At 68.6% G+C, this 55,726-nt stretch carries 53 protein-coding genes, 1 tRNA gene and 1 pseudogene (2 of these 55 only partly in view); 26 read left to right on the top strand and 29 right to left on the bottom strand.

The genetic code is table 11. The features are described 5' to 3' along the window. Window positions 1–951: the 3' portion of a 4-hydroxyphenylpyruvate dioxygenase gene (gene hppD / locus HWY45_RS15870; RefSeq protein WP_017334972.1), read on the top strand. The gene continues 147 nt to the left of window position 1, outside the view; the window shows 951 of its 1,098 coding nt (coding positions 148–1,098); its start codon lies beyond the left edge, outside the window; the stop codon is at window positions 949–951. 123 nt (window positions 952–1,074) lie between these two features. Here the strand turns inward: hppD and HWY45_RS15865 are convergent, their stop codons facing one another. Further along, window positions 1,075–1,272 carry a hypothetical protein gene (locus tag HWY45_RS15865; RefSeq protein WP_059882093.1) on the bottom strand — a complete coding sequence of 66 codons (198 nt, stop codon included), beginning with the start codon at window positions 1,270–1,272 and terminating at the stop codon, window positions 1,075–1,077. A gap of 317 nt (window positions 1,273–1,589) precedes the next feature. Between HWY45_RS15865 and HWY45_RS15860 the strand changes: the two genes are divergently transcribed. Further along, a complete protein-coding gene (locus HWY45_RS15860; RefSeq protein ID WP_059882095.1) occupies window positions 1,590–5,183 on the top strand; it encodes an indolepyruvate ferredoxin oxidoreductase family protein in 3,594 nt (1,197 codons plus the stop codon). A 120-nt stretch (window positions 5,184–5,303) separates the two neighbouring features. Here HWY45_RS15860 and HWY45_RS15855 read toward each other — a convergent pair whose 3' ends face one another. Beyond that, a complete protein-coding gene (locus HWY45_RS15855) occupies window positions 5,304–7,574 on the bottom strand; it encodes an NADP-dependent malic enzyme (protein WP_059882097.1) in 2,271 nt (756 codons plus the stop codon). Between the two features lie 449 nt (window positions 7,575–8,023). On the opposite strand from HWY45_RS15855, the gene HWY45_RS15850 reads away from it, so the two are divergent. The 7 genes from HWY45_RS15850 (at window position 8,024) to HWY45_RS15820 (ending at window position 15,485) form a co-directional block, all read left to right on the top strand. Next, window positions 8,024–8,710, top strand: coding sequence for an orotate phosphoribosyltransferase (locus HWY45_RS15850; protein ID WP_017334968.1), 687 nt, complete (start codon window positions 8,024–8,026; stop codon window positions 8,708–8,710). A gap of 224 nt (window positions 8,711–8,934) precedes the next feature. Beyond that, window positions 8,935–9,531 carry a YbhB/YbcL family Raf kinase inhibitor-like protein gene (locus tag HWY45_RS15845; RefSeq protein WP_059563994.1) on the top strand — a complete coding sequence of 199 codons (597 nt, stop codon included), beginning with the start codon at window positions 8,935–8,937 and terminating at the stop codon, window positions 9,529–9,531. A 195-nt stretch (window positions 9,532–9,726) separates the two neighbouring features. Continuing rightward, entirely contained in the window at window positions 9,727–10,299 is a 573-nt protein-coding gene (locus HWY45_RS15840; RefSeq protein ID WP_059563993.1) for a flavodoxin family protein, read from the top strand. Window positions 10,300–10,442: 143 nt separating this feature from the next. After that, entirely contained in the window at window positions 10,443–11,393 is a 951-nt protein-coding gene (argC, locus tag HWY45_RS15835) for an N-acetyl-gamma-glutamyl-phosphate reductase (RefSeq protein WP_059563992.1), read from the top strand. 427 nt (window positions 11,394–11,820) lie between these two features. Next, a complete protein-coding gene (locus tag HWY45_RS15830; protein ID WP_059882098.1) occupies window positions 11,821–13,239 on the top strand; it encodes a DUF2957 domain-containing protein in 1,419 nt (472 codons plus the stop codon). Between the two features lie 155 nt (window positions 13,240–13,394). Then, window positions 13,395–14,630, top strand: coding sequence for a DUF2957 domain-containing protein (locus HWY45_RS15825; protein WP_059882100.1), 1,236 nt, complete (start codon window positions 13,395–13,397; stop codon window positions 14,628–14,630). An 18-nt stretch (window positions 14,631–14,648) separates the two neighbouring features. Next, window positions 14,649–15,485, top strand: a complete 837-nt coding sequence (locus HWY45_RS15820) for an OmpW/AlkL family protein (RefSeq protein WP_059563989.1) — start codon at window positions 14,649–14,651, stop codon at window positions 15,483–15,485. Between the two features lie 150 nt (window positions 15,486–15,635). On the opposite strand, the gene HWY45_RS15815 is transcribed toward HWY45_RS15820, so the two are convergent. After that, window positions 15,636–16,562 carry a LysR family transcriptional regulator gene (locus HWY45_RS15815; RefSeq protein ID WP_059882102.1) on the bottom strand — a complete coding sequence of 309 codons (927 nt, stop codon included), beginning with the start codon at window positions 16,560–16,562 and terminating at the stop codon, window positions 15,636–15,638. A 94-nt stretch (window positions 16,563–16,656) separates the two neighbouring features. On the opposite strand from HWY45_RS15815, the gene HWY45_RS15810 reads away from it, so the two are divergent. Beyond that, a complete protein-coding gene (locus HWY45_RS15810; RefSeq protein ID WP_059882104.1) occupies window positions 16,657–17,958 on the top strand; it encodes an MFS transporter in 1,302 nt (433 codons plus the stop codon). A gap of 75 nt (window positions 17,959–18,033) precedes the next feature. Here the strand turns inward: HWY45_RS15810 and HWY45_RS15805 are convergent, their stop codons facing one another. Both HWY45_RS15805 and HWY45_RS15800 read right to left on the bottom strand, forming a co-directional pair. Then, window positions 18,034–18,675, bottom strand: a complete 642-nt coding sequence (locus HWY45_RS15805; RefSeq protein WP_059563986.1) for a LysE family translocator — start codon at window positions 18,673–18,675, stop codon at window positions 18,034–18,036. Between the two features lie 91 nt (window positions 18,676–18,766). Beyond that, entirely contained in the window at window positions 18,767–19,636 is an 870-nt protein-coding gene (locus HWY45_RS15800) for an NAD(P)-dependent oxidoreductase (protein ID WP_059563985.1), read from the bottom strand. Between the two features lie 93 nt (window positions 19,637–19,729). On the opposite strand from HWY45_RS15800, the gene HWY45_RS15795 reads away from it, so the two are divergent. After that, a complete protein-coding gene (locus HWY45_RS15795; RefSeq protein WP_059882106.1) occupies window positions 19,730–20,473 on the top strand; it encodes a Mut7-C RNAse domain-containing protein in 744 nt (247 codons plus the stop codon). Window positions 20,474–20,551: 78 nt separating this feature from the next. Here HWY45_RS15795 and HWY45_RS15790 read toward each other — a convergent pair whose 3' ends face one another. Further along, window positions 20,552–20,785: a hypothetical protein gene (locus HWY45_RS15790; protein WP_059563983.1), complete on the bottom strand. Its 234-nt coding sequence runs from the start codon at window positions 20,783–20,785 to the stop codon at window positions 20,552–20,554. A 457-nt stretch (window positions 20,786–21,242) separates the two neighbouring features. Here HWY45_RS15790 and HWY45_RS15785 point away from each other — a divergent pair, with 457 nt between their 5' ends. The 4 genes from HWY45_RS15785 to HWY45_RS15770 all read left to right on the top strand — a co-directional run bounded on the left by HWY45_RS15785 (window position 21,243) and on the right by HWY45_RS15770 (window position 25,503). Further along, window positions 21,243–22,451 (top strand): efflux RND transporter periplasmic adaptor subunit, encoded by a 1,209-nt coding sequence (locus HWY45_RS15785; RefSeq protein WP_059882107.1) that lies wholly within the window; start codon window positions 21,243–21,245, stop codon window positions 22,449–22,451. Between the two features lie 61 nt (window positions 22,452–22,512). Next, window positions 22,513–23,148, top strand: a complete 636-nt coding sequence (locus HWY45_RS15780; protein ID WP_230946997.1) for an ABC transporter ATP-binding protein — start codon at window positions 22,513–22,515, stop codon at window positions 23,146–23,148. A 21-nt stretch (window positions 23,149–23,169) separates the two neighbouring features. Then, a complete protein-coding gene (locus HWY45_RS15775) occupies window positions 23,170–24,324 on the top strand; it encodes an ABC transporter permease (RefSeq protein WP_059882110.1) in 1,155 nt (384 codons plus the stop codon). A gap of 12 nt (window positions 24,325–24,336) precedes the next feature. Then, the gene (locus tag HWY45_RS15770; RefSeq protein WP_059882112.1) at window positions 24,337–25,503 is read left to right on the top strand and encodes an ABC transporter permease; all 1,167 of its coding nucleotides are present in this window, start codon (window positions 24,337–24,339) and stop codon (window positions 25,501–25,503) included. Window positions 25,504–25,551: 48 nt separating this feature from the next. Here the strand turns inward: HWY45_RS15770 and HWY45_RS15765 are convergent, their stop codons facing one another. Beyond that, window positions 25,552–26,274: a glutathione S-transferase family protein gene (locus HWY45_RS15765; protein ID WP_059882113.1), complete on the bottom strand. Its 723-nt coding sequence runs from the start codon at window positions 26,272–26,274 to the stop codon at window positions 25,552–25,554. Between the two features lie 106 nt (window positions 26,275–26,380). Here HWY45_RS15765 and HWY45_RS15760 point away from each other — a divergent pair, with 106 nt between their 5' ends. From HWY45_RS15760 to HWY45_RS15750, 3 genes and pseudogenes are all read left to right on the top strand, one after another. Next, a complete protein-coding gene (locus HWY45_RS15760) occupies window positions 26,381–27,271 on the top strand; it encodes a LysR substrate-binding domain-containing protein (RefSeq protein WP_059882115.1) in 891 nt (296 codons plus the stop codon). A gap of 168 nt (window positions 27,272–27,439) precedes the next feature. Beyond that, window positions 27,440–27,739, top strand: a pseudogene (locus HWY45_RS15755) (MFS transporter); the annotation flags it as partial. 44 nt (window positions 27,740–27,783) lie between these two features. Further along, on the top strand, window positions 27,784–29,193 hold the full coding sequence (locus tag HWY45_RS15750) for an enolase C-terminal domain-like protein (protein WP_059882120.1): 1,410 nt from the start codon (window positions 27,784–27,786) through the stop codon (window positions 29,191–29,193). A 96-nt stretch (window positions 29,194–29,289) separates the two neighbouring features. Here HWY45_RS15750 and HWY45_RS15745 read toward each other — a convergent pair whose 3' ends face one another. Next, window positions 29,290–29,487: a CsbD family protein gene (locus HWY45_RS15745; RefSeq protein ID WP_059882380.1), complete on the bottom strand. Its 198-nt coding sequence runs from the start codon at window positions 29,485–29,487 to the stop codon at window positions 29,290–29,292. 79 nt (window positions 29,488–29,566) lie between these two features. Beyond that, window positions 29,567–30,520, bottom strand: a complete 954-nt coding sequence (locus HWY45_RS15740) for an arginase family protein (RefSeq protein ID WP_059882122.1) — start codon at window positions 30,518–30,520, stop codon at window positions 29,567–29,569. Between the two features lie 80 nt (window positions 30,521–30,600). Here HWY45_RS15740 and HWY45_RS15735 point away from each other — a divergent pair, with 80 nt between their 5' ends. Next, window positions 30,601–31,281 (top strand): CGNR zinc finger domain-containing protein, encoded by a 681-nt coding sequence (locus tag HWY45_RS15735; protein ID WP_175038388.1) that lies wholly within the window; start codon window positions 30,601–30,603, stop codon window positions 31,279–31,281. Window positions 31,282–31,323: 42 nt separating this feature from the next. On the opposite strand, the gene HWY45_RS15730 is transcribed toward HWY45_RS15735, so the two are convergent. The 11 genes from HWY45_RS15730 to HWY45_RS15680 form a co-directional block, all read right to left on the bottom strand. Further along, window positions 31,324–31,665 (bottom strand): cytochrome C oxidase subunit IV family protein, encoded by a 342-nt coding sequence (locus tag HWY45_RS15730; protein ID WP_059882124.1) that lies wholly within the window; start codon window positions 31,663–31,665, stop codon window positions 31,324–31,326. A gap of 8 nt (window positions 31,666–31,673) precedes the next feature. Further along, a complete protein-coding gene (locus HWY45_RS15725; RefSeq protein ID WP_059882126.1) occupies window positions 31,674–32,381 on the bottom strand; it encodes a heme-copper oxidase subunit III family protein in 708 nt (235 codons plus the stop codon). Further along, on the bottom strand, window positions 32,378–32,989 hold the full coding sequence (locus HWY45_RS15720) for a cytochrome c oxidase subunit 3 (protein WP_059882128.1): 612 nt from the start codon (window positions 32,987–32,989) through the stop codon (window positions 32,378–32,380). Before HWY45_RS15720 ends, HWY45_RS15725 begins: the two co-directional genes overlap by 4 nt. Beyond that, window positions 32,986–34,740 carry a cytochrome c oxidase subunit I gene (ctaD, locus tag HWY45_RS15715; protein ID WP_059563971.1) on the bottom strand — a complete coding sequence of 585 codons (1,755 nt, stop codon included), beginning with the start codon at window positions 34,738–34,740 and terminating at the stop codon, window positions 32,986–32,988. Before ctaD ends, HWY45_RS15720 begins: the two co-directional genes overlap by 4 nt. 13 nt (window positions 34,741–34,753) lie before the next feature. Next, a complete protein-coding gene (locus HWY45_RS15710) occupies window positions 34,754–35,899 on the bottom strand; it encodes a cytochrome c oxidase subunit II (RefSeq protein WP_059882130.1) in 1,146 nt (381 codons plus the stop codon). A gap of 306 nt (window positions 35,900–36,205) precedes the next feature. Next, window positions 36,206–36,721 carry a hypothetical protein gene (locus HWY45_RS15705; protein WP_059882132.1) on the bottom strand — a complete coding sequence of 172 codons (516 nt, stop codon included), beginning with the start codon at window positions 36,719–36,721 and terminating at the stop codon, window positions 36,206–36,208. A gap of 463 nt (window positions 36,722–37,184) precedes the next feature. Further along, window positions 37,185–37,260, bottom strand: a tRNA-Ala gene (locus tag HWY45_RS15700). 51 nt (window positions 37,261–37,311) lie between these two features. After that, window positions 37,312–37,656 (bottom strand): c-type cytochrome, encoded by a 345-nt coding sequence (locus HWY45_RS15695; protein WP_059882134.1) that lies wholly within the window; start codon window positions 37,654–37,656, stop codon window positions 37,312–37,314. After that, entirely contained in the window at window positions 37,653–38,444 is a 792-nt protein-coding gene (locus tag HWY45_RS15690; protein WP_059563967.1) for a BON domain-containing protein, read from the bottom strand. Before HWY45_RS15690 ends, HWY45_RS15695 begins: the two co-directional genes overlap by 4 nt. 17 nt (window positions 38,445–38,461) lie before the next feature. Beyond that, window positions 38,462–39,046 (bottom strand): SIS domain-containing protein, encoded by a 585-nt coding sequence (locus tag HWY45_RS15685; RefSeq protein WP_059563966.1) that lies wholly within the window; start codon window positions 39,044–39,046, stop codon window positions 38,462–38,464. Window positions 39,047–39,173: 127 nt separating this feature from the next. Continuing rightward, window positions 39,174–39,626: a YraN family protein gene (locus HWY45_RS15680; RefSeq protein ID WP_414143312.1), complete on the bottom strand. Its 453-nt coding sequence runs from the start codon at window positions 39,624–39,626 to the stop codon at window positions 39,174–39,176. Window positions 39,627–39,672: 46 nt separating this feature from the next. Here HWY45_RS15680 and rsmI point away from each other — a divergent pair, with 46 nt between their 5' ends. After that, on the top strand, window positions 39,673–40,551 hold the full coding sequence (gene rsmI / locus HWY45_RS15675; RefSeq protein WP_059563964.1) for a 16S rRNA (cytidine(1402)-2'-O)-methyltransferase: 879 nt from the start codon (window positions 39,673–39,675) through the stop codon (window positions 40,549–40,551). 85 nt (window positions 40,552–40,636) lie between these two features. Here the strand turns inward: rsmI and HWY45_RS15670 are convergent, their stop codons facing one another. Next, complete coding sequence (locus HWY45_RS15670) at window positions 40,637–41,239, bottom strand: septal ring lytic transglycosylase RlpA family protein (protein ID WP_059882384.1); 603 nt, start codon at window positions 41,237–41,239, stop codon at window positions 40,637–40,639. A 639-nt stretch (window positions 41,240–41,878) separates the two neighbouring features. Here HWY45_RS15670 and HWY45_RS15665 point away from each other — a divergent pair. The 3 genes from HWY45_RS15665 (at window position 41,879) to HWY45_RS15655 (ending at window position 43,723) form a co-directional block, all read left to right on the top strand. Continuing rightward, complete coding sequence (locus tag HWY45_RS15665) at window positions 41,879–42,523, top strand: MBL fold metallo-hydrolase (protein WP_059563963.1); 645 nt, start codon at window positions 41,879–41,881, stop codon at window positions 42,521–42,523. Continuing rightward, window positions 42,520–43,173, top strand: a complete 654-nt coding sequence (locus tag HWY45_RS15660) for a 3'-5' exonuclease family protein (protein WP_059882139.1) — start codon at window positions 42,520–42,522, stop codon at window positions 43,171–43,173. The genes HWY45_RS15665 and HWY45_RS15660 overlap by 4 nt, the downstream gene beginning before the upstream one ends. 79 nt (window positions 43,174–43,252) lie before the next feature. Beyond that, a complete protein-coding gene (locus HWY45_RS15655) occupies window positions 43,253–43,723 on the top strand; it encodes an Lrp/AsnC family transcriptional regulator (RefSeq protein WP_011882933.1) in 471 nt (156 codons plus the stop codon). 11 nt (window positions 43,724–43,734) lie between these two features. On the opposite strand, the gene HWY45_RS15650 is transcribed toward HWY45_RS15655, so the two are convergent. The 3 genes from HWY45_RS15650 to HWY45_RS15640 form a co-directional block, all read right to left on the bottom strand. After that, entirely contained in the window at window positions 43,735–44,901 is a 1,167-nt protein-coding gene (locus tag HWY45_RS15650; protein ID WP_059882141.1) for a cation diffusion facilitator family transporter, read from the bottom strand. 236 nt (window positions 44,902–45,137) lie between these two features. Beyond that, window positions 45,138–45,431 carry an H-NS histone family protein gene (locus HWY45_RS15645; protein ID WP_059563960.1) on the bottom strand — a complete coding sequence of 98 codons (294 nt, stop codon included), beginning with the start codon at window positions 45,429–45,431 and terminating at the stop codon, window positions 45,138–45,140. A 354-nt stretch (window positions 45,432–45,785) separates the two neighbouring features. Continuing rightward, complete coding sequence (locus tag HWY45_RS15640) at window positions 45,786–46,445, bottom strand: HugZ family pyridoxamine 5'-phosphate oxidase (protein ID WP_059882386.1); 660 nt, start codon at window positions 46,443–46,445, stop codon at window positions 45,786–45,788. Between the two features lie 529 nt (window positions 46,446–46,974). Between HWY45_RS15640 and HWY45_RS15635 the strand changes: the two genes are divergently transcribed. Continuing rightward, window positions 46,975–48,177: an MFS transporter gene (locus HWY45_RS15635; RefSeq protein ID WP_059804347.1), complete on the top strand. Its 1,203-nt coding sequence runs from the start codon at window positions 46,975–46,977 to the stop codon at window positions 48,175–48,177. 86 nt (window positions 48,178–48,263) lie between these two features. Here the strand turns inward: HWY45_RS15635 and HWY45_RS15630 are convergent, their stop codons facing one another. Both HWY45_RS15630 and HWY45_RS15625 read right to left on the bottom strand, forming a co-directional pair. Next, window positions 48,264–49,406, bottom strand: a complete 1,143-nt coding sequence (locus tag HWY45_RS15630; RefSeq protein ID WP_059804345.1) for a branched-chain amino acid ABC transporter substrate-binding protein — start codon at window positions 49,404–49,406, stop codon at window positions 48,264–48,266. Window positions 49,407–49,822: 416 nt separating this feature from the next. Further along, a complete protein-coding gene (locus HWY45_RS15625) occupies window positions 49,823–50,902 on the bottom strand; it encodes an NAD(P)H-dependent flavin oxidoreductase (RefSeq protein ID WP_059882143.1) in 1,080 nt (359 codons plus the stop codon). Between the two features lie 234 nt (window positions 50,903–51,136). Between HWY45_RS15625 and HWY45_RS15620 the strand changes: the two genes are divergently transcribed. Both HWY45_RS15620 and HWY45_RS15615 read left to right on the top strand, forming a co-directional pair. Next, the gene (locus HWY45_RS15620; RefSeq protein WP_059804343.1) at window positions 51,137–51,829 is read left to right on the top strand and encodes a dienelactone hydrolase family protein; all 693 of its coding nucleotides are present in this window, start codon (window positions 51,137–51,139) and stop codon (window positions 51,827–51,829) included. Between the two features lie 68 nt (window positions 51,830–51,897). Next, window positions 51,898–53,379: an amidase gene (locus tag HWY45_RS15615; protein ID WP_414016425.1), complete on the top strand. Its 1,482-nt coding sequence runs from the start codon at window positions 51,898–51,900 to the stop codon at window positions 53,377–53,379. A 71-nt stretch (window positions 53,380–53,450) separates the two neighbouring features. Here HWY45_RS15615 and metF read toward each other — a convergent pair whose 3' ends face one another. The 3 genes from metF to ahcY all read right to left on the bottom strand — a co-directional run. Continuing rightward, on the bottom strand, window positions 53,451–54,281 hold the full coding sequence (gene metF / locus HWY45_RS15610) for a methylenetetrahydrofolate reductase [NAD(P)H] (RefSeq protein WP_059563954.1): 831 nt from the start codon (window positions 54,279–54,281) through the stop codon (window positions 53,451–53,453). A 27-nt stretch (window positions 54,282–54,308) separates the two neighbouring features. Beyond that, the gene (locus tag HWY45_RS15605) at window positions 54,309–54,662 is read right to left on the bottom strand and encodes a phage holin family protein (protein ID WP_010093000.1); all 354 of its coding nucleotides are present in this window, start codon (window positions 54,660–54,662) and stop codon (window positions 54,309–54,311) included. Between the two features lie 127 nt (window positions 54,663–54,789). Then, a protein-coding gene (gene ahcY, locus HWY45_RS15600; RefSeq protein WP_059563953.1) for an adenosylhomocysteinase crosses the window boundary here: on the bottom strand, window positions 54,790–55,726 show its 3' portion. It continues 482 nt past the right edge of the window; the window shows 937 of its 1,419 coding nt (coding positions 483–1,419); the start codon falls outside the window, past its right edge — the gene reads right to left on this strand; its stop codon occupies window positions 54,790–54,792.

Raw genomic sequence — 55,726 nt, 5'->3', positions numbered from 1 at the left:
GTCTACCGCCAGGGCGACATCAACTTCATCATCAACGCCGAGCCGGATTCGTTCGCGCAGCGCTTCGCGCGCCTGCACGGCCCATCGATCTGCGCGATCGCGTTCCGCGTGCAGGATGCGGCGAAGGCCTACCAGCATGCGCTCGAGCTCGGCGCGTGGGGCTTCGACAACAAGACCGGCCCGATGGAGCTGAACATCCCGGCGATCAAGGGCATCGGCGATTCGCTGATCTACTTCGTCGACCGCTGGCGCGGCAAGAACGGCGCGCAACCGGGCGCGATCGGCGACATCAGCATCTATGACGTCGACTTCGAGCCGATCCCCGGCGCGAACCCGAATCCGGTCGGCCACGGCCTCACCTACATCGACCACCTGACGCACAACGTGCATCGCGGCCGCATGCAGGAATGGGCGGAGTTCTACGAGCGCCTGTTCAACTTCCGCGAAGTGCGCTACTTCGACATCGAAGGCAAGGTGACGGGCGTGAAGTCGAAGGCGATGACGTCGCCGTGCGGCAAGATCCGCATCCCGATCAACGAGGAAGGCTCGGACACTGCCGGCCAGATCCAGGAATACCTCGACGCGTACCACGGCGAAGGCATCCAGCACATCGCGCTCGGCGCGACGGACATCTATCGCGCGGTCGACGGCCTGCGCGGCAAGGAAGTGAAGCTGCTCGACACGATCGACACGTACTACGAACTCGTCGACCGCCGCGTGCCGGACCACGGCGAACCGCTGGACGAGTTGAGGAAGCGCAAGATCCTGATCGACGGCGCGCGCGACGACCTGCTGCTTCAGATCTTCACCGAAAACCAGATCGGGCCGATCTTCTTCGAGATCATCCAGCGCAAGGGCAACCAGGGCTTCGGCGAAGGCAACTTCAAGGCGCTGTTCGAATCGATCGAACTCGACCAGATCCGCCGCGGCGTCGTGCAGGACAAGGCCTGACGGATGCGGCACCGGGCGCCCCGCGGCAGCGGGCGCCGGCCGGCTCAAAAAGAAAGGGCGGGAATCCTCGGATTCCCGCCCTTTTTGCTTCAGCGGCGCGGCCGGCTGGGCCGCGCGGCCGGATCAACGCACGTTCGCCCGCGGCGCGGCCACGCGCACGCCGCCCGACGGTTGCGCGGCGGCGTCCTGGGCCGGCGCGATCTGGCGCATCTGCGCGCCGGCCGCCGCGAGTGCGCTCGCGCCGCGCGCGTGCACCGGGCCGGTCATCGAGAAAAACGCGGCGGACACGATCAGAAAACTCTGGATATGACGTGTATTCATTGCACCTCCTGTTGAACTGCCGGAGCCTCCCCGTGCGCGCCGAAACGACGGCAGGAACGGGCACCTCCGGCAGGCCGACAAGATTAACGTCAAACGGCCCGCGATCGAGGCAGCTTTACATGCTTTTACATGATGTAACGCGTCATTCCTGCTCAGGAGCGCGCTCCGCCCGGCAATTTTGACGACGAGCGGCGGGTTTATCCCAGTGCTACGATCACTGAAAACCGGCCAATATGCCGGCCACTGCCGACGCGTCCACAAGTCGCCGAAGCGCTCGAAGTTTTGGCGATCCCAAACTGGGTGGAGGAGACACATCCATGAATGCCCCGCTAGACGCAGGCCAACGCGCATCCCTGGAAGCCGCGCTGACATCCGTCACGCTCGACGACAAATACACGCTCGAACGCGGCCGCGCGTACATGAGCGGCATTCAGGCCCTCGTGCGCCTGCCGATGCTCCAGCAGGAACGCGACCGCGCCGCCGGCCTCAACACGGCCGGCTTCATCTCCGGTTACCGCGGCTCGCCGCTCGGCGGCCTCGACCAGTCGCTGTGGAAGGCCAAGAAGCACCTGTCCGCCCACCAGATCGTTTTCCAGCCCGGCCTCAACGAAGACCTCGCCGCCACCGCCGTGTGGGGCTCGCAGCAGGTGAACCTGTTCCCCGGCGCGAAGCACGACGGCGTGTTCGGCATGTGGTACGGCAAGGGCCCCGGCGTCGACCGCACGGGCGACGTGTTCAAGCACGCGAACTCGGCCGGCTCGTCGCAGCACGGCGGCGTGCTCGTGCTCGCCGGCGACGACCACGCGGCGAAATCGTCGACGCTCGCGCACCAGTCCGAACACATCTTCAAGGCCTGCGGCCTGCCGGTGCTGTTCCCGTCCAATGTGCAGGAATATCTCGATTTCGGCCTGCACGGCTGGGCGATGAGCCGCTATTCGGGCCTGTGGGTCGCGCTGAAGTGCGTGACCGACGTGGTCGAATCGTCGGCATCGGTCGACATCGACCCGCATCGCACCGACATCGTGCTGCCGTCGGACTTCATCGTGCCCGACGGCGGCCTGAACATCCGCTGGCCCGACCCGCCGCTCGTGCAGGAAGCGCGCCTGCTCGACTACAAGTGGTACGCGGCGCTCGCATATGTGCGCGCGAACAAGCTCGACCGCATCGAGATCGATTCGCCGCATGCGCGCTTCGGCATCATGACGGGCGGCAAGGCGTACCTCGACGTGCGCCAGGCGCTGATCGACCTCGGCCTCGACGACGAAACCTGCGCGCGCATCGGCATCCGCCTGTACAAGGTCGGCTGCGTGTGGCCGCTCGAGGCGCAGGGCGCGCAGGCGTTCGCGCGCGGCCTCGACGAAATCCTCGTGGTCGAGGAAAAGCGCCAGATTCTCGAATACGCGATCAAGGAAGAGCTGTACAACTGGCCGGACGGCCAGCGGCCGCGCGTGTTCGGCAAGTTCGACGAGAAGGACGGCGCCGGCGGCGAATGGTCGGTGCCGATGGGCAACTGGCTGCTGCCCGCGCACTACGAGCTGTCGCCCGCGATCATCGCGAAGGCGATCGCGACGCGCCTCGAGAAGTTCGAGCTGCCGTCCGACGTGCGCGCGCGCATCGCTGCGCGCATCGCCGTGATCAACGCGAAGGAAACGGCGCTCGCGAAGCCGCACGTGACGACCGAGCGCAAGCCGTGGTTCTGCTCCGGCTGCCCGCACAACACGTCGACCAACGTGCCGGACGGCTCGCGCGCGATCGCGGGAATCGGCTGCCACTACATGACCGTGTGGATGGACCGCAGCACGAGCACCTTCAGCCAGATGGGCGGCGAAGGCGTGCCGTGGATCGGCCAGGCGCCGTTCACCGACGAGAAGCACGTGTTCGCGAACCTCGGCGACGGCACCTACTTCCATTCGGGCCTGCTCGCGGTGCGCGCGGCGATCTCGTCGAAGGCGAACATCACCTACAAGATCCTCTACAACGACGCGGTCGCGATGACGGGCGGCCAGCCGGTCGACGGCGTGCTGACGGTGCCGCAGATCACGCACCAGCTTGCGTCGGAAGGCGCGAAGAAGATCGTGATCGTCACCGATGAGCCGGAGAAGTACGACGACACGAAGTCGCTGCTCGCGCCGGGCGTCACGATCCATCACCGCGACCAGCTCGACGACGTGCAGCGCGAGCTGCGCGAGATCGAGGGCACGACGATCCTGATCTACGACCAGACCTGCGCGACCGAGAAGCGCCGCCGCCGCAAGCGCGGCACGTATCCGGACCCGGCAAAACGCGTCGTGATCAACGACGCGGTGTGCGAAGGCTGCGGCGACTGCTCGGTGCAGTCGAACTGCCTGTCGGTCGAGCCGCTGGAAACCGAATTCGGCACGAAGCGGCAGATCAACCAGTCGACCTGCAACAAGGACTTCTCGTGCGTGAAGGGCTTCTGCCCGAGCTTCGTCACGGTCGAGGGCGGCCAGTTGAAGAAGCCGAAGGCCGTCGCGGTCGACGGCAGCGCGCTCCCGCCGATCCCCGAACCGGCGCTGCCGGCGATCGACCGCGCGTACGGCGTGCTGGTGACGGGCGTCGGCGGCACCGGCGTCGTGACGATCGGCGCGCTGCTCGGGATGGCCGCGCACCTGGAGAACAAGGGCGTGACCGTGCTCGACGTGACCGGCCTCGCGCAGAAGGGCGGCGCGGTGATGAGCCACGTGCAGATCTCGCACGCGCCGACCGACATCCATGCGACGCGGATCGCGATGGGCGAGGCCGACCTCGTGATCGGCTGCGACGCGCTCGTCACGGCCGGCGACGAATGCACGTCGCGGATGCGGCACGACGCGACGCGCGTGGTCGTGAACAGCGCGCAGACGCCGACCGCCGATTTCATCAAGAACCCGAACTGGTCGTTCCCGGGCCTGTCGGCCGAGCAGGACATCCGCGCGGCCGCGGGCGACGCGGTCGACCTGGTCGACGCGAACCGCTTCGCGGTCGCGCTGCTCGGCGACGCGATCTACACGAACCCGTTCGTGCTCGGCTACGCGTGGCAGAAGGGCTGGCTGCCGCTCACGCTCGCGTCGCTCGAACGCGCGATCGAGCTGAACGCCGTGCAGGTCGACAAGAACCGCGCGGCATTCGACTGGGGCCGCCGCGCCGCGCACGATCTCGCGAGCGTGCAGCAGGCCGCGGCCGGCGACGCGCGCAACGCGCAGGCCGGCGCGACGGTGATCACGCTGCACACGAAGAAATCCGTCGATGCGCTGATCGCGAAGCGGGTGGACTTCCTTACCGCGTACCAGGACGCGGCCTATGCGGCCCGCTACGCGGCGTTCGTCGACAAGGTGCGCGCAGCCGAGCGCGCGCTGGCCGACGGCGACGCCGCGCAGGAGCCGCTGACCGAGGCGGTTGCGCGCAGCCTGTTCAAGCTGATGGCGTACAAGGACGAATACGAGGTCGCGCGGCTGCAGTCCGATCCGGCGTTCCTCGCGCGGCTGTCCGCGCAGTTCGAAGGCGACTGGAAGCTGAAATTCCACCTCGCGCCGCCGCTGTTCGCGAAGAAGGACGCGCACGGCCATCTGGTGAAGAAGGCGTACGGCCCGTGGATGATGTCCGCGTTCCGGATGCTCGCGAAGCTGAAGTTCCTGCGCGGCACCGGCCTCGATCCGTTCGGCCGCACCGACGAGCGCCGCACCGAGCGCGCGCTGATCGGCGAGTACGAGGCGCTGGTCGACGAGCTGGTCGGCAGGCTGAACGCCGCGAACCGCCCGCTCGCGCTCGAGCTGGCGGCGCTGCCGGACGGCATCCGCGGCTACGGCCACGTGAAGGAGAACAACCTGCGCGCGGTGCGCCAGAAGTGGAACACGCTGCTCGCGCAGTGGCGTTCGCCGGCGGGCAGCCAGAACCATCAGCAGGTGGCCTGAGCGGGCCCGCGCCGGCCGCCGCGATCTGCGGCGCGCCATGAAAAAACGCCACGGAACCGAGGCTCCGTGGCGTTTTTCTTGGTGCCGCGCGCAAGGCGCGGCGCGAACGCTCGCGCGAATTTACTTCGTGTTGACGTTTGCCGCGGCCACCGCCGTCATGTTGATGATCCGGCGCACGGTCGCGGCCGGCGTCAGGATGTGGACCGGCTTCGCCGCGCCGAGCAGGAACGGGCCGACCGTCACGCCTTCGCCGCCGACCATCTTCAGCAGGTTGTACGCGATGTTCGCCGCTTCCACGTTCGGCATGATCAGCAGGTTCGCTTCGCCCGTCAGCGTCGTGCCCGGGAACGCGGCCTTGCGGATCGCTTCGGACAGCGCCGCGTCGCCGTGCATTTCGCCGTCGACTTCCAGGTGCGGCGCGCGTTCGACGATCAGCTTGCGGGCTTCGCCCATCCGGCGCGACGTCGCCGACGGCGCGCTGCCGAAGTTCGAGTTCGACAGCAGCGCGGCCTTCGGCGTGATGCCGAAGCGCTCGATCTCGGCCGCGGCCTGGATCGTCATGTCGGCGAGCTGCTCGGCGCTCGGCTGCTCGTTCACGTAGGTATCGCACAGGAACAGGTTGCGGCCCGGCAGCATCAGCAGGTTCATCGCCGCGTAATGCTCGGCGCCCTTCGCGCGGCCCAGCACCTGCTCGATGAACTTCAGGTGGCTGTGGTACGTGTCGATCATCCCGCAGATCATGCCGTCCGCGTCGCCCAGGTGGACGAGCATCGCGCCGATCAGCGTGTTGAACTTGCGCAGCGCGGCCTTCGCGACTTCCGGCGTCACGCCGTCGCGCGCGCCGATCTCGTGGTACGCCTGCCAGTAGCGGTGATAGCGGGTGTCGTCTTCCGGATTGACGATCTCGAAATCGACGCCGGCCTTCAGCTTCGAGCCGATCTTCTGCAAGCGCATCTCGACGACCGACGGGCGGCCGACGATGACCGGCTTCGCGATCTTTTCCTGCAGCACGAACTGCGCGGCGCGCAGCACGCGCTCGTCCTCGCCCTCGGCGAACACGATGCGGGCCTGCTGCTTCTTCGCGGTCGCGAAAACCGGGCGCATCACCATGCCGGTGCGGTAGACGGTCGCGCCGAGCTGCTCGCGGTATGCGTCCATGTCCTGGATCGGGCGGGTCGCGACGCCCGAATCCATCGCGGCCTGCGCGACGGCCGGCGCGATCTTGATGATCAGGCGCGGGTCGAACGGCTTCGGGATCAGGTATTCCGGGCCGAACTCGAGCGAATGGCCTTCATACGCCTTCGCGACTTCCTCGCTCTGGTCGGTTTCCTGGGCCAGCTCGGCGATCGCGCGCACGCACGCGAGCTTCATCTCTTCCGTGATCGTCGTCGCGCCGACGTCGAGCGCGCCGCGGAAGATGAACGGGAAGCACAGCACGTTGTTGACCTGGTTCGGGTAGTCCGAACGGCCGGTCGCAATGATCACGTCCGAGCGCGCGGCCTTCGCGTCTTCCGGGCGGATTTCCGGTTCCGGGTTCGCGAGCGCGAGGATCAGCGGACGGCTGCCCATCGCCTTGACCATGTCCTGCTTCAGCACGCCGGCGCTCGAGCAGCCGAGGAACACGTCGGCGCCGACGATTGCATCGCCGAGCGTGCGCGCGTCGGTCGTCACCGCGTAGCGCTGCTTCGACGGATCGAGGCTGCCGCGGCCTTCGTAGATCACGCCCTTCGAATCGCACACGAGCACGTTCGCCTTGTTCAGGCCGAGCTTCACGAGCAGGTCCAGGCACGCGATCGCCGCGGCGCCCGCGCCCGAGCAGACGAGCTTCACTTCGTCGAGCTTCTTGCCGACCACCTTCAGGCCGTTCAGGATCGCGGCCGACGCGATGATCGCGGTGCCGTGCTGGTCGTCGTGGAAGACCGGGATCTTCATGCGCTCGCGCAGCTTCTGCTCGATGTAGAAGCACTCCGGCGCCTTGATGTCCTCGAGGTTGATGCCGCCGAGCGTCGGCTCGAGCATTGCGATCGCTTCGACGAGCTTGTCCGGATCGGATTCCGACAGCTCGATGTCGAACACGTCGATGCCCGCGAACTTCTTGAACAGGCAGCCCTTGCCTTCCATCACCGGCTTCGCGGCGAGCGGGCCGATGTTGCCGAGGCCGAGCACCGCGGTGCCGTTCGTGATGACGCCGACGAGGTTGCCGCGCGACGTGTACTTCTGCGCGTCGAGCGGATCGGCATGGATCGCCTCGCACGCGGCCGCGACGCCCGGCGAATACGCGAGCGACAGATCGAGCTGGTTCGACAGCGGCTTGGTCGGCGTGACCGAAATCTTGCCGGGTTTCGGGTTCAGGTGATAGGCGAGAGCGGCCTGCTTCAGTTGTTCGTCCATGATTGACCTGCGAGAGACTTGCGAAATTGTGACTGTTCAGTACACAGCACCTGGAGCCGCGTGTGCGTGGATCGAGGGGATGGTCGATTGCTGCGACGGCCGCGGCGCACCGGATGGGCACGCCCGCGAACCTTGGCGGGTGGCAAGAGGAAAGTACAAAGTACTGAACGATTTCTAATGGGTCGCCTAGTGTACACCCCGCGCATGACGAACGTTGCTGCGGCGCCGCATCGCGGGCATCGGCGCCCCATCGATCGCGCCCCGTTTTTTTCACCCGTGGCGCGCGGTGCGGCGCCCGTCGAAATCCAGCCCGAATCGGGTAAAATAGCGGGCTACGCGCGCAGCAATGCGATCGGCCCCCCGGTCGCGCCCCGGCCCTCGCGGGCGGGCTCACCTTGCTGCGCCGCCGGGCCCGCGCCCGCTCCTCGCTCATCACCCAAGGAATGCCCATGACAGGCTACGATCGTCAGTCGATCTCGGATACGACCGCCAAAATCCTGCTCGAAGTGCAAGCGGTGCACTTCAACGCCGAAAAACCGTTCATCTTCACGTCCGGCTGGGCAAGCCCCGTCTATATCGACTGCCGCAAGCTGATCTCGTATCCGCGCGTGCGCCGCGCGCTGATGGAAATGGCGGAAACGACGATCATGCGCGACGTCGGCTTCGAGCAGATCGACGCGGTGGCGGGCGGCGAGACGGCCGGCATCCCGTTCGCGGCATGGCTCGCGGATCGCATGATGGTGCCGATGCAGTACGTGCGCAAGAAGCCGAAGGGTTTCGGCCGCAACGCGCAGATCGAGGGCCACCTGGAAGAAGGCTCGCGCGTGCTGCTCGTGGAAGACCTGACGACCGACAGCCGCAGCAAGATCAACTTCGTCAACGCGCTGCGCACGGCCGGCGCGACGGTGAACCACTGCTTCGTGCTGTTCCACTACAACATCTTCAAGGAAAGCGTGTCGGTCCTGAAGGACATCGACGTCGACCTGCACGCGCTCGCGACGTGGTGGGACGTGCTGCGCGTCGCGAAGGCGTCGGGCTACTTCGAGACGAAGACGCTCGACGAAGTCGAGAAATTCCTGCACGCGCCGGCCGAGTGGTCGGCCGCGCACGGCGGCGCGACGGGCGCCCAGGAGTAAGGCCCCGTGCCGGCGGATACGCCGGCGCCGCAGCGGCCCAAGCCGCTCGCCTCACGGCGGGCGGCTTTTTTTTCGTCCGCGCGGGAATCGTCGACGATTGCCCGTCATTGCATGCGTCGCTCATCGAACCCTAATGCTAGACTTGCTCCATCGCCGCAACCGCCTTCGCGACAACAACGATGCCGGGCTCGTCGGTCCGGCCCACGTGACGGGAGAAGCGCCATATGCGTGTGGGTCGACAGATCGCTCCGCCTGCGTCATCGAACGGCCCTTCCCCGCTCGCCCTCGTCCTTCTCTGCGCCGCCGGCTTCGCCTGCATGCCGCCGGCCCATGCCGATTCCGCCTTCATCGTCACGAGCGACGACCTGTCGCCGGGCGGCCGCGTCGGCGCCGCGCAGGTGTTCGATCGCGGCGACTGCAAGGGCGCGAACCGCTCGCCGCAGCTGTCGTGGCGCAATCCGCCGCCCGGCACGCGCGGCTACGCGATCACGATGTTCGACCCCGACGCGCCCGGCCACGGCTGGTGGCACTGGGCGGTCGCGAGCCTGCCGGCCAGCGTGACGAGCGTGCCCGCCGATGCGAGCGCGTCGGGCCTGATGCGACGCATCGGCGCGAGCGAGGCGCGCAACGACTTCGGCATCGACGGCTACGGCGGCCCGTGCCCGCCGCCCGGCAAGCCGCACCGCTACGTGATCACCGTCTATGCGCTGAAGAGCACCGACCTGCGCGTCGCGCAGGGCCGCCCCGCGCCGATGTTCGAGCACGAGATCGGCACGCAGGCGCTCGGCTCCGCGCGGATCGTCGTCCACTACGGCCAGTAAGGCCGCACCCCCGCCGCGCAGCGATTGCCGACGCGCGCGACATGCTGTTGTGCGCCCGCGCATGCAATTCCGACATTTGGCGTTGCTAGACTCGCCGTGACCGATCGCTGCGCATCGCGAACACCGCGCCGCGCATCGGCGCCCGACATCGCGGGCCGACGCGCCCGCGCCCTCGCGTCTTTCCGGAGAACCTTCATGTCGAACATCGTCATCGTCTATCACAGCGGCTACGGCCACACGAAGAAGCTGGCCGAGGCCGTCCACGCCGGCGCGCAGGACACCGGCGCGCAGGTGCGACTCGTCGCCGTCGGCGACCTCGACGACGCAGGCTGGGCCGCGCTCGACGCGGCCGATGCGATCGTGTTCGGCGCGCCGACCTACATGGGCGGCCCGTCCGCGCAGTTCAAGACGTTCGCCGACGCGACGTCGAAAGCGTGGTTCACGCAGAAATGGAAGGACAAGATCGCCGCGGGTTTCACGAACTCCGCGACGATGAACGGCGACAAGTTCTCGACGATTCAATATTTCGTCACGCTGGCGATGCAGCACGGGATGGTGTGGGTCGGCACGGGCCTGATGCCCGCCAACTCGAAGGCGGCCACGCGCAACGACATCAACTTCGTCGGCGGCTTCACCGGCCTGCTCGCGCAATCGCCGTCGGACGCATCGCCCGACGAGGCGCCGCTGCCCGGCGACCTCGACACCGCGAAGGCATTCGGCCGGCGCGTCGCCGAGGCGACCGCGCGCTGGATCGCGGGCGGCCGCTGAACGCATCGCCCCGATAAAGGGACACAAGACGGCCCGCGGGCCGTCTTTTTTTCGCCCCGTGCGCTGCAGGGCCGCCGCATGACGTCTTAAAATGGCGGTTTTCCGGCGTGCGAGCGCCACGGCCCCGTTTCAGTGAGAGCGAAATGAGCACCAAAGTCTTTGTCGACGGCCAGGAAGGCACGACCGGCCTCAAGATCTTCGAATACCTGTCGGCACGCAGCGACATCGAAATCCTGCGCATCGACGAAGCCAGGCGCAAGGACGTCGACGAGCGCCGCCGCCTGATCAACGCGTCGGACGTCACGTTCCTGTGCCTGCCCGACGTGGCGTCGCGCGAATCGGCGTCGCTCGTCGAGAACCCGAACACCACGCTGATCGACGCGAGCACGGCATTCCGCACGAGCGCGGACTGGGCGTACGGCCTGCCCGAGCTGACCCGCGCGCAGCGCGAGAAGATTCGCACGTCGAAGCGCATCGCGGTGCCCGGCTGCCATGCGTCGGCCTTCGTGCTCGCGATGCGTCCGCTCGTCGATGCCGGCGTGGTCGCGCCCACCTTCGCCGCGCACAGCTACTCGATCACCGGCTACAGCGGCGGCGGCAAGTCGATGATCGCCGACTACGAGAACCCCGCGCTGGCCGCCAAGCTCGCGAGCCCGCGCCCGTACGCACTCGGCCTCACGCACAAGCACCTGCCGGAAATGGCCGCGCATACGGGCCTCGCGAACGCGCCGCTCTTCACGCCGATCGTCGGCCCCTTCCTGAAGGGCCTCGCGGTGACGACCTACTTCACGCCCGGGCAGCTCGCGAAGCGCGCGACGCCGCAGGACGTGCAGCGCATCTTCGCGGAGTACTACGCGGATGAGGCGTTCGTGCGCGTCGCGCCGTTCAACGCCGACGACAACCTCGACGCCGGCTTCTTCGACGTGCAGGCGAACAACGACACGAACCGCGTCGACCTGTTCGTGTTCGGCAACGAAGAGCGCTTCGTCACCGTCGCGCGCCTCGACAACCTCGGCAAGGGCGCGTCGGGCGCCGCGATCCAGTGCATGAACCTCAACATCGGCGTGGCGGAAGACACGGGCCTCAAGCGCTGACCATCCTCGCATGCGATGCAAAGCCGGCCGCTGGCCGGCTTTTTATTTATCTTGAATTGGCATTAAGCGGTAATTCGCGCCCGGATTTACAATTATTTACAAGCTTTCCGTTGCGCAATATTCTTTCAATTAACTTTACCCGCCTTTATCCAGTCAATCCCGAATAGGGATAAACCGGATATCCCCGCTTTAAACACTGCCGTTATAGGAAAAGGCCGCAAACCTTTTTCCGTGGGCCGTCTCGCAGCCGCTCCACGGCCGTTCTTCAGCACGCCTGCCGTTTTAATTCTTACTGAACACCCATCCCTGCAAGGGTTAATTCAACGCCCGCCGTTTCAATCGTCTTTTTTAGACGAGTTCATCAATTGACATCGAAAATACGTGCAGCGACATTAACTCGCACAATTAAACGATTGGAGACAGCGGCATGTCGCACGCCTTATCGAAGGGGGTGGCAACGGCCTTTGCCATTGCCCCTTTCCTGGTTGCATGTGGTGGGGGAGATTCCGGCGCGCCCGGCCCGATCGAAGCGCCCCAATGTTCCGGTTCGAGCTGCGGCACGCAAGGGCCGCCACCGTCGGTGCCCGTCAACGGTGCGCTGTGCCCGGCCAACGCCGACATCGTGAAAAGCACGTATCTCGGCGGCGCGGGTAGCGGCGAGATCGTCAGCGTCAACATCGACGCGGTCGCGATGACCTACACGCTCAAGTGGCTCGAATCGCCGATCCCGCTGAAGACCGGCACCGTCACGCCCACGCGCGTCGGCACGACGATCGCCGGCAAGGTCATCCACCCGCCGGCCGGCACGCTGCCGACCGCCGAGCAGACCCGCTGCGCGTTCGTCCTCACGCCCGGCTCCGGCACGGCCGGCGACGACTCGACCTATTCGACGGCCGCCGACTTCAACCAGGCGAACCCGCCGATGCTGCTGGTCGGCATGGGCGTCGCGGGCGGCGGCATTCCGGGGGCGACGGTGCAGTACGACGGCCTCACGATCATCCCCGGCGTCCTGCAGAACATCGGCCAGGTGCCGAACCGCCACTTCGACTTCTACCCGTTCCTCGGCTTCGCGAACACGACGACGGACCTCTCGACGCTGCCGGGCACCTACAACGCGCTGATCTATCACCTCGTGCCGTCGTCGAACTACGCGACGAAGGGCTCGAACTCGAGCGAGACGTTCGACGCGAACGGCGCGTGCACGTCGACGGGCGCGGGCGGCTGCCAGACGACCGGCGACCCGTGGCAGGCGAACGCGACGGGCGGCTACTTCAACAGCGCGAAGGCGCCGCAGACGCTGCCGCAGACGAGCCTGCCGCTGGTCGGCCAGACCGGCAAGTCGGCGAGCGCGCACATGGTGATCGGCCAGCTCAACGGCGCGACGGTTCCGGTGATCGTGCGCACCGGCAACGTGAACCTCGGCACGCCGCCGCTGCACGCCGACGCGAAGGTCGACGACGAATCGGGCATCGCGGTGCTCGGCTCGGCGACGGCGCTCACGTCCGGCGCGATCGACGGCGGCTACGCGGGCGCGGATTCGAACTTCAAGTACACGGCCGCGCTGATCCGCGGCGGCAACGGCACGTTCGTGAACCCGACCACGCAGGGCGCGGAAGACGGCTTCACGCTGGACTACGGGCAAGCGACGCCGGGCCTGCTGAACCTGAAGACGTCTCCGCCGAGCGGCGCGAAGTACACGTCGGCTTCGGGCCTGCTGATCGCGACGGGCGGGCTGTACGCGGCGCTCGTGCAGGGCACGGTGAACGGCGGCGTCGAGCAATCGTCGGCCAATTCGAGCACGTCGTCGGCGCCGTATTTCGGCGTGGGCGCGCAGATCAGCAAATAACCGCAACCGGCCGCGGCACGCGGCCACGCCGCGGCGGCGCAAGCCGCCGCATCCCCACGGAAGGCGCCCGGCACGGCGCCGGCAGCACCGCACACCAGCAAGAAGCGGCCGACAGGGAGCCGGCCGCCACACACAACAAATCCTGGAGGAGCAACATGAAGCGCAACCTCATTCTGGCCGCGGCCTTTGCCGCGCCCCTTCTTTCGGCCTGCGGCGGCGCCGACAATCCCCCGCCGCTCGTCGAGGACCGGCTCTGCCCCGCGACGCTCGACTACACCACCGTCTACACCGGCGGCGCGGGCAGCGGCGAGCTCGTCAAGCTGCAGCTCGACACGGCCAAGATGATCTGGCAGGTCACCTACGTGGAATCGCCGGTGCCGCGCACCACCGGCACCGTCATGCCGACGCGCGCCGGCACCGTCGACAGCGGCACGCTCACGCAGGAAACGCTGCTGCCGACCAACAAGCTCAACCAGTGCGCGTTCCGCCTGAACGGCGCGAGCCTCGACGCGTCGCGCCCGGCGCGCATCTTCGTCGGCTACGGCGTTGCGGGCGGCACGATTCCCGGCAAGGAAATCCAGTTCGGCGGCGTGCTCGGCCAGGCCGCGGTGCCCGACACCAAGTTCCCGTACTACCCGTTCATCGGTTTCTCGGCGATCGAGACCAACCTCGCGAACGTCGCCGGCACGTACAGCCACGTCGGCTTCGGCGAGGTGCCGTCGCAGAACTTCGCGCCGGCGTCGATCGACGCGAAGGTGACGATCAACGCGGACGGCACGTGGACCAAGTGCGACACGACCGGCCAGTTCGCGGGCAGCTGCCGCCAGCCGGGCACGAACCTCGCGCAGTCGGCGGACGGCAGCGGCGCGTTCCAGACCAACAACTACCAGAGCCAGCTGAAGCCGACGCTGTCGACGCTGCCGCAGGGCAAGGGCTTCATGATCGTCGGCAAGCTGCGCAACCAGCTGGTGCCGATCCTCGTGCGCACCGGCGTCGCGAACCCGAACCCGACGCCCGACGCCAACGGCGTGCCGGGCCTCACCGCCGACGACGAATCGAGCATCTCGATCCTCGCGCCGCAGGCGGCGATCACGGTCGGCTCGCAGAACGGCGAGTACATCGGCGTCGACAGCGCGTTCAACTACCGCACCACCGCGCTGATCAACAACCAGGCAACGCTGCTCGATCCGTTCCAGCCGTCGCAGGCGTCGCTCGCGACCCCGCTCGACCTCGACTACACGCAGAAGGTGCCGGGCACGGTCACGACGGTCCACTCGGGCGCGGGCAGCACGACGCCGACCGGCAAGTTCATCTTCACGGGCGGGGTGTTCGGCTTCCTCGACAACGCGGGATCGACGCCGTATTTCACGATCGGCGCATTCGTCCAGTAAGCGGCCACGGAGACGGCAATGAGGAAAAAGATGCTCTCCTGCGCGGCGGCCGGCGCCGCCGCGCTGGCACCCTTCGCGGCGCATGCGCAAAGCGCGGGCAGCAACGTCGTCACGCTCGGCTGGTTCCACATCATGCCGCAGCAGAGCAGCACGCCGATGACGACCAACGTCGCGCCGACGCCGATCAACACGCCGCTGCGCCTGCCGCCGTCGTTCACGTCGCCGGGCACCGGGCTGCGCACGAGCGGCGCGGACACCGTCGGCCTGACGGTCAGCCACTTCCTGACCGACCATATCGCGGTCACGTCGGTGGCGGGCGTGCCGCCGGTGTTCAAGGTGTCGGGCCGAGGCACGATCCAGCCGCCGGGCCCCGCCGGCGCGCTCGGCACGCAGAACATCGGGCTCGGCTCGGTCAACCCGATCGTGAAGAGCGTGCGGCAGTGGAGCCCGGCCGTGATCCTGCAGTACTACTTCGCGCAGGCGAACGCGCGGATCCGGCCGTTCCTCGGCCTCGGCGTGTCGTACAACTGGTTCAGCGACCTGCAGCTCAACCCGAACTTCGTGAAGCAGACGCAGGACAACCTCGGCGCGATCCTGGCCGCGGGCGCGGGCAAGCCGGGGACGACATCGGTGTCGGCGAAGGCGTCGTCGTCGTGGCAGCCGGTGTTCAACGCGGGCCTGCAGTACAACATCACCGAGCATTTCGGGCTCGTCGCGTCGGTGACCTACATCCCGCTGAAGACGACGTCGACGGTGACGATCAAGGCCGCCGACGGCACGACGCTCGCCGAGTCGAAATCGGACCTGAAGGCGGACCCGATCATCAGCTACATCGCGATGTCGTACAAATTCTGAGAACGATGGACGAAAAAAAGCCCGCCTGAAGAGGCGGGCTGAATCCATATCAGAGGAGACATGGAGGAGACAGGTGCAACTATAGCGAATCAGTTTCCGCAACGCAACATTTCCTTAGAGAAAATCAGGACTTTCCCTCGAATGCCGGCTCTAAACCGCGTTTTCTTCTGACCCCTTCACGTTTTCCCGCTCGATCACGGCGCCCAGCGCGTCCCGCAGCAGCGCGACCGGCCGCATCAGGCGCCCCGGCAGCGCGCCGTGCACGAGCCAGACGTTGATCCGCGTTTCCAGCCCCGACGTTTGAACCACCCGCAGCGCATCCCGGTGCGCGCTGCGCGCGAGCGCGCCCGGCGACGCAATGCCGATCCCCACGCCGCGCGCGACCAGCGACAGTTGCAAATCCGACCCGAACGCCTCGACCGCGACGTCGAACGGCAGCCCGGCCGCGCCGAGCGCGCGGCTCAGCGCGGAACGCATCCCGCAGCCGTCCTGGCTCAGCACCCACGGGCAGCGCGACAGCGCATCGAGCGTCAACGGCCCGTCGGGCAGCGGGAAATCGCGCGCCGCGACGAGCACGGCCGGCTGCGTGCCGATCAGCGTGGCCGTCAGTGCGTCCGGCAAGCTCGCGCTGGCCGGCAGCATCACCGCCGCCGCGTCGAGCGTGCCCCGCTCGACGCCTTGCAGCAGCGCCGGCGACCAGCCGGCCGTCACGCGCAGCGTCAGGCGCGGGAACGCGTCGCGCAGCCGGTCGACCGGCCGCTCGAGCGCCAGCTCCGACAGGAACGGCGGCACGCCGATGCGCAGCTCGCCGGACGGTTCGCCGTCCGGCGTGCCGGCCGCCAGCAGCTCATCGACCGCACCCAGCACGTTGCGCGCGAGCGTGTAGACCTCGCGCCCGGCAGCGGTCGGCTTCAGCGGCTTGCTCTGCCGTTCGAGCAGCGGCACGCCGAGCAGGGTTTCGAGGTTCTGCACGCGGCGCGTGAGGCCCGGCTGCGTCAGATGGAGTTTCGCGGCGGCGGCCACCATCGAGCCGCTGTCCACCACCGCGACGAAGGCCTGCAGATCGCGCGTATTCAAAACAAACTCGCATAATCATGTTAGACATATTTCAATTGTCGCATAACGACCGGCCGCCTACGATGGGGACTCTTTCCTTCCCGACTGGCACACGATGACTTCTCCTGCCGCCCCCTGCCCCGCCGCGCCGTGCTCGGCCGGCGCCGCCGCGCCCGCGCTGAGCGCGGGCATGACGCTGTTCTTCGCCGCGACGGTCGGCGTGATCGTCGTCGACCTGTTCGCCGCGCAGCCGCTGACCGGCCCGATCAGCGCCGACCTGCGCCTGCCGCCGGGCCTCGCCGGCCTCGTCGCGATGCTGCCCCAGCTCGGCTACGCGGCCGGGCTCGTGCTGCTCGCCCCGCTCGTCGATCTGCTCGAGAACCGCCGGCTCATCGTGACGACGCTCGCCGTGTGCGCGGCGATGCTGGCGCTGCCGGCCGTCACGCGCTCGGGCACGGTGTTCCTGCTCGCGACGCTCATGGCCGGCGCCGCGTCGAGCGTGATCCAGATGCTGGTGCCGATGGCCGCGTCGATGGCGCCCGACGCGCAGCGCGGCCGCGCGGTCGGCAACGTGATGAGCGGGCTGATGCTCGGCATCCTGCTGTCGCGGCCGCTTGCGAGCCTGATCGCCGGATCGCTCGGCTGGCGCGCGTTCTACGGTCTCGCCGCAGCTGCGAACGCGGCGATCGCCGCGGTGCTCGCGTTCCGGCTGCCCGCGCGCCGGCCGCATGCGACGGCCGGCTATCGCGCGCTGCTCGTCTCGATGGGGCGCCTGCTGGCCGACGAGCCGGTGCTGCGGCGGCACGCGCTGACCGCCGCGCTCGCGATGGCCGCGTTCAGCGCGTTCTGGACCGCGATCGGGCTGCGGCTGGCGCAGCCGCCGTTCGGCTTCGGGCTGCACGGCATCGCGCTGTTCGCGTTCGCCGGCGCAAGCGGCGCGATCGTCACCCCGCTCGCGGGATGGGCGGGCGACCGCGGCCACGGCCCCGCCGCGCTGCGGCTCGCGCACGGCGCGATGCTGGCAGCGCTGGTCGCGATCGGCATCGCGGGCGCCGGCTGGTTCGGCTTCGATGTGCACGCGCATCGCGGCGTCGCGCTCGCGCTGCTGTCGGCCGGCGCCGCGCTGCTCGACGCGGGCGTCGTCACCGACCAGACGCTCGGCCGCCGCGCGATCAACCTGCTGAACCCGGCCGCGCGCGGGCGACTGAACGGGCTGTTCGTCGGGCTGTTCTTCGTTGGCGGCGCGCTCGGCGCGGCGCTCGCGGGCAGCGCGTGGGCCTGGGCCGGCTGGCCCGCGGTGTGCGGCGTCGCGCTCGTGTTCACCGGCGCGGCCGGCGCATTCGGCATCGCAACCGCGCGCCGCGCAGACGCTGCGACCGTGGCCGCGCCGCCCCCCGTGATGACGGGCCCACAATGAAAAATCCCTGCCCGGCGTGGCCCGCGAGGCAGGGATTCGATCGACCGGCGCGTAACGCCCCGGCGGGCGCGATGCTCAGTGCCGCACCAGCGCCATCATCGCGCCGAAGCCGACGAACATGCCGCCCGTCAGCCGGTTGAACGCCTTCGCGACGCTCTGGCTCTTCAGCGTCGCGCCGATCCGCGTGCCGAACGACGCGTAGACGAGATACCAGCTCACCTCGATCACCGCGAACGTGACGACCAGGATGCCGAACTGCGGCAGCGTCGGCTCGGACGCGTTGATGAACTGCGGCAGCAGCGCGGCCGCGAACAGGATCGCCTTCGGGTTGCTGCCCGCGACCAGGAAGCCGCCGCGGAACAGCGCCCAGCGCGACGCCGGCGCGGCCTGCCGCTGCAGCGCGCCGACGTCGGCGGCCGGCGCCGCATCGTCGACCCGCGCGCGCCACGCCTTCACGCCGAGGTAGATCAGGTAGGCCGCGCCGGCGTAGCGCAGCGCGTTGAACATCGCCGGCCACGCCTCGAGGAACACGCCGAGGCCAGCCGCCGACACCGACAGCATCAGCACCAGCGCGCTCAGGCAGCCGGCCATCGTCGCCGACGAGCGCCGCAGCCCGTGGCGCGCGCCGTGCGTCATCACGAGCAGCATGTTCGGGCCCGGAATCGCCGACACGACGAACACCGTCGCCACGAAAAGCCACCAGGTATGCAAATTCATAGCTGCCTCTGCCTCTGCGTAAAGGAACATGAAAGGTCGATTATGCAACCGGCGGCACGCGTTTGTCGCGCGCCGCCGGCCCCGGTGCGCATCAGCGGCCCGCGCGCCGCGACGCCACCTCGCCGAGCACCGCGAAGTCCAGCTCGCCGCCGCCGTGCGCGAGCGCGTCGAGCAGGTTGTCGCGCACGAGGCTCGCGACCGGCAGCGGCACCGACGCCGCGTCGCCCGCCTCCAGCGCGAGCCGGACGTCCTTCAGGCCGAGGCGCGCCTTGAAGCGCGCAGGCTCGTAGCGCCGCTCGGCGATCATCGCGCCGTAGCCTTCGTATACGGGCCCCGGGAACACGCTGCTGGTGATCACGTCGAGGAAATCGCGCATCGCGACGCCGTGGCCGGCAAGCAGTGCGGACGCCTCGCCGAGCGTCTCGATCGCCGACGCGAGCGTGAAATTCGCGGCCAGCTTCGCGACGTTCGCATGCTGCGGCAGCGAGCCGAATCGCCAGGTCTTCTGGCCGATCGCATCGAACACCGGCTGCATCCGGTCGATCGCTTCGGCCGGGCCGGCCGCCATGATCGTCAGGCGCGCCGCCGCCGCGACGTCCGGCCGCCCCATCACCGGCGCCGCAATGTAATCGAGGCCGCGCGACGCGTGCGATTCGGCGAGCGATTCGGCGAGCGCGACGGAGATCGTCGCCATGTTCACGTGGATCAGCCCGCGCGGCGCCTGCGCAAGCAGCGCGTCGTCGAAAATCGCGCGCGCGGCGGCATCGTCCGCGAGCATCGAGAACACGGCGTCGCCGCGGAACGCGTCGGCCGGCGTGTCGACGGCCTGCGCGCCGAGCGCGACGAGCGGCGCGGTGCGCTCGTGCGAACGGTTCCAGACCTTCACCTGATGCCCCGCCTTCAGCAGGTTCGCGGCGATCGCCAGCCCCATTTCGCCCAGCCCGATAAATCCGAGATCCATCGCTTGCTCCTTGACAGTGGAAGTCGCGAGTTAACCACAGCCGCGTGCGACGTGCAGGCACCGCCGCCGCGTGCGCGATGCGATACTGCGCGCATGGCGACCGCGACTTTCCGTTTCCACGGCGAACTGAACGCGTTCCTCGCGCGAACGCTGCGCGATCGCGCGTTCGCCCGCGCGTGCGGCGGCCAGGCCAGCGTCAAGCACCTGGTCGAGGCGCTCGGCGTGCCGCACACCGAAGTCGGGCGCCTGTGCGTGAACGGCGCGCCGGCCCGCTTCGACCGGCAGCTCGCGGACGGCGACCAGGTCGACGTCTACCCGCAACGGGCGCGGCAGCAGGCGGACGGCGCAGCGATGCCGGCGCCCGCGGACTGGCGCTTCGTCGCCGACGCGCACCTCGGCGGGCTCGCGCAGCTATTGCGCCTCGCCGGCTTCGACACCTGCTACGACAACCATTTCAGCGACGACGAGATCGCGGGGCTCGCCGAGCACGACGGCCGCGTCGTGCTCACCCGCGATCGCGAACTGCTCAAGCGCCGCGCGGTCGCGCGCGGCTGCTACGTGCATGCGCTGCAGCCGGCCGCGCAGCTGCGCGAGCTGTTCACGCGGCTCGATCTCGCGCCGCACATGCGGCCGTTCCGCCTGTGCCTGCGCTGCAACGCGCCGCTGCATCCGCTCAGCGCGCAGGACGCGGCGGCGCGCGTGCCGGCCGGCGTGCAGCAGCGCCACCGGCGCTTCGCCGCGTGCGACGTGTGCCAGCGCGTGTTCTGGGAAGGCTCGCACTGGCAGCGCATGCGCACGGTGGTCGACGCGATGCGCGCGGTCGCGCCGGACGCCTGAAAAAACGAAACCCCGCATGCGCGAACATGCGGGGTTGCGACGATGCGGCCGGGAGCGCCGGCCGCGGGCCCGGCAGGCTTAGTTCTGCGTGCCCTTGTCGTCCGTGCCGGCAGCCGATGCCGCCGCGGCCTTCGCCTTGCCCTTCGCCGAGCCGTGCTGCTTCAGTTGGTGCTTCGGCTTGCTCTTGTCCTTCTTCATCGGCGCCGATGCGGCGGCCGGTGCCTCGGCGGCCGGCGCCGAAGCCTGTGCGAATGCGGAAGCCGATGCCAGTGCGATTGCTGCGGCCACGATCGATGCGAGCGTCTTCTTCATTGTTCTTCCTTTGTCGGGAGAATAGTCAAACTAGTCAAACGTACGGTACGAAAAGATGCGAGGCATCCGCATCGGAGCGCCAGCCGCGCCTGTCCTGGCGGCTTCCGCCGGGCGGGACGGCCTTCACCTTCCCCGCGCGACGAACACTGACACACTGGCTGCATAACGCGCCGCCTTCGCGGCGAGTTGACAGCGTGGCCGCCGCCTCCGGGCTTTCCCTGACGCGCATGCGCGGATCTGCCTGCCCGGCCATTATCGGGACCGCATCATGCGTGCGCGACCCGGCACGAATCCGGGTTGCGCCCGCGCGCCGGCCGTGCTCGCGGGGCCTCCGGCCGCCGCCGATACGACGCTATACTTGGCTTCCGTCCCTTTCCCCGGAAACCGGCCCGCGACCGGTCGTGGCGCACTCGCCGTTCGGAGCCGCCATGCCGCCGCGCAGACGAGGCGCGCCAAATTGCCCGATCACAACCTGGACAGGCTGAAAATCGACCGCGCGCCCCGCTCCGGCGGCGCGTCGCACCAGCGCCCGTGGCGACGCTATGCGGCGATCGCGGCGCTGGCCGCCGTGGCAATCGGCGCAGGCTTCGCACTGACCGGCCGGCCCACGGTCGACACGACCACCGTGACCTCCGCCTACCCGTTCCAGAACGACACGCTGCTCAACGCGACCGGCTACGTCGTGCCGCAGCGCAAGGCCGCGGTCGCGTCGAAGGCGCAGGGCCGCGTCGAGTGGCTCGGCGTGCTCGAGGGCACGCGCGTGAAGCAGGGCGAGGTGATCGCGCGCCTCGAGAGCCGCGACGTCGCGGCCGCGCTCGCCCAGGCGCTGGCGCAGGTCAAGGTCGCGCAGGCCAATCTCGCGCTGCAGCAGGCCGAGCTGAAGGACGCCGAAGTCGGCTTTCGCCGCACCGCGATCCTCGCGCCGAAAGGCGCGGTGCCGGCCGCGCAGTACGACACCGACCTCGCCCGCCTGAACAAGGCGCGCGCGTCCGTCAACAGCAACCGGGCCGCGATCGCGTCCGCCGAGGCCAACGCGCAGGCGGCCCAGGTCGCGGTCGACCAGACCGCGATCCGCGCGCCGTTCGACGGCGTCGTGCTCGAAAAGCACGCGAACGTCGGCGACAACATCACGCCGTTCTCGTCCGCGTCGGACAGCAAGGGCGCGGTCGTGACGATCGCCGACATGGATACCCTCGAGGTGGAAGCGGACGTCGCGGAATCGAACATCGCGCGGATCCGCGTCGACCAGCCGTGCGAGATCCTGCTCGACGCGCTGCCCGACCAGCGCTTCGCGGGCCGGGTGTCGCGCATCGTGCCGACGGTCGACCGCTCGAAGGCGACGGTGCTGGTCAAGGTGCGCTTCGTCGAGCGCGACGAGCGCGTGCTGCCGGACATGAGCGCGAAGACCGCGTTCCTGTCGAAGCCCGCGTCGGCGCAGGACGCGCGGCCCGTGACGGCGGTGCAGGCGGGCGCGGTCGCCGAGCGCGACGGCCGCCAGGTGGTGTTCGTCGTGAAGGACGACACCGTGCGCGAAACGGCGGTGACGACCGGCGCGCGGATCGGCGAGCTCGTCGCGGTGCGCGGCGTGAAGCCGGGCGACACGCTCGTGCTGGCGCCGGCCGCGAAGCTCAAGGACGGCGCGAAAGTGACCGTCGCGAAGAAATAGCGTGAACGCCGCGCCGCCGCTCGTCGAGATCAGCCATGTCGCGAAGTCGTACCGGCGCGGGATGCAGATCGTGCCGGTGCTCACCGACATCACGCTCGACATCGGCGAAGGCGACTTCGTCGCGCTGATGGGGCCGTCGGGCTCCGGCAAGAGCACGCTGCTCAACCTGGTCGCCGGCATCGACCGGCCCGACAGCGGCGAGCTGCGCGTGGGCGGGCTCGACATCACGCGGCTCGCCGAAGCCGCGCTGGCCGACTGGCGCGCCGCCAACGTCGGCTTCATCTTCCAGTTCTACAACCTGATGCCGGTGCTCACCGCGTTCGAGAACGTCGAGCTGCCGCTGATGCTCACGCGCCTGCCCGCCAAGGAGCGGCGCGAGCGCGTCGAGCTGGTGCTCGACATGGTGAGCCTCGCGGACCGGATGAGCCATTACCCGTCCGAGCTGTCCGGCGGCCAGCAGCAGCGCGTCGCGATCGCGCGCGCGCTGATCACCGATCCGGCGCTGATCGTCGCCGACGAACCGACCGGCGACCTCGACCGCAGCTCTGCGACCGACGTGCTCGCGCTGATGCAGCGCCTGAACGCGGAACTCGGCAAGACCATCATCATGGTGACCCACGACGCGCACGCGGCCGCCGCCGCGAAGGCGCTCGTGCACCTGGAAAAGGGGGAGCTGATCGATGGGCCGGCCCGCTGAGCCGCATCACGGAGGCGCGCCGTGACCATGCTGAAGCTGATCGCGCGCAACGCGCTGCGGCACAAGCTGCGCACGCTGCTGACGGTGCTCGGCCTGACCATCGCGGTGCTCGCGTACGGGCTGCTGCACACGGTGGTCGACGCGTGGTACGCGGGCGCCGCCGCGGCATCGAACGCGCGGCTCGTCACGCGCAACGCGATCTCGCTCGTGTTCCCGCTGCCGGTGAGCTACGAGAACCGGATCCGCGGCGTCGACGGCGTGACGCTCGTCGCGCGCTCGAACTGGTTCGGCGGCATCTACCGCGACCCGAAGAACTTCTTCGCGCAGTTCGCGGTGTCGGACAACTATCTCGACCTGTATCCGGAGTTCATCCTGAGCGCGCAGCAGCGCGCCGACTACGCGCGCGACCGCAAGGGCTGCCTGATCGGGCGGCAGCTCGCGAACCAGTTCGGCTTCAAGGTCGGCGACGTGATCCCGATCAAGGGCACCATCTACCCGGGCACCTGGGATTTCGTCGTGCGCGGGATCCTCGACGGGCGCGACGAGTCGACCATCACGCGGCAGCTGATCTTTCACTGGGACTACCTGAACGAGCGGGTGCGCAAGACGACGCCCCGGCAGGCCGACCAGGTCGGCGTGTACGTGTTCGGGATCGCGCGCCCCGACGACGCGGCCGCGATCTCCCGCGGCGTCGACGCGCTGTTCCGCAATTCGCTCGCCGAGACTCTCACCGAGACCGAGCAGGCGTTCCAGCTCGGCTTCGTCGCGATGTCGAACCAGATCATCGCGGCGATCCGCGTGGTGTCCTACGTCGTGATCGTGATCATCATGGCCGTGATGGCCAACGCGATGGCGATGAGCGCGCGCGAGCGCACGGTCGAATACGCGACGCTGAAGGCGCTCGGCTTCGGCCCCGGTTTCCTCGCGGCGCTCGTGTTCGGCGAGTCGCTCGTGATCGCCGCGATCGGCGGCAGCCTCGGCATGCTCGCGATGCCGCCGGCCGCGCACCTGTTCAAGCAGGCCACCGGCGGCGTGTTCCCGGTCTTCAACGTGTCCGCGCAGACCTTCGCGCTGCAGGCCGCCTGCTCGCTCGCGGTCGGCGTCGCGGCCGCGCTCGTGCCGGCGTGGCAGGCCGCGCGGGTGCGCGTCGTCGAAGGCCTGCGGGCGATCGGCTAGCTCGCGCGCGCCATGGCCATTCCGCTCGCCTATATCGCGCGCAACCTGTGGGCCCGCCGGCTCACCACCGTGCTCACCGCGGGCGGCATGGCGCTCGTCGTGTTCGTGTTCGCGACCGTGCTGATGCTCGACGCGGGCCTCACGAAGACGCTCGTGTCCACCGGCGAGCCCGACAACGTGGTGGTGATCCGCAAGGGCGCGGAAACCGAGGTGCAGAGCGCGATCGACCACAAGCAGGCGAACGTGATCGAGATGCATCCGTCGGTCGCGCTCGGCGCCGACGGCCGGCCGCTCGCGTCGAAGGAGGCCGTGGTGCTGATCTCGCTCGTGAAGACCGCGACCAACCGGCCGTCGAACGTCGTGATCCGCGGCGTGTCGCCGGCCGGCCTCGGCCTGCGCCCGCGCGTGCGGCTCGCGGCCGGGCGCATGTTCGACGCGGGCTCGTCCGAGATCGTGGTCGGCAGCGCGATCGCGAAGGGTTTCAGCGGCACGCGGATCGGCGAGCGCCTGCGCTTCGCGCAGCGCGACTGGACCATCGTCGGCCAGTTCGACACCGGCGGCAGCGGCTTCGATTCGGAGATCTGGGGCGACGCCGACCAGTTGATGCAGTCGTTCCGGCGCACCAGCTATTCGTCGATGATCGTGCGCATCCCGCAGGCCGACGCGTTCGCGCGCTTCAAGGCCGACCTCGACGTCGATCCGCGGCTCACCGACGAGGCCAAGCGCGAGCAGGCGTTCTACGGCGATCAGTCGCGCGCGCTGTCGACGTTCATCAACATCCTCGGGCTCACGCTGTCGACGATCTTCTCGGTCGCGGCGATGATCGGCGCGATGATCACGATGTACGCGTCGGTGGCCAACCGGGTCGCGGAAATCGGCACGCTGCGCGCGCTCGGCTTCAAGCGCGCGAGCGTGCTCGCCGCGTTCCTGCTCGAGGCGCTGCTGCTCGGGCTCGTCGGCGGCGTCGCGGGGCTCGGCTGCGCGGCGCTGATGCAGTTCGCGTCGTTCTCCACCACCAACTTCCAGACCTTCTCGGACCTGTCGTTCCGCTTCGTGCTCACGCCGGCGATCGTCGCGAAGACGCTGCTGTTCTCGCTGGCGATGGGGCTGGCGGGCGGCTTCCTGCCGGCGATGCGCGCGGCGCGGATGAACATCGTCGACGCGCTGCGGGCGCGGTGACGGCGCGATCGGGCGACGCGCCGAGCACCGCGCCGGCAACGCCGTGGGTCAGCGCGCGGCCGCCGACGGCGCCAGCCGCGCAAGCGCGAGCGCGTCGTCGAGCGCGATGTGCCCCTCGAACGCGGTCGACGCCGGCAGCGGCTGCGCGTCCTCGATCGCATGCGCGAAGCGCACGCCCGCATTGTCGGCCAGCCGCGCGCGCAACGCGGCGATGCGCGGGAAGGCCGCGCCGTCGAACACCTGGTGATAGTCGGCCCAGCGCGCGAGGCCCGCGAAGTACGCGTCGGCGAGCGTGCGCTGCCGGCCGAGCAGCCAGGGCTCGTCGCCGAGCATGGCCTCGAGCTGGCGGTGCGCGCGCATCACGCGGCCGCGGCCGTACGCCTGCAGGACCTCTTTCTCGACGCCTTCGCTGCCGTGCTCGTAGACGTACCAGAGCGGGCCGAACGCGCTGAAGAACGTGGTGTTCAGGTAGGACAGCATGCGGTTGAGCCGGTCGAAATCGTGGGTGCCCTGGCGGAACGCGAGGCCGCTGGCGGACGCGTCGGCGCCGATATGGTTGAGGATCGCCGCGCTTTCGGTCAGCACGTTGCCGGCCTCGGTGATGAACGCCGGCGTTTCGGCGACCGGGTTGAGCCGCAGGAACGCATCGCTCGTCACGAGGCCGGGCATCGTGATGCGGGACAGCCGGTACGGGCGGCCCACCCATTCGAGCGCAACGATCGAGCCGAACGAGCAGCCGGCGGGAACACCGTAGAGGAGGATCGGGGACATCGGACATTTCCGGTTGATTGAACGAACCCGGATGCTCCCATGGCGAACGATCACGCAGTAGCCGCTAAAATTGAAACCCGTCGTTTCCCGATATGGACGCTGAGCATTGAACCTGAACGATCTCTACCTCTTCGTGCAGGCGGTCGAAGCCGGCAGCATGTCCGCCGCCGCCCGCCTGCTCGACCTGCCGAAGTCGACGGTGAGCAAGCGCGTCGCCGCGCTCGAGCACGCGCTCGGCGCGCGGCTCGTGCATCGCACGTCGCGCAGCTTCCGCCTGACGCCGGTGGGCGCCGAGTTCTTCGAGCACGCGCGCGCGGCGGTGATCGAGGCGGAAAGCGCGCGGGACGCGGTGCTGCGGCAGGCCGCCGAGCCGCGCGGGATCGTGCGGATCACGAGCGCGGTGCCGATCGCGCAGCATGTGCTCGCGCCCTGCCTGCCGGCGCTCGCGCTCGCCCATCCGCACTTGCAGCTGCAAATTCATGCGAGCGACCGGCGCGTGGATCTCGTGCAGGAAGGCTTCGACATCGCGGTGCGCAGCCATTTCGCGCCGCTGCCCGATTCCGCGCTGGTGCAGCGCCCGCTCGCGGTGTCGCCGATCGTGCTGGTCGCGTCGCCCGCCTATCTCGCGCGCGCCGGCGAGCCGGCGGCCCCGGCCGACCTCGCGCGGCACGACGGCCTTTACCCGAACCTTCAGGCGATGCCGTGGCGCCTCGGGCGCGGCGCCGACAGCGTCGAAGCCGCGCCGCGCGAGCGCCTGCACGCGGACGAATCGACGGTGCTGCTGCACGCGGCGGTGGCCGGCCTCGGCATCGCGTGCCTGCCGGACTGGATCGTGCGCGACGCGCTCGATGCGGGCACGCTTGCTCGCGTGCTGCCGGACTGGGACGCGGGCCGCGTGACCACGACGCTGCTGATGACGCACCGCCGCGGCCAGTTGCCGGGCGTGCGCGCCGTGGTCGAGTTCCTCGTGCGGCACGTGGCGGGGCAGCACGTCTGAGGCCCGCATCGTGCGGCGATTCAAAACCTGAATCGATCAAGTCATCAATTGGCATGAAAGTGGAATTTTCGCCATGCAGAATGATCCGGACGCGCTCGATCGTCGCGCCTCGCGGCGACGGTAGACGCGTCCGGCCCGGCACACGGACGGCGGGCGTCCGCCTGAGCCGAGTCGCACGTGCTCGTCGTGCTGTTCATGGCGCTGTCGTGCTTCGGCAAGGGGCTCGGCGCGCTCGGCCGGGCCGTCAACGCCGACACCGCGCCGCGCCAGATCGCCGGCCTGAGCGGCGCGCCGCTCAATACCTGCGGCAACCTGTCCAGCATCACGACGCCGATCGCGGTCGGCTACATCGTCGACACCAGCGGCTCGTTCAACGGCGAGCTGGTCCATGTCGGCGCGCACGCGCTCGTCGCGGTGGCCTGTTACCTGTTCGTCGTCAGCGAGATTCGCCGCGTCGAGCTGACATGAACGCCGCGGGCCCCCGCCGGCCCGCGCCAACCAGGAGCGAAGCCATGTCCGAATCCCGCAGCACCGGCGCGACGCCGGGCACCCCGCGCGTCACGCGCATGCAGGTGATCCCCGTTGCCGGGCGCGACAGCATGCTGCTGAACCTGTGCGGCGCGCATGCGCCGTTCTTCACCCGTAACCTCGTGATCCTCGGCGACAGCAGCGGGCGAACCGGCGTCGGCGAGGTGCCGGGCGGCGAAGGCATCCGCCACGCGCTGGAGCGGATGGCGGATCTCGTTATCGGCCAGCCGATCGGGCGCTACCAGGCGACGCTCAACGCGGTGCGCGCGGCGCTCGCGGGCAGCGGCGCGGCGGCCGGCCGCGCGATCCGCCACGAGGTGACGTCGGCCGGCGAAGCCGCGGTGCTGCGGCAACCGCACGAGATCAACCTGCGGCTCGACAACGTGATCACCGCGATCGAGGCCGCGCTGCTCGACCTGCTCGGCCAGTGCCTCGACGTGAGCGTCGCGGCGCTGCTCGGCGAAGGGCAGCAGCGCGACGCGGTGCCGATGCTCGCGTACCTGTTCTACATCGGCGACCGGCAGCGCACCGACCTGCCGTACCGCGACGAGCGCGACGCGCCGCACGCGTGGTTCCGGCTGCGCAACGAGGCGGCGCTGACGCCCGCCGCGATCGCGCGGCAGGCCGAGGCGGCGGTCGAGCGCTACGGCTTCGCCGATTTCAAGCTGAAGGGCGGCGTGATGGCGGGCCACGACGAGATGGAAGCCATTGCGGCGATCAAGGCGCGCTTTCCGGAGGCGCGCGTGACGCTCGACCCGAACGGCGCGTGGTCGCTCGACGAGGCGGTCGCGCTGTGCCGCGGGCAGGGCCACCTGCTCGCGTATGCGGAAGATCCGTGCGGGCCGGAAGCCGGCTATTCGGGACGCGAGGTGATGGCGGAATTCCGCCGCGCGACCGGCATCCCGACCGCGACCAACATGATCGCGACCGACTGGCGGCAGATGGATCACGCGGTGCGGCTTCAAGCGGTGGACATCCCGCTCGCCGATCCGCATTTCTGGACGATGCAGGGCTCGGTGCGGCTCGCGCAGCTGTGCCGCGACTGGGGGCTCACGTGGGGCTCGCACTCGAACAACCATTTCGACGTGTCGCTCGCGATGTTCACGCACGCGGCCGCGGCCGCGCCGGGCGCGATCACCGCGATCGACACGCACTGGATCTGGCAGGAAGGCGACGCGCGGCTCACGCGCGAGCCGCTCGCGATCGTCGGCGGCCGGGTGGCCGTGCCGGAGCGGCCGGGCCTCGGGATCGAGCTCGACATGGCGCAGGTGGAAGCCGCGCATGCGCTGTACCGGCAAGTCGGCGGCACGGCGCGCGACGATGCGATGGCGATGCGGTATCTGGTGCCGGGGTGGACCTACGATCCGAAGCGGCCGAGTTTCGCGACGCGGTAGCCCTGCTGTGGAATACCGTGCAGTGAAATATTTACCCGCCGCTGAAATTCCGCTTCGCGCGCCGCCGCCGTTGACGGCGGCGCGCGTCAGTCACGATCAAAGCGTGCGACTGAAGTCCTGCAACTGCTTCCTGGCTTCGTCGCGTGCGATGCCGTAGCGCTCCTGGATCCGGCCGACCAGATACTCGCTGTCGCCGTCGGCGACCGCCAGATCATCGTCGGTCAGCTTGCCCCATTGCGCCTTCACCTTGCCGGCCAGTTGTTTCCATTGGCCCTTGATCCGGTCTTCATTCATCGCGTTCTCCCGCGAGTGGTTGAGGGTGACGGGATCGCGCAATTCATGTGCCGCGAACGGACGGAGCCGACCGATGGGTTCACGCTTGCGTTGCGCGCGCGGCCGCACATCGCTCGATCGTGCGGGCAATGCGCCCGGCATGCGCGAGGCCGGGATCGCGCCCCGGGTCGTAGATGGTGAAGTCGACGCCCGCGATTCGGCCCGACGCGACGAGCGGGCCAAGCAGCGCGTCCAGCCCGTCGAAATCCAGCCCCGGCGAACCGGGCGAATCCACCGCCGGGAGCTGCGACTGGTCCAGCACGTCGAGATCGACGTGCAGCCAGGCCTGCTCGAGCGCGCGCGCCGCGAGCCAGTCGACCAGCGCCGACGCGACAGCCGCAGGCCCGCGCGCGAGCAGCTGCTGGATCGTGATGCGCGTGATGCCGGTGCGCGCGATATCGCCGTAAGCCGCGTCGAATTCCGCCGTCCCGGCATCGCGCTCTCCCACCTGGCAGGCATCGGAATCGTCGACCAGCGCGCCGTCGAGCCCCGGCCAGCGTGTCAGCAGCGGCTCGCCCCGCCCGGTCGCCAGCGCGAGATCCATGCCCGCGACGGAACCGAGCCGCTTCGACGTGTCGTAGTTGCCGGGGTGGAAGAAGTCGCTGTGCCCGTCGACGTGAACGAGCCCCCTGCCGCCCGCACGCCGGTTGCCGAGCAGGCAGCCGAGCAGCACGCTGCAATCGCCGCCGAGCACGACCGGAAACGCGTGCCGCGCACGGGCGTCGGCAACGTGCGCGGCGAGATCGAGCGAATAGCCGCGGATCGACACCCCGTTGCGAATACGCGTGCCGGATTGCGGCGCGAACGCATAGGCGGGATGCGCCAGCCGTGACACGCTCGCGCCGACGCGCGCGGCAAGGCCGGTGGCCAACAGCACCTCGGGGCCGCGCCAGGTCTCGGGTTCGAGTCCGGCCTCGTTCGGCCGCAGGCCGAGGCTGCTGGGCGCGGCGATGAACTCGACCGGCGAGCCGGGTGAAGGTGTCGATGCCGTCATGACCTTTCCTCGCGCAATGGCTGCCTGATGGATGTGCTAACCTTTTAAACAACTATCAAAGGTTAGCACGCATTCCACCCATGTCGAGCATTTCACCGGTTATCGAGGCGCACCCGTTCGCGGCTCGCGATTATGTCGGCGGCCATCCCGTACTCGATTTCGTCAATACGGTGACCGGCCGCGACCACGCGCCGCGCGACTGGCTGCCGGATTACGACGCCTATCTCGCGTGGCTGGCGACGTCGGCGGCGTTCCCCGCGCTCGACCTGAAGCGGCTTGCATCCCGCGCGGCCGACGCGCCGGCCGCGGCCGAGCGCGCGCTGCGCGACGCCAAGCGCCTGCGCGAAGCGCTGTTCGGCATCTTCGGCGCGTTCTCGCATCGCGCACCGGTGGCTGCCGCAGATCTGGAAACGCTGGAGCACGCATGGCGGCACGCGATGAGCGGCCGGCGGCTGGTCGCGACGGCCGGGCGCGTCGAATTCGGCGAGCCGCCCGATCCGGCGGACCTGCATCTGCCGGCCCAGCAGATTGCGCTCGACGCGGTGAAGCTCCTCGACGCCTTGCCCGACGGGCGGCTGCGGATGTGCGCGGGGTCGAACTGCGCGTGGCTGTTCATCGACCGCTCGAAGACAGGGCGCCGCAAGTGGTGCGACATGTCGACCTGCGGGAACGTGGCGAAGGCCCGGCGGCACTACCGTGCGGTCAGGGGTGCGCCCGATGGAGACGCAGAGCGCGACAGCGACAGCGACGCGTCGGCATGAACCCGGGGCGCAAATGCGTGCGCGCCCCGATCGGCGAAGAGATCAGTGGAAGAAGAGTTCCCGCATGCCGAACGTGTGATTCGCTTCGGCCGCCATCAGCACCATCAACACCAGCAGGCACAGGGGCGGGATCAGGATTGCGTACACCAGCGCCAGCCGCTCCCACATCATGTGCATGAAGATCGACACGATCAGCCCGGCCTTGGCGATCATGAACACGATGATCAGCGTCCAGCGCAGCAGGCCCTGCACGTGGAAGTAGTCCACCAGGTACGACATCGTGCTCAACAGGAACAGCAGGCCCCAGATCTTCAGGTAGAGGCCGATCGGATGCTGCTGCCCGTGCGCGGCGTCGGGCCGATGGGCGGAATCGGTGTGGTCCATGATCTGCCTCACCACAAGTAGAACAGCGCGAAGATGAACACCCACACCAGGTCGACGAAGTGCCAGTACAGGCCGGCGATCTCGACGATCTGGAAGTTGCCGTGCTCGGTGAACCCCGGCTGCAGGATCTTGCGAGCGATCAGCAGCAGGTAGATCACGCCGCAGGTCACGTGAAAGCCGTGGAACCCGGTGATCATGAAGAAGCACGCGCCGAACTGCGCGGCGCCGAGCGGGTTGCCCCACGGGCGGATGCCTTCATGGACGATCAGCTTGGTCCATTCGAAGGCCTGCATCGACACGAAGGTCGCGCCCAGCAGCGCGGTCGCCAGCAACAGGGCGGCGGCGCGCCTGACGTCGCGCCGGTAGCCGAAGTTGACGGCCATCGCCATGGTGCCGCTGCTGGTGATCAGCGTGAACGTCATGATCGCGATCAGCAGCAACGGCACGTCCACGCCGCCCACCGTGAGCCCGAACACCTTGGACGGGTCTGGCCACGGCACCGTGGTCGACATGCGCACCGTCATGTAGCCGATCAGGAAGCTGCTGAAGACGAAGGTGTCCGACAGCAGGAAGATCCACATCATCGCCTTGCCCCACGGCACCTTGAAGGCTGCGCGGTCGGCCGACCAGTCCGTGACGATGCCGTGCCAGCCGTCGGGCCCGGAGGCGTCGGGCGCGGGGGCGGCGGATTCGGTGGGCAGCGTGGGCGAGGTCATGACGCGGCTCCATACAACGGCCCGCAGATGGCGGCGACGATCCCGGGGGTGATCCACCACATCGCCGCCAGCAGCACGAGCCAGACAGCCAGCAGGAAATGCCAGTAGATCGCGCACAGCGAGATGGCGCGCTGGGCCCGGAACGGGTCCGCGCGCCGGAGAAGCGCGATCGTCAAGGCCCAGGCCACCAGCCCGCCCAGCACATGCATCCCGTGCAGGCCGGTGAGCAGGTAGAGAAAGCTGTTGGACGGGTTGCCGGCGACGGTCTGCCCGGCCGCCGCGAGCATGCGCCAGGCGATCAGCTGCCCGATCACGAACACGGCCGCCAGCACGCCGCCGGCCACCAGCCACGCCGCGCGATGCAACGTCATCTGCCGCGCACGCTGCATGGCGAGGCTGGCCAGCGCCAGCGCGCCGGTGTTCCACCACAGCAGCGCCGGATGCGGGATCGGCTCCCAGTCGGGCTCGCGCATGCGCATGCCGTAGGCGAGCAGCAGCAGCGAAAACAGCGCCGTCGCCACCGCCATGAAGACGAACAGGCCGATGCGGCTCGCATTCGGCGAGACCGGCGGCGTGTCGGGAACGAAGGGGCGTGGCAGGGTGGTCATTCGTGCGCCTCGCCGGGTTGAAGCGTCGGGCGGGCCGGTTCGGGCGCCGTCTCGGGCGGCTGGTTTTGCGGGACGAAGTCTTCGTCGCGCCCCGGCGGGCTGTATTCGTATGCCCAGCGGTAGACGACGGGCAGCGCGGCGCCCCAGTTGCCGTGCGCGGGCGGCGTTTGCGGCGTCTGCCATTCGAGCGTGGTGGCCCGCCACGGGTTGCCGTCGGCGCGCTTGCCGCGCACGAGGCTCCACGCCAGGTTGTACAGGAACAGCAGCTGCGCCACCGCGACGATCAGCGCGACGACGGTGATGAACGCGTTCAGCGTCTGCGCCGAAGGCGGAATGAAGCTGTAGCCGTCATACGCGTAGTAGCGCCGCGGCATGCCCAGGATGCCGAGATAGTGCATCGGGAAGTAGATCGCATAGGTGCCGACGAAGGTGATCCAGAAGTGCGCGCGCCCGAGCGTGTCGTTCAGCATGCGGCCCGTCACCTTCGGATACCAGTGGTAGATGCCGCCGAACACCACGAGGATCGGCGACACGGCCATCACCATATGGAAGTGCGCGACCACGAAGTACGTGTTCGACAGCGGAATGTCCACGCTCACGTTGCCGAGGTAGAGCCCGGTCAGCCCGCCCAGCACGAAGGTGCTGACGAAGCCGATGGCGAACAGCATCGGCACGGTAAGGTGGATATCGCCGCGCCACAGCGTCAGCACCCAGTTGTAGACCTTGAGCGCGGTCGGCACGGCGATGATGAGCGTGGTGGTGGCGAAGAAGAAGCCGAAGTACGGATTCATGCCCGCGATGAACATGTGGTGCGCCCACACCACGAAGCTCAGCGCGCCGATGATGACGATGGCCCACACCATCATCCGGTAGCCGAAGATGTTCTTGCGCGCGTGCGTGCTGATGAGATCCGACACGATGCCGAACGCCGGCAGCGCGACGATGTAGACCTCCGGATGCCCGAAGAACCAGAACAGGTGCTGGAACAGCAGCGGGCTGCCGCCGGCGTGCTTGAGCGTCTGTCCCATCGACACCACGGCCGGCACGAAGAAGCTGGTGCCGAGCGTCTTGTCGAGCAGCATCATCGCCGCCGACACGAACAGCGCCGGAAACGCCAGCAGCGCCAGGATGGTCGCGACGAAGATGCCCCACACCGTGAGCGGCATGCGCATCAGCGTCATGCCGCGCGTGCGCGCCTGCAGCGTGGTGGTGACGTAGTTCAGGCCGCCCATCGTGGCCGCGACGATGAAGATCGCCAGCGACACCAGCATCAGCACGATGCCCCACTCCACGCCCGGCGTGCCCGGCAGGATGGCCTGCGGCGGATACAGCGTCCAGCCCGCGCCGGTCGGCCCGCCCGGCACGAAGAAGCTCGCCACGAGCACCAGCACGGCCAGCAGGTAGACCCAGTAGCTCAGCATGTTGAGGAACGGGAACACCATGTCGCGCGCGCCGAGCATCAGCGGGATCAGGTAGTTGCCGAAGCCGCCGAGGAACAGCGCCGTCAGCAGGTAGATCACCATGATCATCCCGTGCATGGTGACGAACTGATAGTAGTGGGTGGCGTCGATGAAACTGAACTTGCCCGGAAAGCCGAGCTGCAGCCGCATCAGGTCCGACAGCACCATGCCGACCAGGCCGATGACGATGGCGGTCAGCGCATATTGCACGGCGATGACCTTGTGGTCCTGGCTCCAGACATAGCGGGTCCAGAAGCTTTGCGGGACGTGGTCGGTGTGCGCGTAGGGCATTGCGTGTGCTCCGCTAGTTGGCTGCGCTGCCGGCGGCCGGGCTGCCTTGCGCCTTGATGTAGGCCACCAGCGCGGCGAGTTCCTGCTCGCTCAGGTCGAAGTGCGGCATGATCGGTGCGAAGCCCTTCACGACGCGGGCCGCCGGGTCGCGGATGAACGCGCGCAGATAGGCTTCGTCGACCTTGGCGGTGCTGCCGTCGGCCATCGTTTCGGTCTTGCCGTACAGCCCCTTCCAGGTGGGGCCCACGCGCGGGCTGCCGTCCACGGTATGGCAGGCGATGCAGCCCTTGGCCTCCGCGAGCGCCTTGCCCTGGTCGGCCAGCGCCTGCGCGCTGCCGCCGGTGGCGGCGGCTGCGGCCTGCACCTTCGCCTGCTGGCGCTGCGCGAACGTGTTCTGCTGCGCCAGCCAGCGCGAGAACGCCGCTTCGTCTTCCACCACGACCACACCGCGCATGTTGGAGTGCCCGATGCCGCAGAGCTGCGCGCACAGGATGTCGTAGCGCCCTGCCTTGGTCGGCGTGAACCAGAAGGTGGTCACCATGCCGGGCACCATGTTCATGCGCGCGCGGAACGGCGGCACGTAGAAGTCGTGCAGCACGTCGCGCGAGCGGGTGAGCACCTGGATCGGCCGGTTCAGCGGCAGGTGCACCTCGGGCGTCTCGATCAGGTAGTTGTCGCGGCCGTTGGGGTCGCCGGGGTTCAGGCCGAACGGGTTGTCGTTGCTGACGTAGCGCACGTCCGTCGTGCCCAGCTTGCCGCCGGGGCCGGCAAAGCGGAAGCGCCATTGCCACTGCTGGCCGAGCACCTCCATCTGCAGCACGTTGTGCGGCGGCCGCACGTAGTCCGCGTAGACGAACAGGCCCGGCGCCAGCAATGCCGCCACGCCGACCGAGGTCAGGCCGATCAGCCACCATTCCAGCCGCCTGTTGTGCGGCTCGTAGGCCGCGCGATGCCCGCCGCGGTGGCGGTAGCGCAGCAGTGCGATCACGATGAACAGGTTGATCGCGATGAAGAGCGCGCCGGTGATCACGAGCGTGATCGTCAGCATGTCGTCCATGCGCACCCAGTTCGACGCAATCGGCGTGATCCACCACGGACTGGCAAAGTGAAACCCCACCGCCAATACGATGATCAGGATCAGGGCAATCGCAAGCGCCATAGCCTACCTCGCTGCGCGTCACTCGCTGGAGCCGCCGGCAGCACGCTCTTGCCGTACTGCCTGCGCCGGCACGTCTGGCCTGGACCGCTTCGCTGCATGTTGTAAGCGGCTCTAGAGCAAAGGTAGTCCTCTCCTTTGCATCGTGCAAGGCAGCGCAGGGGCGGAGCGCTCGATGAACGGAGGCGCGTGAATGAAGGCGTCGCCTGCTGCGATGCAATGCAAGACGACCGCCTCCGGCATGGGTTGCCGAGGCGGCCATTTCCCGATCGCGCAAGGGGTTACGGCGCGTCGGGAAAAAACGGTGCGTCAGGGCCTCGCGTCCTGCTTGCGCCGCCGTTCCAGCGCGCCGTAGACGATGGCGGTGACCACGCCGAACAGCAGGTTTGCCAGCAAGGGGCCGGATCCCCGTTCCGAGACGAACCAGGGGAATACGGCCGTCATGACATAGAAGTTCCACACATACGCGACGATCCCGAAGGCCACCCCGACGACGACCTCCATGCCCACGCTCGAATCGAAGCGGAACGGCGCGATGATGGCTGCGAGAATCATCCCCATGATGGCGCCGAGCACGTAGTGCAGGATCAGCGCCGTCCCCACGATGCCGAAGCTGAATTGCGACATCTGTTCGAGCGCACTCTGGCCCAACACCATCGCCGCGATCTTGTGGGTCGGCTGCCACGGGCTTTCATACAGCACCATGGTCGACCAGAAGAATTCCAGCACGATCACCAAGGCGCCACCCGCAAGACCCGCCACGGCGGCGGCAAGCCAGTCGGGCATGCGCCGCTCCCAATGGTGCGATTGAATGTGCAGTTCCATACGACCTCCTTGCTGGCGATTCAAGTTCGGCACTCGGGGACCGAAAGCACCACTCGCGTCGAAAGTGCGTTCCCTTGTCCGATTCAGCATGGCAGATATGAGTGCCAACGCAAGGAACAAAAACCCTGCGCTTTGCATGGCGCAATGGCGTTTTTGCTCGAAGGTCGGCATCGGCCACGAAAGGCCGCGTGTGATGGCTGGGAGGGCTGTGGGGGCGTTTCGCTCGGTAACGACCCGGCGCAACGCGTCTCGGTTTGACAACGAGACGGCGCGTCAGTCCGAGGACTGTGGGGGCTTGTGGGGGCTGTGGGAATCAGTGCAAGTCGCGCAGATACGACAAAGCCGACTCGAGGCCGGCTTTGTTTGCGAAGCATCAGGCTGTGCTTTGTAAGTAGAAGCATAACTTTGCACCCGGTGCAAAACATCGCTTCTGTCTTATTCGGCCAAGCCTTTTCGAATTCGTTGGTGGAGCGGAGGAGGATCGAACTCCCGACCTTCGCATTGCGAACGCGACGCTCTCCCAGCTGAGCTACCGCCCCAACAGTCAACCATCATACACACGCTTTCGAACGCTTGGCAATAGTGTCGAATTACTTCGACGGCGCGCCCGCCAACACCCATTCCACCACCGATCGGGCGTCCGCATCGCTCATCCGCGGATGCGCGGGCATCGGGATCGCGCCCCACACGCCGGAGCCGCCCTCCTTCACCTTTTTCGACAGCTTCGCGACGGCCTGCGGGTCTGCCTTGTAGCGCGCGGCGATGTCCTTGAACGACGGGCCGACCAGCTTGCGGTCGACCGCGTGGCAGCCCATGCACGCATTGCTGCGCGCGACCTTGAGCCCGTCGCCGACGTCCGCGTGCGCGACCGCGCCGAACGTGCCGGCCAGCAGCACCGCCGCCGCCGCGCGTTGCATCCACCGCATCACCTTCATTGCGGCACCGCCTTCGGATTGCCCGGGTGCACGTTGGTCGAATTCGAGATCGGCGCGGGCGGCTGCAGCGGCGTGGACGTCACCGCCGTGTCGGGCACCGCGCCGACCGTCGTGCCGTCCGCCGGCGCGGCCGACGCCGCGGCGGCGCCGCTCGCGGGCGCGGGCTGCAGCGCCTGCGCGTCCGCCGGCTTGATGTACTGGAACACCTTCACGACCTTCTCGACGCCCGGCACCTGGCTCGCGACTTCCGCGCCGCGGTTGCCTTCGTCGACCGTCACGAGGCCCATCAGGTACAGGTTGCCGCGCTCGCCGACAACCTTGTAATGGTTCGCGGAGATGCCCTTCTCGCCGATCAGCGCGGTCTTCACGCGCCCTTCGAGATACGAGTCGTTCGCGCGATCCGACAGCGAGCTGGCCGGGCCGATCGCGAGCTCGTTGACGATGCCGTTCACGTTGTTGATCGCGCGCACGATTTCCTCGGCGCGCTGCTTCGACGCGTCGTTCGGCACTTCACCCGTCAGCAGCACGCGGCGGTTGAAGACGGTCACGTTCACGTGCGCCTGGTCCGGCAGGCCGCTGTTGATCTGCGACGTCGCCTTGAGCTGGATCTCGCGATCCTCCGTCTGCGCGCCGAGCGTGCGCCGATCGGTGGCGATCAGCGCGCTGCCGCCGGCCGCTGCGCCGACCACGCCGAGCACGCAGCCCTGCAGCGACACCGCGAGCCCCGCCGTCAGCGCGGCGAGCAGCGTGGTTCTGACGAGCGTCTGTTTGACGCGGCTTTTCTTCATCGACGGCTCTCCTTCGTTCAATCCTCACCCAGCAGCATCGCGTCGATGCCGTCGCACAGGCAGTGGATGGTCAGCAGATGGACTTCTTGAATGCGCGCCGCGCGCTCGGCGGGCACGCTGATCGGGATGTCGGTGTCGGACAGCGCGGCCGCCAGCGCGTGGCCGCCGCCGCCCGTCAGCGCGACCACCGTCATTTCGCGCTCGTGCGCGGCCTCGACGGCGGCCAGCACGCGCGGCGACGCGCCGCTCGGGTCGAGCACCAGCAGGATGTCGCCGGTCTGCCCGAGCACGCGCACCTGCTGCGCGAACAGCTGGTCCGGCACCATCGCGCCGGTCATGCCGCCCTGCGACGCATCGGTGGCGAGCGCGAGCGCGGGCAGGCCCGGCCGCTCGCGCTCGAAGCCGCCGACGAGCGACACGGCGAGGTAGTGGGCGGCGGCGGCCGACGGGCCGTCGCCGCACGCGACGATCTTGTTGCCGTTCGCCAGCGCGGCGAACATCGCATCGACCGCGGCCGCGATCGGCAGCGACAGCGCGTCGCCGGCTTCGTGCTGTAGCGCGGCGCTGTCGCGGAAATGTTGCTGAATACGTTCGACTGACATCGATTCCTGATCCGGTGCTGCGCGCGGCGGGCCGCGCGCGACATCATGAGTGCGGCGAGTTTACCGTACTCCGGGGCCTCATCCGGGCGCACGGCGAGAACTCTTTACATCTCGTCACAGCTCTCGGCTAGACCTCGTCGGCACGAAACGCGTCGCGCAGCCATACGAGTTGCCCGGCCTCGAACGCGACCACGTCGAAGCGGCACGGCGCGCCGGCCCCGTGCCGCACCCAGAAGCCCTGCGCCGCCTTGACGAGCCGCATGCGCTTGCGCCAGCCGATGCTCGCCGCCGCGCCGCCGTGCCGGGCGCTGCGCCGCGCGCGCACCTCGACGAACACCAGCGTGCCGTCCGGCTCGCGCATCACGAGATCGAGCTCGCCGCCGCGCATCGTCACGTTCGCCGCGACGAATGCGAGCCGGCGGCGCTCGAGGAACTGCCGCGCGCGCGTCTCGAACGCCGCGCCGACCGACTTGGATCGCGCCGTGCCGGAAAAGTTGTCGGTGCGCACGGCCGCCTGCCCGCTCGCGCGCGACGGCCCGCGGCGATCGCCGTCCGATCCGGCCGGCGCCCCGTGGCACAATGCCGACCTTGTTCCGCCTGCGCCACGCCCGCGCGCATTGCCCGCCATGACTGCCCTCCTCGAACTTGCGCATACGCAGCACTACCCGAGCGCCGCGCTCTACGTCGTCGCGACGCCGATCGGCAACACCGCCGACATCACGTTGCGCGCGCTGCACGTGCTCGGCCTCGCCGACCGCATCGCCGCCGAAGACACCCGCAACACCGGCCAGCTGCTCGCCCGCTACGGCATCTCGAAGCCGCTCATCGCCGCGCACGAGCACAACGAGCGCGAAGCGGCGCTGCGCGTGATCGAACACCTGCGCGCCGGCGAACGCGTCGCCTATGTATCGGACGCCGGCACGCCCGGCATCTCGGACCCCGGCGCGCGGCTCGTCGACGCGGTGCGCGCGGCCGGCTTCGCGGTGGTGCCGCTGCCGGGCGCGAGCGCGGCCGTGACCGCACTCAGCGTCGCCGGAGACTGGGCGGGCACGTTCACGTTCGCCGGCTTCCTGCCGCCGAAGGCGAAACAGCGCGCGAGCGCGCTGCAGGCGCTCGCGTCGCACCCCTATGCGCTGGTGTTCTACGAGGCGCCGCACCGGATCGTCGAGACGGTCGCCGCGCTCGCGGACACGCTCGGCGCCGCGCGCCGGCTGCTGATCGCGCGCGAACTGACGAAGCTACACGAACAGCTGTTCCAGGGCACCCTGGCCGAAGGGCTGACGTGGCTGGAGGGCGATGCGAACCGGCAGCGCGGCGAGTTCGTGCTGGTCGTCGAGGGCGCGCCGGCCGACGCGGGCGCGGCCGACGACACCGCGCACGACGCGCTGCTCAGGCTGCTGCTGGAAGAGGTACCGGTGAAGAGTGCGGCAAAGCTCGCGGCCGCGCTGACGGGCGCGCCGCGCAACGCGCTGTATGCGCGCGCGCTCGCGTTGAAGGACGGTTGAACGGCCGGCGCCGCTGCAACGACAAAGGGCTGCCGATGGCAGCCCTTTGTCGTTGGGTTCGCTGACGGAAGCGGAATCCGCCGCGTTACCGGGTCGAGTTCGACGCGAGCATTTCGTCGCGCGCCTCGCGCGCTTCCTGCGGCGACAGCCCCTCGATCTTCACGCGGCCGGTGCCGGCATGCACGAGGCCGATCACCTTCGCGGCCGCATACGACAGGTCGAGCACCCGGCCACGCTTGTACGGGCCGCGATCGTTGACCTTCACGACGACCCACTTGCCGTTCGTCGGGTTCGTCACGCGGATGTACGACGCGAGCGGCAGCGTGCGGTGCGCGGCGGTGAACGCGTTCATGTTGAAGCGCTCGCCGTTCGCGGTGCGGCGGCCGTGGAAGCCGCGGCCGTACCACGACGCGCGGCCGGTCTGGCGGAAATCGGACACGTTGGCGCCGTCGATCGGCGCCGCATCCGCGAGCGACGTGCTCTTCGCGTCCTTGCTGTCGGCGGCCGGCATGGAGGCCAGCGCCGAGTCGAAATTCAGTTGCTTGTCGTTGTCCGCGTTCGCGGCGGTCGTCCTGACCCCATTCTTCTGGTTCGTGCCGCTCGTCGTCTGGCTGGGTTGCACGGCACAACCCGTCAGCGCGAGAAATACAGCCACAGTCCCGAAACGGCTCGGAAATCGAAAATTCATCGACGTGTCGCCTTCTGGTTCGGGCCGCTCCTTCACTTCGTTGATACGCGGCCCGGACGGCAAATGCATGCGCGCCCGGCTCGAATGCGAGCAGGCAGGCTTGCATGGACGCGGCTTTCGTACTCGCCGCAACCGTCCTGATTAGCTTTCACGTCTGGCGCAACCTGTCCCCGGCAGCCTGACCAGACCCCACATGCCGCCATCGAACATGGCTTCCCACGTTCGCGCGCGCTGCGTACAGCCAGCGCACAGGAACGGCGGCACAGGCCTCATCCGGCGGCGCGGCAGCAGGGCCGCGGCGGGCGCGCAGCGCCCGGCCGGACAAGACGTGAGCACCGGAGAATGCTCGGTGCTGGATTCGCCGCCGGACTCCCCGGCGGCAGATGCTTTGACGATGCTCATGGCCCCCTGTCAGTGGGGCTCGAACATCAGCGGAGCGCATGAAAATCATGCGCGATGGGCGGCATTATACAGAAATCAAAATCACTGCCCGAAAACGGGCCCCGGCGCGCCATTGATTCTCGCTATGCCCGTAACAATCGGCGCGGCCGCGCGCGTGTCGCGACGCCGCGCGCACCGCGCCGAACAGGGGGCCTGCGCGCCCGGTACAATCGAACCTTTTAGCCCGCCGGTGCTTCCATGAAAGTCACGCTCATCCCGGTCACGCCGTTCCAGCAGAACTGTTCGCTGCTCGTCTGCGAGGCCACCGGCCGCGCCGCCGTCGTCGATCCGGGCGGCGACCTCGAACGGATCCAGCAGGAAGTCGCGCGGCAGAACGTGCAGGTCGAGAAGGTGCTGCTCACCCACGGGCACATCGACCACTGCGCGGGCGCGAAGGCGCTCGCGACGCACTACGGCGTGCCGATCGAAGGGCCGCAGGAAGACGAGCGCTTCTGGATCGAGAAGCTGCCGACGCAGAGCGAACGCTTCGGCTTTCCGGCGGCCGACGCATTCGAGCCGGATCGCTGGCTGAACGACGGCGATACCGTGCAGTTCGGCGACGAAGCGCTCGAGGTCTATCACTGCCCGGGCCACACGCCGGGCCATGTCGTGTTCTTCAGCCGCGCGCACCGGCTCGCGATCGTCGGCGACGTGCTGTTCGCCGGCTCGATCGGCCGCACCGACTTCCCGCGCGGCAACCATGCCGATCTCGTGCGCTCGATCAAGGAGAAACTCTGGCCGCTCGGCGACGACGTCACGTTCGTGCCGGGCCACGGCCCGGTGTCGACGTTCGGCGACGAGCGCCGCACGAACCCGTTCGTGTCCGACAAGGTGTTCGGATGAACCAGACGGCCATTCAGGAAATCTACGTCAGCACCGACGTCGAGGCGGACGGCCCGATTCCCGGCCCGCACTCGATGCTGAGCTTCGCGTCCGCCGCGTACACCGAGGACAAGCAGCTGATCGCGACGTTCTCCGCGAACCTCGAGACGCTGCCCGGCGCGCAGCCGCATCCGGTGCAGGACGCCTGGTGGAAGACCCAGCCCGAAGCGTGGGCCGCGTGCCGCACCGACCTGCAGGCGCCGGAAGCGGCGCTCGTCGCGTACGTCGACTGGGTCGAGGCGCTGCCCGGCAAGCCGGTGTTCGTCGCGATGCCGGCCGGCTTCGATTTCACGTTCATGTTCTGGTACATGATGCGCTTCGCGGGCCGCTGCCCGTTCTCGTGGTCGGCGCTCGACATCAAGACGCTCGCGTTCGCGATGACGGGCCTGCCGTACCGCAAGGCGATCAAGCCGCGCTTCCCGAAGCACTGGTTCGATGACCATCCGCACACGCACGTCGCGCTCGACGACGCGATCGAGCAAGGCGCGCTGTTCTGCAACATGCTCGCCGACCTGCGCGTGCAGCAGGCCGCGCTCGCGGCGCGCGCCGCCGCTGACGGCACGGACAACGGCGCAACAGCACAAAACCCTACGGACCCGCGTGCAAATTAGCGAATCTCGCTCAGCGACACCGTGTCGGATTGCCTTTCCTTTCGCGCACCTCTAACATTCAGAGTGTTGTAGTTGCCGCATGGAGGCGCAGGTGACGCTCGATTCCTTTTCGCAAAAAATCCTTCGCCTGTTGCAGCTCGACGCGCGCCGTTCCGTCCAGGAAATCTCCGACCAGGTCGGCCTGTCCAGCACGCCGTGCTGGCGCCGCATCAAGGACATGGAGCAGTCGGGCGTGATCCAGCGCTACACGGCGCTGCTCGATCGGGAGAAGCTCGGCCTGCATGTCTGCGCGCTCGCGCACGTGCACCTGACGCGCCACAACGAGGGCGGCGTCGAGCAATTCGAGCGCGAGATCTCGACCTGCCCCGAAGTCACCGAGTGCTACAGCACGACCGGCGAAGCCGACTACATCCTCAAGATCGTCGCGCCCGACATCAAGGCCTACGACGTGTTCCTGCACGAACGCATCTTCAAGATCCCGGCCGTGTCGCAGGTGCGCACGAGCGTCGTGCTGCGCGAGATCAAGTTCGATACGCAGCTGCCGCTCTAGGCCTGCCTGCGTTACGACTTGCCCCGCACCGCCCGCGTGAAGCCGATGCGGCGCGCACCGAACTGCCGCTTCAGCGCTTCGATGTCGAGCTGCTCGGCGAGCGTGGCATCGGTGTCGCCGCTCGCGTGCGGGCTGTCATCCAGCGTCACGTCGATCTCGAGCCCCGTGCTCAGGTAGTGGAGATTCACCGCGCGCGCGCGCAGGCCGCGCTGCGCGAGCTCGGCCTCGAGACGCGCCGCGATCTCGCTGCGCGGCGGCAGTGCAAGCGCGGGCCGGCGCGCGGCGTCGTTCTCCGGGTCGACGTGGATCAGCGCGTCGAGCACGCGCCGGTCCGACAGCGCGCGTGCGCGTGCGGTCTCCGCGATGTAATGCCCTTCCGATACCGAGATCATCGGATCGACGAGGATGTGCGCATCGACGAGCGCCGAATCGCCCATCTTGCGCGTGCGCAGGTCGTGCACGTCACGCACGCCGGGCGTGGCCGCTAGCAGCGCGCGAATCTCCGCGGTGTCGGTTTCGTCGAGCGCGCGATCGGACAGGTCCTGCAGCGCGTCATAGCCGAAGGTCCAGCCCATGCGCGCAACCATGAAGCCGACGATCGCGGCCGCGATCGGGTCGAGCAGCCGGAAGCCGGCCAGGCTGCCGATGATGCCGATCGCGACGACGAGCGACGACGCGGCGTCCGAGCGCGCATGCCATGCATTGGCGACGAGCATCGCCGAGCGCACGCGCTGCGCCTCGCGCAGCATGTAGCGAAACAGTGCCTCCTTCGACACCAGCACGACGACCGCGACGACCAGCGCGCTCACATGGACGGGCGGAATATCCTCGAGATGCACGAGGCGATCGCCGGCGCGCCATAGCATGCCGATCCCCACCGCGATCAGAATCCCGCCGAGAAACAGCGATGCGACCGTCTCGTAGCGGCTGTGCCCGTAATTGTGATCGGCGTCCGGCAATGCGCCGCTATGCCGATTCGCAACCAGCACGACAAAATCCGAGATCAAATCCGAAATCGAATGGACACCGTCGGCAATCAACGCCTGTGAATGCGCAATCGTGCCGACCGCGATCTGAAATGTCGCAAGCACGACATTCAGCACGATACTGACGAGCGTGCTCTTGCGCGCGACGGCGTGCTTTTCTCCGCTTTGCGCTTCGCCGGAAAAGGTGGACATGAAATATGAGATATCGGTGTGCGATATCGGATTCTACCAAGAGCGCCCAGCACCCCATTCCGATAACCCCAAATTTCTTATTTAAATCAACTGGTTATGCGAACGGGTCGCATTTTCATTCACGCGCGTTCATGACATTTCCGTGACATTCCGCCGGCACGGGACGCGCGCAAAGCAAAAGGCCGCGCTCCGTGACGGACACGCGGCCTTTCAGCGCGGGAACGGCGAACAAACGTTCAGATTGCAAATTGTTCGCGGTTCTTGCCGGCGATCCAGCGCGGCGGCTTGCCGCGGCCCGACCACGTCGCGCCCGATTCCGGATCGCGATACTTGGCCGCGACGCCGGCGCGCGGACGGCCGACCTTGCCTGCCTTCGCACGGCTCAGACCGAGCTCGGCCAGCGTAAAGCCGTAGTCGGAGATTTTCTGCTTCACGTCATTGAGGACTTCCGCGTATTCGCGCGACTTCGCCTCTTCGATTTGCTTCTCCAGCTTCTCCCGCTGGGCCAGCAGGTCCTTGTAAGAAGACATAGTTTCCCTTTTTATCTGACCAATGGCGCCGATCTGCAGCCGGCTCACCATTCTTGAAATATCTGTGCCTCGGATTTTGAAGCCAGAGATTAGCACAAAAAAGATTTGATTGAAGCGAGACTCAATGAAAATACCGATTCGAATTGCCATTCAGCCAGGTCATTTTGACCCGCCGCGCCGATTTCTCAATTTTTCACGTCCTTACACGGAGATTAGGACATAAGCCGCAACGCATTAAGACTTTCAGCATACGCAATTACCCTGCATCGATAAAATCAAAGCTTTCATCTGACGACAGGTTCGACAAAATCCACTTGTATAGTCAACGGAATTAAACATTGGAGAACCGCGACGTCAGGTCACACCTTGCGCGCATTCGAGCAGCCGCGCGCGCAGTGCGCCGAGGTCCGTCTGCGGCGCATCGAATGCGGTGCGCAGCCGCCGGCCGTCAACGCGCCAGTCCGCGCCGCAGCGGTCGACGCCCAGCAGGTCGAGCCCGGCGCGCCGCACGCCGGCGGTGTCGTACGCGGCCCACAGCGCCTGCTCGTCGTCGAACCCGAGCGGCGCATGCGCGTCGAGCGCCGTGCCCTCCACCCAGCCCATCCGGCCGAACCCGCCGATATAGCGCAGCCGCTCGACGTCGAGCGCCCGGAACGTGAAGTCGCCGAGCGCGAGATAGCGCGCCGCGTCCGGCTCGTAGCGCAGGTAGCGCGCGGCGAGATGCGGATCGGCGTCGACCGGTGCGAAGCGGCCGAGCAGCGTCGCGCGCTCGGCGTTCAGCACGTCGCCGTCGGGCGCGTCGACGATCAGGAAGCCCGCGCGCGGGTCGGCGGCGAGATTGCGCGTGTGCTCGGCGAGGCCGCTCACGAGGATCACCGGCCGGTGGCGCGCATCCGGCGCGAACGGCACGACCGTCGGATACGGGAAGCCTTGCGGATCGCGCGCGTGCGTCGCGAGCGTGCCGAGCGCGCAGCGGTGCAGCAGGTGCAACGGAAGGGCGGGGTCGATGTTCACGAAATCTCCTGCGGTCGAATCGCGGCGCATCGTGCAGGCCGCGTGCGGATCGATGTTACCCGTCGCAGCCGTTACCGCGCATCGTCCGATCGGCAGGTGCCGGATGCGGGGTGCCGCGTGTCATTGGGCGTCACGGGCATCACGGGCCTCGCGCGCCTGCCGCGCTCCCCCGCCCGGGCCGCTCTCCGCTCTCCGCTCTCCGCTCTCCGCTCTCCGCTCTCCGCCCGTCGCCCGTCGCCCGTCGCCCGTCGCCCGTCGCCCGTCGCCCGTCGCCCGTCGCCCGTCGCCCGTCGCCCTTCGCCCTTCGCCCTTCGCCCTTCGCCCTTCGCCCTTCGCCCTTCGCCCTTCGCCCTTCGCCCTTCGCCCTTCGCCCTTCGCCCTTCGCCCTTCGCCCTTCGCCCTTCGCCCTTCGCCCGCCACCCGCCGCCCGCCGCCCGCCACTCTGCGGAATCGTAAGGGGTTCGATAGAATCGGACGATTCCCGGCGACGTCGCGTACGTCCGCGCATCTTTCTCCTGACGAGCTTTCCGTGTCCGATTCCTCCCCCGACCTCGCGGCGGCGCCCGCCGCCCACCTCGCCCTGTCGCTGCCGGTCCGCCAGCGAGCCCGCACCGCCACGATGGCGCTGTTCTTCGTCGCCGGCATGATGTACGCGTCCTGGGGCGTGCACGTGCCGACCGTGCGCGACAAGTTCGCGCTGAGCCCCGGGCTGCTGTCGATCGCGCTGTTCGCGGTCGCGGGCGGCTCGATCGCCGCGATGCTGACGGTCGCGCGCTGGATCGCGCGCGTCGGCTCGCGCACCGCGTGCCTCGCGGGCGGGCTCGTGATGTCGGCCTGCGGCGCGCTGATCCTCGTCGTGCCCGACTACTGGATGCTGCTCGCGGTGCTCGCGCTGTTCGGCTTCTCGATGGCGACGCTCGACGTCGCGATGAACGCGGAGGCGAGCGCGGTCGAGATCGCGCTCGGACGGCCGATCATGTCGGCGCTGCACGGCATGTTCAGCGTCGGCGGGATGGCCGGCGCGGCGGCCGGCGGCGCGCTGCTGTCGGCCGGCATGGCGCCCGCCGCGCATCTCGCGCTCGCCGCGGCGGTGAGCGCCGCGGTGCTCGTCGCGTCGTGCCCGGCGGTGCTGCCGCACGTCCCGCATCACGAGCATGCGCACGGCGGCGGCAACCGCTGGCGCTCGCCCGCGCTGTGGATGCTCGGCGGCATCGCGCTGATCGCGCTGATCGCCGAAGGCGCGATGTACGACTGGGCGACGGTGTACATGCGCGACGTCGTCGCGGCCAGCCCCGCGCTCGCGAGCGCCGCGTATGCGGCGTTCTCCGGCGGCATGGCGGCCGCGCGCTTCGCCGGCGACGCGGTGCGCGCCCGCTTCGGCGCGCCGCAGCTCGTGTTCGCGAGCGCGTCGCTCGCGTGCGCGGGCATGATCGGCGCGCTGCTGCTGCCGCATCCGGCCGCCGTGCTGACCGGCTTCACGTTGATGGGGCTCGGCCTCGCGAACATGATGCCGGTGCTGTTCGCCGCCGCCGCGCGCGTGAAGGGCATCCATGCGGCCGAAGGCCTCGCGCACGTGGCCGGCCTCGCGTATTTCGGACTGCTGTTCGGACCGGTCGTGATCGGCGCGGTCGCGCAGGCCGCGAACCTGACGATCGGGCTCGCGGTCGTCGCGCTGTGCGCGGCGCTCGTCGCGGCCATCGCGCCGAAGGTGCTCGCGCATCTGAAGCTCTGACGGCAAGTCACCGCGCCCGCGTCACAAAAAAACGAAGCGCGCATGCGTTGCCGCATGCGCGCTTCACCCCTCCGTCGACCGCTTGATTACATCTTCACTTCGTCGAGCAGCGTCTTCTTGCCGCTCTTGTAGTTGTAAAGCGAGATCACGCCGTGCTGCAGGTCGCCCTTCGAATCGAAGGTCGTCGTGCCGATCACGCCCGTGTAGTTCGTCGCCGGCATCGCCGCCAGGATCTTCGCCGGATCCGTCGAGTTCGAGCGCTTCATCGCGTCGACGATGATGTTCACCGCGTCATACGTGAACGGCGCGTAGATCTGGATCGGCTGGCCGAAACGCTTCTCGAACTTGGCCTTGAACGCGCCGCCGCCCGGCATCTTCTCGAGCGACGCACCGGCTTCCGAGCACACGACGTTGTCGGTCGCATCGCCGGCCAGGTCGGCCAGCTTTTCCGTGCACACGCCGTCGCCCGCGAAGATCTTCGCGCGCAGGCCGAGCTGCTTCGCCTGCTTCGCGAACGGGCCGCCGGTCGCATCCATGCCGCCGTACATGATCGCGTCCGGGTTCTCGCCCTTGATCTTGGTCAGGATCGCGCGGAAGTCGACCGCCTTGTCGTTCGTCGCATCGTGCGACATCACCTTCAGGCCGAGCGCCTTCGCCTTCTTCTCGAATTCGTTCGCGAGACCCTGGCCGTAGGCGGTCGAATCGTCGACCACGGCGACGCTCTTGATGCCCTTCGAATGCGCATAGTTCGCAAGCGCCGGGCCCTGCTGCGCGTCGGTCGCGACGACGCGGTACGTCGTCTTGAAGCCTTGCTGCGTGTAAGCCGGGTTGGTCGCCGACGGCGAGATCTGCACGATGCCCGCATCGCTGTAGATCTTCGAGGCCGGGATCGACGTGCCCGAGTTCAGGTGGCCGACCACCGCGACGACCTTGTCGTCGACGAGCTTCTGCGCGACCTGCGTGGCCTGGCGCGGGTCGGCTGCATCGTCCTGCGGGTCGAGCTGAAGCGTGATCTTCTGGCCGCCGATCGTCAGGCCCTTGGCGTTGGCCTCTTCCACCGCGAGACGCGCGCCGTTTTCGTTGTCCTTGCCAAGGTGTGCAATACCACCCGTCAACGGCGCAACGTGGCCGATCTTGACGACTTGTTGGGCGGACGCGTTGCTTGCGGCAGCAGCGCACAGCATCGCCGCTGCAGTGATCGGCAACAGCTTTTGCATCTTGATTTTCATGTAAGTCTCCAGTTTCGTCCCAAAAACGCCATCGCCCGGTGCCCCGCTGCCATCCCTGTGTTTGCATTCACTGGACGATTCGCCGGTTGCATCGTTCATGCACTTGGCCTCAGCACGTCAAGCCGCCGCTTTTAGCAGCCGCCCGACCGTACTTGCGCCGAAGTGTAGGTGATCAAATTAATTTGTGGGACTTTTTTGGGGTAGTGGTAACACTACCGATGCGGATGCGTATCAAACGCCTTTCAGAGATCGCCGAGAGCCCGGCCGGATAAGGGTTTCCGCTAATTTCTCACGCCCGCGCGAAAGGCTGTATTCAATGCAATCCCGACTTGTTTTTGATCGCCATTTTGTACGCGGGATCGCTGCACGATACGCGCGCCGGCGCGCGCGTATCGCCGATGTCGAACAGGCTGTGATCAGCCCGCCGCCGCACGCCATTCGGCATCGAGCGCGTCGATCAGCTGCGACGTCGTCAGCGCGTCGCCGCGCCGGCGCGTGAGCGGCGCGCCCTGCCCGGCCCACAGCGCCAGGTAGTCGCCGTCGTTCGCGCGCGCGGCGGCCTGGCGCAGCGGCTGCGTGAGCGCGTTCTGCACCGGATACGGCGCGACGTCTTCGGGCCGCGCGCCGAGCCGCGCCATCAGCGTGTTGCGCAGCCCGCGCGCATGACGCCCGGTGATCGCGCGCGTGACCTGCGTCGACGTGTCGGCGCTCGCGCGCAGCCGTGCCTTCCAGTCGAGCGCGATCGCGCTTTCCGCGCAGGTGAGGAACGCGGTGCCGAGCTGCGCCGCCTGCGCGCCGAGCGCGCGCGCCGCCGCGATGCCGCGGCCGTCCATGATGCCGCCGGCCGCGAGCACCGGCAGCCCGGTCGCGTCGACGAGCTGCGGCACGAGCGCCATCGTGCCGATCAGCGCGTCGTCGGCCGCGCCGATGAACGTGCCGCGGTGGCCGCCCGCCTCGGCGCCCTGCGCGGACACCGCGTCGGCGCCGGCCTGCTGCCATGCCAGCCCTTCGGCGACGTGCGTCGCGGTGCCGATCACGTAGGTGCCGGCCGCCTTCAGCCGAGCAACATCGGCCGCGTCGAGCACGCCGAACGTGAAGCTCGCGACCGGCACGCGCAGCGATACGAGCATGTCGAGCTGGGCACGGAAATCGGGCGCGAAGCGCGCGGGCGCCGTGCCGGGCGGCAGGCCGAGCGCGGCGTTGAGCGGGTCGATCGCCGCGAGCGCGCGCGCGAGCGTCGCCGCGTCGGGCGCCGCCTCCGTCAGCACGAACAGGTTGACCGCGAACGGGCGATCGGTGGCCGCGCGAATCTGCGCGACTTCGTCGGCGAGACGCTCGGGCGGCAACGCGCCCGCGCCGAGGCTGCCGAGCGCGCCGGCATTCGACGCGGCCGCGACCATCGCGGGCGTGGTCGCGCCAACCATCGGCGCCTGCACGAGCGGCAGGCGCAGGCCGAAGCGTTCGGCGAACGGCGTGGAAAGGGAATGGGCGGACATGGCGGGATCCTTCGGTGACGCGCGCAAGCGCTTTGTAAAGGGCTGGTGCGATCGACTGTACCGAAGCGCCGCGCCACCGAAAAATGAATAATCGTGAACGGAACGATCGCCGCGCGAGAACCCGGCACCCAGGGCCGCGCACTGCAGCCCGCGATGTTTGATGGCACACTAGACCGACCCCTTTTTCCATCCGCGAGACGCGCGCGGCGCGGCCTCGCTCGCCAGGAGTTCAACGTGACTGCACAATGGATCGACATCCCGACCGGCAATGACAGCTTCGGCGGCTACCTCGCGCTGCCGAAGCGCGGCACGGGCCCGGCCGTCCTCATCCTGCAGGAGATTTTCGGCGTGAACGCGCACATCCGCGCGGTGGCCGACCAGTACGCGGCCGACGGCTACGTCGCGCTCGCGCCGGACGTGTTCTGGCGCACGCAGCCGCGCGTCGAGCTGGCCTACGACGGCGCGGATCGCGACAAGGGCATCGAGCTGCTGCAGAAGACCGACGTGAACGCGGCGGTCGCGGACATCGCGGCGGCGGCCGACCTGCTGCGCGCGCGGCCCGAAGTCGACGGCAAGCTCGCCGCGATCGGCTACTGCTTCGGCGGCCGCCTCGCATACCTCACGGCCGCGACCGGCAAGATCGACGCGGCGGTCGCGTACTACGGCGGCGGGATCCAGAACGCGCTCGACGTCGCCGGCCGCATCACGCAACCGATCCTGTTCCATTATGCGGAGAACGACCACGGCATCCCGCTCGCGGCGGTCGACCAGGTGAAGGCGGCCTTCGCGGGCCGCGACAATGCGGCGTTCCACCTGTACGCGGGCGCCGAGCACGGCTTCAACTGCACGGATCGCGCGTCGTACAACCAGCGCGCGGCGGCGCTCGCGCACGGCCGCACGCTGACGTTCCTCGCCGAGCATCTGTAACGCGCGCCTCGGCGGCGGCTCCGCGCGGGGCCGGCCGCCTCTCTTCATCGCGACACGTCGCAACGGGGGTGACAGCGGTGCTTTCGGACTATCTCGCCCATGACGCGATCGGCCTCGCCGATCTCGTCCGTCAACGCAAGGTGAGCCCGCGCGAGCTGCTCGACGCGGCGATCGCGCAGGCCGAAGCGGTCAATCCGGCGATCAACGCGATCGTGCTGCAGGACTACGACGCCGCGCGCGAGCGCGCCGCCGCGCCGCCCGCGCCCGGCGCGCCGTTTGCCGGCGTGCCCTACCTCATCAAGGATCTCGGCGCGGCCGTGGCGGGCCTGCCGCTGTCGATGGGCAGCCGGCACTACCGGTATTTCGCGCCCGACGCCGATTCGCCGCTGATCGCGCGCAGCCGCGCGGCCGGCTTCAACTTCTTCGGCAAGACCAACACGTCCGAGATCGGCCAGATGCCTTACACCGAGCCGGCGCTGTTCGGCGCGTGCCGCAACCCGTGGAGCCTCGACCACACGCCGGGCGGCTCGAGCGGCGGCGCGGCGGCGGCCGTCGCGGCCGGTATCGTGCCGCTCGCGCATGCGTCCGACGGCGGCGGCTCGATCCGCATCCCCGCGTCGTGCTGCGGGCTGTTCGGCCTGAAGCCCAGCCGCCATCCGGCGCTCGTCGACATCCCGATGAACGGCGACCTGGTGGTGCAGCACGCGGTGGCGCGCAGCGTGCGCGACAGCGCGCTGCTGCTCGACGTCACGACCGGCCAGGCGCTGCCGCCCGGTGCGCCCGGTACCTTCCTCGGCGCGCTCGACACGCCGCCCGACGCGCTGCGGATCGGCGTCGTCGTCGACCCGATGCTCGCGCCGGCGCTCGCCGCCGACACGCGCGCGGCGCTCGACGACGCCGCCGCGCTCGTCGCGTCGCTCGGCCATCACGTCGAACCGGCCGCGCTGAACGTCGACTACGCGCGCGCCGCCGAAACCTTCCTGACGCTGTGGTCGACGATCGCCGAGGAGATGGTGCTCGGCGCGCGTGCGCTGACCGGGCGCACGCCGCGGCGCAGCGAATTCGAGGCGGCGACCTGGGCGATGGCCGTCGTCGGCCGGCGGCTCGCGCGCACGCGGCTGCCCGACGTGCTCGAGTGGCAGCGCCAGCTCACCGTGCAGGTCGCGCGGCACGTCGCGCGCTACGACGTGATCCTGTGCGCGTCGCTCGCGGGCCCGCCGGTGCGGATCGGCGAGCTGCAGCCGACGCCGTTCGAGCAGGCGCAGATGAAGCTGCTCGCGGCGCTGCCGATCAAGCCGCTGCTGAAGGCGTTGCTCGCGCAGGCGTCGCAGAAGGCGTTCGCGTGGGCCGGCTGCACCGAGCTGTTCAACCTGACCGGCCAGCCGGCGATGTCGGTGCCGCTCTGCTGGAATGCGCGCGGCCTGCCGATCGGCGTGCAGTTCGTCGCGCGCCACGGCGACGACGCGCTGCTGCTGAAGCTCGCGCGGCAGCTCGAGCAGGCGCGGCCGTGGTTCGAGCGCCGGCCGCCGCTGATGCAGGCGCGGGGGTAGAACCGGCGGGCCAAAGAAAAAGCCCCGCCGGCAATGCCGGCGGGGCTTTTCACATGCGCAGACCGCGACGCTTACGCGCCGAGCCGTTCGCAGATCGTCTTGGTCGCGGCCGCGGCGTTCAGCGTATAGAAGTGCAGCCCCGGCACACCCGCGTCGATCAGGCGCTGGCACAGGCCCGTGACGACGTCCGCGCCGAACGCGCGGATCGCGTCGCGGTCGTCGCCGAAGCTCTCGAGCCGGCGCGCGATCCAGCGCGGCACTTCGGCGCCGCACATCTCGGAGAAACGCATCAGCTGCGAGAAGTTCGTGATCGGCATGATGCCCGGCACGATCGGCACCTCGACGCCGAGCTTGCGCGCGTCGTCGACGAAGCGGAAATACGCGTCCGCGTTGAAGAAGTACTGCGTGATCGCGGAATTCGCGCCGGCCTTCACCTTGCGCGCGAAGTTCTCGAGATCGGCCTTCGGCGAGCGCGACTGCGGATGGTATTCCGGATACCCGGCGACCTCGATGCGGAACCAGTCGCCATGCTCCGCGCGGATGAAGCTGACCAGCTCCGACGCGTAGCGCAGCTCGCCCACCTCGCCCATGCCGGACGGCAGGTCGCCGCGCAGCGCGACGATGTGGCGGATGCCGTGCGAGCGGTACTGGTCGAGGATCGCGCGCAGGCTGTCCTTCGACGAGCCGATGCACGACAGGTGCGGCGCGGCCTCGAGGCCGTCCTTCTGCATGTCGAGCACGGTATCGAGCGTGCCCTGCTGCGTCGAGCCGCCGGCGCCGAACGTCACGGAGACGAATTTCGGCTTCAGCGGCAGCAGCTGCGCACGGGTCGCGCGCAGCTTCTCGACGCCTTCCGCCGTCTTCGGCGGGAAGAATTCAAACGAGAGTTCGATCGGTTTCATGATTCAGGAGGCGCTGGACGGGCCCGCTCAGCCGATGTTGCGCTGGCCGAAGATCAGGGCGGACAGCAGCCAGGACACGATGCTGTACAGGATCGAACCGAAGAATGCGGACCAGAACCCGGATACCTCGAAGCCCTTGAGCAGCGACGACGCGAACCAGAAGCACAGCGCGTTCACGACGAGGATGAACAGCCCGAGCGTGACGACCGTGACGGGCAGCGTCAGCAGGATCAGCACCGGACGGATCACCGTGTTGATCAACCCCAGCACGACCGCGACGATCAGCGCGGTGCCGAAGCTCTTGATGTGGATCGACGGCACCAGGTAGGTGATGATCAGCAGCGCGAGGGCATTGATGATCCAGGACAGGATGACGCTCATGTAATGCTCCGGTTCGGTGGACGCTCGGGCGGAACGGCGCCGCCGCCGCGCCGGTTGCGGGGCGCGCGCGAAAACGAAAACGCTTCGCGGCGCGCCCCGCCGCCGGGGCGGGCGGCGGCTTGCCGCATCAGTAGCGGTAGTGGTTCGGCTTGAACGGGCCTTCCTTCGACACGCCGATGTACGCCGCCTGGTCGTCCGACAGCACCGACAGGTTCGCGCCGATGCGCGCGAGGTGCAGGCGCGCGACCTTCTCGTCGAGGTGCTTCGGCAGCACGTACACCTTGTTCTCGTACTCGCCGCCGCGGGTGAACAGCTCGATCTGCGCGAGCGTCTGGTTCGCGAACGAGTTCGACATCACGAACGACGGGTGGCCGGTCGCGCAGCCGAGGTTCACGAGGCGGCCTTCGGCCAGCAGGATCACGCGCTTGCCGTCCGGGAAGATGATGTGGTCGACCTGCGGCTTGATGTTTTCCCACTGGTACTGGCGGGTCGACGCAACGTCGATTTCCGAGTCGAAGTGGCCGATGTTGCAGACGATCGCGTTGTGGCGCATCGCCTTCATGTGATCGTGGCCGATCACGTGGAAGTTGCCGGTCGCCGTCACGAAGATGTCGGCCTTGTCGGCCGCGTATTCCATCGTCACGACGCGGTAGCCTTCCATCGCCGCCTGCAGCGCGCAGATCGGATCGATTTCCGTGACCCACACGGTCGCGCCAAGGCCGCGCAGCGATTGCGCGCAGCCCTTGCCCACGTCACCGTAGCCCGCGACGACCGCGACCTTGCCCGCGATCATCACGTCGGTCGCGCGCTTGATGCCGTCGACGAGCGACTCGCGGCAGCCGTACAGGTTGTCGAACTTCGACTTGGTGACCGAATCGTTCACGTTGAACGCCGGGAACGGCAGGCGGCCGTCCTTTTCCATCTGGTACAGGCGGTGCACGCCGGTCGTGGTTTCCTCGGTCACGCCCTTGATGTGCGCAAGGCGCTTCGAGTACCAGTTCGCGTCGATGTCGAGGTGCTTCGCGATCGACTTGTACAGCGCGACCTCTTCCTCGTTGGTCGGC

This window comes from Burkholderia stagnalis, assembly GCF_902830275.1.
Classification (GTDB): Bacteria; Pseudomonadota; Gammaproteobacteria; order Burkholderiales; family Burkholderiaceae; genus Burkholderia; species Burkholderia stagnalis.
Note: the sequence above shows the minus strand (reverse complement) of the source record. Positions and strands in the feature narration are given on the sequence as shown.

Bases quoted from the DNA above. Each gene is read 5' to 3' on its own strand.
- HWY45_RS15865 (WP_059882093.1), bottom strand. From the start codon at position 1,272: ATGAATACACGTCATATCCAGAGTTTTCTGATCGTGTCCGCCGCGTTT.
- HWY45_RS15860 (WP_059882095.1), top strand. From the start codon at position 1,590: ATGAATGCCCCGCTAGACGCAGGCCAACGCGCATCCCTGGAAGCCGCG.
- HWY45_RS15855 (WP_059882097.1), bottom strand. From the start codon at position 7,574: ATGGACGAACAACTGAAGCAGGCCGCTCTCGCCTATCACCTGAACCCG.
- HWY45_RS15850 (WP_017334968.1), top strand. From the start codon at position 8,024: ATGACAGGCTACGATCGTCAGTCGATCTCGGATACGACCGCCAAAATC.
- HWY45_RS15845 (WP_059563994.1), top strand. From the start codon at position 8,935: ATGCGTGTGGGTCGACAGATCGCTCCGCCTGCGTCATCGAACGGCCCT.
- HWY45_RS15840 (WP_059563993.1), top strand. From the start codon at position 9,727: ATGTCGAACATCGTCATCGTCTATCACAGCGGCTACGGCCACACGAAG.
- argC (WP_059563992.1), top strand. From the start codon at position 10,443: ATGAGCACCAAAGTCTTTGTCGACGGCCAGGAAGGCACGACCGGCCTC.
- HWY45_RS15830 (WP_059882098.1), top strand. From the start codon at position 11,821: ATGTCGCACGCCTTATCGAAGGGGGTGGCAACGGCCTTTGCCATTGCC.
- HWY45_RS15825 (WP_059882100.1), top strand. From the start codon at position 13,395: ATGAAGCGCAACCTCATTCTGGCCGCGGCCTTTGCCGCGCCCCTTCTT.
- HWY45_RS15820 (WP_059563989.1), top strand. From the start codon at position 14,649: ATGAGGAAAAAGATGCTCTCCTGCGCGGCGGCCGGCGCCGCCGCGCTG.
- HWY45_RS15810 (WP_059882104.1), top strand. From the start codon at position 16,657: ATGACTTCTCCTGCCGCCCCCTGCCCCGCCGCGCCGTGCTCGGCCGGC.
- HWY45_RS15805 (WP_059563986.1), bottom strand. From the start codon at position 18,675: ATGAATTTGCATACCTGGTGGCTTTTCGTGGCGACGGTGTTCGTCGTG.
- HWY45_RS15800 (WP_059563985.1), bottom strand. From the start codon at position 19,636: ATGGATCTCGGATTTATCGGGCTGGGCGAAATGGGGCTGGCGATCGCC.
- HWY45_RS15795 (WP_059882106.1), top strand. From the start codon at position 19,730: ATGGCGACCGCGACTTTCCGTTTCCACGGCGAACTGAACGCGTTCCTC.
- HWY45_RS15790 (WP_059563983.1), bottom strand. From the start codon at position 20,785: ATGAAGAAGACGCTCGCATCGATCGTGGCCGCAGCAATCGCACTGGCA.
- HWY45_RS15780 (WP_230946997.1), top strand. From the start codon at position 22,513: ATGCAGATCGTGCCGGTGCTCACCGACATCACGCTCGACATCGGCGAA.
- HWY45_RS15770 (WP_059882112.1), top strand. From the start codon at position 24,337: ATGGCCATTCCGCTCGCCTATATCGCGCGCAACCTGTGGGCCCGCCGG.
- HWY45_RS15765 (WP_059882113.1), bottom strand. From the start codon at position 26,274: ATGTCCCCGATCCTCCTCTACGGTGTTCCCGCCGGCTGCTCGTTCGGC.
- HWY45_RS15750 (WP_059882120.1), top strand. From the start codon at position 27,784: ATGTCCGAATCCCGCAGCACCGGCGCGACGCCGGGCACCCCGCGCGTC.
- HWY45_RS15745 (WP_059882380.1), bottom strand. From the start codon at position 29,487: ATGAATGAAGACCGGATCAAGGGCCAATGGAAACAACTGGCCGGCAAG.
- HWY45_RS15740 (WP_059882122.1), bottom strand. From the start codon at position 30,520: ATGACGGCATCGACACCTTCACCCGGCTCGCCGGTCGAGTTCATCGCC.
- HWY45_RS15735 (WP_175038388.1), top strand. From the start codon at position 30,601: ATGTCGAGCATTTCACCGGTTATCGAGGCGCACCCGTTCGCGGCTCGC.
- HWY45_RS15730 (WP_059882124.1), bottom strand. From the start codon at position 31,665: ATGGACCACACCGATTCCGCCCATCGGCCCGACGCCGCGCACGGGCAG.
- HWY45_RS15725 (WP_059882126.1), bottom strand. From the start codon at position 32,381: ATGACCTCGCCCACGCTGCCCACCGAATCCGCCGCCCCCGCGCCCGAC.
- HWY45_RS15720 (WP_059882128.1), bottom strand. From the start codon at position 32,989: ATGACCACCCTGCCACGCCCCTTCGTTCCCGACACGCCGCCGGTCTCG.
- ctaD (WP_059563971.1), bottom strand. From the start codon at position 34,740: ATGCCCTACGCGCACACCGACCACGTCCCGCAAAGCTTCTGGACCCGC.
- HWY45_RS15710 (WP_059882130.1), bottom strand. From the start codon at position 35,899: ATGGCGCTTGCGATTGCCCTGATCCTGATCATCGTATTGGCGGTGGGG.
- HWY45_RS15705 (WP_059882132.1), bottom strand. From the start codon at position 36,721: ATGGAACTGCACATTCAATCGCACCATTGGGAGCGGCGCATGCCCGAC.
- HWY45_RS15695 (WP_059882134.1), bottom strand. From the start codon at position 37,656: ATGAAGGTGATGCGGTGGATGCAACGCGCGGCGGCGGCGGTGCTGCTG.
- HWY45_RS15690 (WP_059563967.1), bottom strand. From the start codon at position 38,444: ATGAAGAAAAGCCGCGTCAAACAGACGCTCGTCAGAACCACGCTGCTC.
- HWY45_RS15685 (WP_059563966.1), bottom strand. From the start codon at position 39,046: ATGTCAGTCGAACGTATTCAGCAACATTTCCGCGACAGCGCCGCGCTA.
- rsmI (WP_059563964.1), top strand. From the start codon at position 39,673: ATGACTGCCCTCCTCGAACTTGCGCATACGCAGCACTACCCGAGCGCC.
- HWY45_RS15670 (WP_059882384.1), bottom strand. From the start codon at position 41,239: ATGAATTTTCGATTTCCGAGCCGTTTCGGGACTGTGGCTGTATTTCTC.
- HWY45_RS15665 (WP_059563963.1), top strand. From the start codon at position 41,879: ATGAAAGTCACGCTCATCCCGGTCACGCCGTTCCAGCAGAACTGTTCG.
- HWY45_RS15660 (WP_059882139.1), top strand. From the start codon at position 42,520: ATGAACCAGACGGCCATTCAGGAAATCTACGTCAGCACCGACGTCGAG.
- HWY45_RS15655 (WP_011882933.1), top strand. From the start codon at position 43,253: ATGGAGGCGCAGGTGACGCTCGATTCCTTTTCGCAAAAAATCCTTCGC.
- HWY45_RS15650 (WP_059882141.1), bottom strand. From the start codon at position 44,901: ATGTCCACCTTTTCCGGCGAAGCGCAAAGCGGAGAAAAGCACGCCGTC.
- HWY45_RS15645 (WP_059563960.1), bottom strand. From the start codon at position 45,431: ATGTCTTCTTACAAGGACCTGCTGGCCCAGCGGGAGAAGCTGGAGAAG.
- HWY45_RS15630 (WP_059804345.1), bottom strand. From the start codon at position 49,406: ATGAAAATCAAGATGCAAAAGCTGTTGCCGATCACTGCAGCGGCGATG.
- HWY45_RS15625 (WP_059882143.1), bottom strand. From the start codon at position 50,902: ATGTCCGCCCATTCCCTTTCCACGCCGTTCGCCGAACGCTTCGGCCTG.
- metF (WP_059563954.1), bottom strand. From the start codon at position 54,281: ATGAAACCGATCGAACTCTCGTTTGAATTCTTCCCGCCGAAGACGGCG.
- HWY45_RS15605 (WP_010093000.1), bottom strand. From the start codon at position 54,662: ATGAGCGTCATCCTGTCCTGGATCATCAATGCCCTCGCGCTGCTGATC.